General features: G+C 68.5%; 53 protein-coding genes. 40 read left to right on the top strand and 13 right to left on the bottom strand.

Translation table 11 applies throughout. The features are described from left to right. The first annotated feature begins 42 nt into the window (after positions 1-42). Both LVY72_RS00265 and LVY72_RS00260 read left to right on the top strand, forming a co-directional pair. Entirely contained in the window at positions 43-585 is a 543-nt protein-coding gene (locus tag LVY72_RS00265) for a CinA family protein (RefSeq protein WP_237817448.1), read from the top strand. Positions 586-690: 105 nt separating this feature from the next. Beyond that, a complete protein-coding gene (locus LVY72_RS00260) occupies positions 691-1,128 on the top strand; it encodes a helix-turn-helix domain-containing protein (protein WP_308190643.1) in 438 nt (145 codons plus the stop codon). 116 nt (positions 1,129-1,244) lie between these two features. On the opposite strand, the gene LVY72_RS00255 is transcribed toward LVY72_RS00260, so the two are convergent. After that, entirely contained in the window at positions 1,245-1,724 is a 480-nt protein-coding gene (locus LVY72_RS00255; RefSeq protein WP_237817447.1) for a MarR family winged helix-turn-helix transcriptional regulator, read from the bottom strand. Positions 1,725-1,799: 75 nt separating this feature from the next. Between LVY72_RS00255 and LVY72_RS00250 the strand changes: the two genes are divergently transcribed. From LVY72_RS00250 to dapF, 7 genes are all read left to right on the top strand, one after another. After that, on the top strand, positions 1,800-2,021 hold the full coding sequence (locus LVY72_RS00250; protein WP_237817446.1) for a DUF3046 domain-containing protein: 222 nt from the start codon (positions 1,800-1,802) through the stop codon (positions 2,019-2,021). Positions 2,022-2,206: 185 nt separating this feature from the next. Further along, positions 2,207-3,259 (top strand): recombinase RecA, encoded by a 1,053-nt coding sequence (gene recA / locus LVY72_RS00245; RefSeq protein ID WP_237817445.1) that lies wholly within the window; start codon positions 2,207-2,209, stop codon positions 3,257-3,259. Between the two features lie 111 nt (positions 3,260-3,370). Then, entirely contained in the window at positions 3,371-3,853 is a 483-nt protein-coding gene (locus LVY72_RS00240; protein WP_237817444.1) for a regulatory protein RecX, read from the top strand. An 87-nt stretch (positions 3,854-3,940) separates the two neighbouring features. Further along, positions 3,941-4,723, top strand: a complete 783-nt coding sequence (locus tag LVY72_RS00235; protein ID WP_237817443.1) for an aggregation-promoting factor C-terminal-like domain-containing protein — start codon at positions 3,941-3,943, stop codon at positions 4,721-4,723. 51 nt (positions 4,724-4,774) lie between these two features. After that, the gene (miaB, locus tag LVY72_RS00230) at positions 4,775-6,310 is read left to right on the top strand and encodes a tRNA (N6-isopentenyl adenosine(37)-C2)-methylthiotransferase MiaB (RefSeq protein WP_237817442.1); all 1,536 of its coding nucleotides are present in this window, start codon (positions 4,775-4,777) and stop codon (positions 6,308-6,310) included. A gap of 17 nt (positions 6,311-6,327) precedes the next feature. Beyond that, positions 6,328-7,254, top strand: a complete 927-nt coding sequence (gene miaA / locus LVY72_RS00225) for a tRNA (adenosine(37)-N6)-dimethylallyltransferase MiaA (RefSeq protein ID WP_237817441.1) — start codon at positions 6,328-6,330, stop codon at positions 7,252-7,254. Positions 7,255-7,530: 276 nt separating this feature from the next. Next, complete coding sequence (dapF, locus tag LVY72_RS00220; RefSeq protein WP_237818143.1) at positions 7,531-8,475, top strand: diaminopimelate epimerase; 945 nt, start codon at positions 7,531-7,533, stop codon at positions 8,473-8,475. A gap of 40 nt (positions 8,476-8,515) precedes the next feature. Here the strand turns inward: dapF and LVY72_RS00215 are convergent, their stop codons facing one another. Beyond that, a complete protein-coding gene (locus LVY72_RS00215) occupies positions 8,516-9,124 on the bottom strand; it encodes a class I SAM-dependent methyltransferase (RefSeq protein WP_237817440.1) in 609 nt (202 codons plus the stop codon). Between the two features lie 116 nt (positions 9,125-9,240). Here LVY72_RS00215 and hflX point away from each other — a divergent pair, with 116 nt between their 5' ends. From hflX to LVY72_RS00200, 3 genes are read left to right on the top strand one after another with little or no spacing between them, the layout of a single operon-like run. Continuing rightward, positions 9,241-10,788 (top strand): GTPase HflX, encoded by a 1,548-nt coding sequence (gene hflX, locus LVY72_RS00210; protein WP_237817439.1) that lies wholly within the window; start codon positions 9,241-9,243, stop codon positions 10,786-10,788. Further along, the gene (locus LVY72_RS00205; protein WP_237817438.1) at positions 10,781-12,835 is read left to right on the top strand and encodes an ATP-dependent DNA helicase; all 2,055 of its coding nucleotides are present in this window, start codon (positions 10,781-10,783) and stop codon (positions 12,833-12,835) included. Before hflX ends, LVY72_RS00205 begins: the two co-directional genes overlap by 8 nt. Before the next feature lie 4 nt (positions 12,836-12,839). Continuing rightward, complete coding sequence (locus LVY72_RS00200) at positions 12,840-13,685, top strand: SDR family NAD(P)-dependent oxidoreductase (RefSeq protein ID WP_237817437.1); 846 nt, start codon at positions 12,840-12,842, stop codon at positions 13,683-13,685. A 25-nt stretch (positions 13,686-13,710) separates the two neighbouring features. Here the strand turns inward: LVY72_RS00200 and LVY72_RS00195 are convergent, their stop codons facing one another. Both LVY72_RS00195 and lexA read right to left on the bottom strand, forming a co-directional pair. Then, positions 13,711-14,280 carry an SOUL family heme-binding protein gene (locus LVY72_RS00195; RefSeq protein WP_237817436.1) on the bottom strand — a complete coding sequence of 190 codons (570 nt, stop codon included), beginning with the start codon at positions 14,278-14,280 and terminating at the stop codon, positions 13,711-13,713. A gap of 201 nt (positions 14,281-14,481) precedes the next feature. Next, positions 14,482-15,228, bottom strand: coding sequence for a transcriptional repressor LexA (lexA, locus tag LVY72_RS00190; RefSeq protein ID WP_237817435.1), 747 nt, complete (start codon positions 15,226-15,228; stop codon positions 14,482-14,484). A gap of 297 nt (positions 15,229-15,525) precedes the next feature. On the opposite strand from lexA, the gene LVY72_RS00185 reads away from it, so the two are divergent. The 7 genes from LVY72_RS00185 (at position 15,526) to LVY72_RS00155 (ending at position 20,335) form a co-directional block, all read left to right on the top strand. After that, positions 15,526-15,906 (top strand): LysM peptidoglycan-binding domain-containing protein, encoded by a 381-nt coding sequence (locus LVY72_RS00185; RefSeq protein ID WP_237817434.1) that lies wholly within the window; start codon positions 15,526-15,528, stop codon positions 15,904-15,906. Between the two features lie 149 nt (positions 15,907-16,055). After that, on the top strand, positions 16,056-17,165 hold the full coding sequence (locus tag LVY72_RS00180; RefSeq protein WP_237817433.1) for a histidinol-phosphate transaminase: 1,110 nt from the start codon (positions 16,056-16,058) through the stop codon (positions 17,163-17,165). A gap of 59 nt (positions 17,166-17,224) precedes the next feature. Next, the gene (hisB, locus tag LVY72_RS00175; protein ID WP_237817432.1) at positions 17,225-17,842 is read left to right on the top strand and encodes an imidazoleglycerol-phosphate dehydratase HisB; all 618 of its coding nucleotides are present in this window, start codon (positions 17,225-17,227) and stop codon (positions 17,840-17,842) included. Beyond that, positions 17,839-18,480: an imidazole glycerol phosphate synthase subunit HisH gene (gene hisH, locus LVY72_RS00170; RefSeq protein WP_237817431.1), complete on the top strand. Its 642-nt coding sequence runs from the start codon at positions 17,839-17,841 to the stop codon at positions 18,478-18,480. The genes hisB and hisH overlap by 4 nt, the downstream gene beginning before the upstream one ends. A gap of 6 nt (positions 18,481-18,486) precedes the next feature. Further along, positions 18,487-18,648, top strand: a complete 162-nt coding sequence (locus tag LVY72_RS00165; RefSeq protein WP_237817430.1) for a CG2302 family histidine operon protein — start codon at positions 18,487-18,489, stop codon at positions 18,646-18,648. Between the two features lie 82 nt (positions 18,649-18,730). After that, the gene (priA, locus tag LVY72_RS00160) at positions 18,731-19,474 is read left to right on the top strand and encodes a bifunctional 1-(5-phosphoribosyl)-5-((5-phosphoribosylamino)methylideneamino)imidazole-4-carboxamide isomerase/phosphoribosylanthranilate isomerase PriA (RefSeq protein ID WP_237817429.1); all 744 of its coding nucleotides are present in this window, start codon (positions 18,731-18,733) and stop codon (positions 19,472-19,474) included. A gap of 12 nt (positions 19,475-19,486) precedes the next feature. Further along, a complete protein-coding gene (locus LVY72_RS00155; RefSeq protein WP_237817428.1) occupies positions 19,487-20,335 on the top strand; it encodes an SseB family protein in 849 nt (282 codons plus the stop codon). Positions 20,336-20,449: 114 nt separating this feature from the next. On the opposite strand, the gene LVY72_RS00150 is transcribed toward LVY72_RS00155, so the two are convergent. Next, positions 20,450-20,887, bottom strand: a complete 438-nt coding sequence (locus LVY72_RS00150; RefSeq protein WP_237817427.1) for a DUF1844 domain-containing protein — start codon at positions 20,885-20,887, stop codon at positions 20,450-20,452. A gap of 223 nt (positions 20,888-21,110) precedes the next feature. Between LVY72_RS00150 and infC the strand changes: the two genes are divergently transcribed. From infC to LVY72_RS00125, 5 genes are all read left to right on the top strand, one after another. Further along, positions 21,111-22,259, top strand: a complete 1,149-nt coding sequence (gene infC, locus LVY72_RS00145) for a translation initiation factor IF-3 (RefSeq protein ID WP_308190639.1) — start codon at positions 21,111-21,113, stop codon at positions 22,257-22,259. 149 nt (positions 22,260-22,408) lie between these two features. Next, entirely contained in the window at positions 22,409-22,603 is a 195-nt protein-coding gene (gene rpmI, locus LVY72_RS00140) for a 50S ribosomal protein L35 (RefSeq protein WP_237817425.1), read from the top strand. A gap of 103 nt (positions 22,604-22,706) precedes the next feature. After that, positions 22,707-23,345, top strand: a complete 639-nt coding sequence (gene rplT, locus LVY72_RS00135; protein WP_237817424.1) for a 50S ribosomal protein L20, sunset domain variant — start codon at positions 22,707-22,709, stop codon at positions 23,343-23,345. A 24-nt stretch (positions 23,346-23,369) separates the two neighbouring features. After that, positions 23,370-24,284 carry a TrmH family RNA methyltransferase gene (locus LVY72_RS00130; RefSeq protein ID WP_237817423.1) on the top strand — a complete coding sequence of 305 codons (915 nt, stop codon included), beginning with the start codon at positions 23,370-23,372 and terminating at the stop codon, positions 24,282-24,284. Between the two features lie 63 nt (positions 24,285-24,347). Beyond that, positions 24,348-25,325 carry a cation diffusion facilitator family transporter gene (locus tag LVY72_RS00125; RefSeq protein ID WP_237817422.1) on the top strand — a complete coding sequence of 326 codons (978 nt, stop codon included), beginning with the start codon at positions 24,348-24,350 and terminating at the stop codon, positions 25,323-25,325. 66 nt (positions 25,326-25,391) lie between these two features. Here LVY72_RS00125 and LVY72_RS00120 read toward each other — a convergent pair whose 3' ends face one another. Continuing rightward, positions 25,392-26,597: an MFS transporter gene (locus LVY72_RS00120; protein ID WP_237817421.1), complete on the bottom strand. Its 1,206-nt coding sequence runs from the start codon at positions 26,595-26,597 to the stop codon at positions 25,392-25,394. 80 nt (positions 26,598-26,677) lie between these two features. On the opposite strand from LVY72_RS00120, the gene LVY72_RS00115 reads away from it, so the two are divergent. Further along, on the top strand, positions 26,678-27,103 hold the full coding sequence (locus LVY72_RS00115) for a (deoxy)nucleoside triphosphate pyrophosphohydrolase (protein WP_237817420.1): 426 nt from the start codon (positions 26,678-26,680) through the stop codon (positions 27,101-27,103). Between the two features lie 25 nt (positions 27,104-27,128). Here LVY72_RS00115 and LVY72_RS00110 read toward each other — a convergent pair whose 3' ends face one another. From LVY72_RS00110 to LVY72_RS00100, 3 genes are read right to left on the bottom strand one after another with little or no spacing between them, the layout of a single operon-like run. Then, positions 27,129-28,184, bottom strand: coding sequence for an Rv2578c family radical SAM protein (locus LVY72_RS00110; protein ID WP_237817419.1), 1,056 nt, complete (start codon positions 28,182-28,184; stop codon positions 27,129-27,131). A 25-nt stretch (positions 28,185-28,209) separates the two neighbouring features. Continuing rightward, positions 28,210-28,869, bottom strand: coding sequence for an SIMPL domain-containing protein (locus tag LVY72_RS00105; RefSeq protein ID WP_237817418.1), 660 nt, complete (start codon positions 28,867-28,869; stop codon positions 28,210-28,212). A gap of 14 nt (positions 28,870-28,883) precedes the next feature. Further along, positions 28,884-29,306, bottom strand: a complete 423-nt coding sequence (locus LVY72_RS00100) for an eCIS core domain-containing protein (RefSeq protein WP_237817417.1) — start codon at positions 29,304-29,306, stop codon at positions 28,884-28,886. Between the two features lie 156 nt (positions 29,307-29,462). Here LVY72_RS00100 and pheS point away from each other — a divergent pair, with 156 nt between their 5' ends. After that, on the top strand, positions 29,463-30,563 hold the full coding sequence (gene pheS, locus LVY72_RS00095; RefSeq protein ID WP_237817416.1) for a phenylalanine--tRNA ligase subunit alpha: 1,101 nt from the start codon (positions 29,463-29,465) through the stop codon (positions 30,561-30,563). 3 nt (positions 30,564-30,566) lie between these two features. Then, positions 30,567-33,122 (top strand): phenylalanine--tRNA ligase subunit beta, encoded by a 2,556-nt coding sequence (gene pheT, locus LVY72_RS00090; protein WP_237817415.1) that lies wholly within the window; start codon positions 30,567-30,569, stop codon positions 33,120-33,122. Positions 33,123-33,255: 133 nt separating this feature from the next. On the opposite strand, the gene LVY72_RS00085 is transcribed toward pheT, so the two are convergent. The 3 genes from LVY72_RS00085 to LVY72_RS00075 all read right to left on the bottom strand — a co-directional run bounded on the left by LVY72_RS00085 (position 33,256) and on the right by LVY72_RS00075 (position 39,610). Next, complete coding sequence (locus LVY72_RS00085; protein WP_237817414.1) at positions 33,256-34,659, bottom strand: M1 family metallopeptidase; 1,404 nt, start codon at positions 34,657-34,659, stop codon at positions 33,256-33,258. Further along, the gene (locus tag LVY72_RS00080) at positions 34,659-38,540 is read right to left on the bottom strand and encodes a Pls/PosA family non-ribosomal peptide synthetase (protein WP_237817413.1); all 3,882 of its coding nucleotides are present in this window, start codon (positions 38,538-38,540) and stop codon (positions 34,659-34,661) included. Before LVY72_RS00080 ends, LVY72_RS00085 begins: the two co-directional genes overlap by 1 nt. A gap of 62 nt (positions 38,541-38,602) precedes the next feature. Next, complete coding sequence (locus LVY72_RS00075; RefSeq protein WP_237817412.1) at positions 38,603-39,610, bottom strand: quinone oxidoreductase family protein; 1,008 nt, start codon at positions 39,608-39,610, stop codon at positions 38,603-38,605. 156 nt (positions 39,611-39,766) lie between these two features. Here LVY72_RS00075 and argC point away from each other — a divergent pair, with 156 nt between their 5' ends. From argC to LVY72_RS00030, 9 genes are all read left to right on the top strand, one after another. Continuing rightward, positions 39,767-40,810: an N-acetyl-gamma-glutamyl-phosphate reductase gene (gene argC / locus LVY72_RS00070; RefSeq protein WP_237817411.1), complete on the top strand. Its 1,044-nt coding sequence runs from the start codon at positions 39,767-39,769 to the stop codon at positions 40,808-40,810. Continuing rightward, complete coding sequence (gene argJ / locus LVY72_RS00065) at positions 40,807-41,958, top strand: bifunctional glutamate N-acetyltransferase/amino-acid acetyltransferase ArgJ (protein WP_237817410.1); 1,152 nt, start codon at positions 40,807-40,809, stop codon at positions 41,956-41,958. The genes argC and argJ overlap by 4 nt, the downstream gene beginning before the upstream one ends. Positions 41,959-41,968: 10 nt before the next feature. Beyond that, a complete protein-coding gene (argB, locus tag LVY72_RS00060) occupies positions 41,969-42,880 on the top strand; it encodes an acetylglutamate kinase (RefSeq protein ID WP_237817409.1) in 912 nt (303 codons plus the stop codon). Continuing rightward, positions 42,877-44,223, top strand: a complete 1,347-nt coding sequence (locus LVY72_RS00055) for an acetylornithine transaminase (protein ID WP_237817408.1) — start codon at positions 42,877-42,879, stop codon at positions 44,221-44,223. The genes argB and LVY72_RS00055 overlap by 4 nt, the downstream gene beginning before the upstream one ends. Then, positions 44,220-45,194 carry an ornithine carbamoyltransferase gene (gene argF / locus LVY72_RS00050; RefSeq protein WP_237817407.1) on the top strand — a complete coding sequence of 325 codons (975 nt, stop codon included), beginning with the start codon at positions 44,220-44,222 and terminating at the stop codon, positions 45,192-45,194. The genes LVY72_RS00055 and argF overlap by 4 nt, the downstream gene beginning before the upstream one ends. Positions 45,195-45,229: 35 nt before the next feature. Next, positions 45,230-45,745, top strand: coding sequence for an arginine repressor (locus tag LVY72_RS00045; protein ID WP_237817406.1), 516 nt, complete (start codon positions 45,230-45,232; stop codon positions 45,743-45,745). 42 nt (positions 45,746-45,787) lie between these two features. After that, on the top strand, positions 45,788-46,996 hold the full coding sequence (locus LVY72_RS00040) for an argininosuccinate synthase (protein WP_237817405.1): 1,209 nt from the start codon (positions 45,788-45,790) through the stop codon (positions 46,994-46,996). Then, entirely contained in the window at positions 46,997-48,430 is a 1,434-nt protein-coding gene (argH, locus tag LVY72_RS00035) for an argininosuccinate lyase (RefSeq protein WP_237817404.1), read from the top strand. Between the two features lie 107 nt (positions 48,431-48,537). Further along, positions 48,538-49,350 (top strand): DUF6544 family protein, encoded by an 813-nt coding sequence (locus LVY72_RS00030; RefSeq protein WP_237817403.1) that lies wholly within the window; start codon positions 48,538-48,540, stop codon positions 49,348-49,350. 102 nt (positions 49,351-49,452) lie between these two features. On the opposite strand, the gene LVY72_RS00025 is transcribed toward LVY72_RS00030, so the two are convergent. Continuing rightward, on the bottom strand, positions 49,453-51,126 hold the full coding sequence (locus LVY72_RS00025; RefSeq protein ID WP_237817402.1) for an HNH endonuclease signature motif containing protein: 1,674 nt from the start codon (positions 51,124-51,126) through the stop codon (positions 49,453-49,455). A gap of 162 nt (positions 51,127-51,288) precedes the next feature. Here LVY72_RS00025 and LVY72_RS00020 point away from each other — a divergent pair, with 162 nt between their 5' ends. The 4 genes from LVY72_RS00020 (at position 51,289) to tyrS (ending at position 56,680) form a co-directional block, all read left to right on the top strand. Then, positions 51,289-52,305: an SRPBCC domain-containing protein gene (locus tag LVY72_RS00020; RefSeq protein ID WP_237817401.1), complete on the top strand. Its 1,017-nt coding sequence runs from the start codon at positions 51,289-51,291 to the stop codon at positions 52,303-52,305. Between the two features lie 12 nt (positions 52,306-52,317). After that, entirely contained in the window at positions 52,318-52,965 is a 648-nt protein-coding gene (locus LVY72_RS00015; protein ID WP_237817400.1) for a DNA-3-methyladenine glycosylase, read from the top strand. A 132-nt stretch (positions 52,966-53,097) separates the two neighbouring features. Further along, a complete protein-coding gene (locus tag LVY72_RS00010; protein WP_237817399.1) occupies positions 53,098-55,356 on the top strand; it encodes a HelD family protein in 2,259 nt (752 codons plus the stop codon). A 13-nt stretch (positions 55,357-55,369) separates the two neighbouring features. Beyond that, the gene (tyrS, locus tag LVY72_RS00005) at positions 55,370-56,680 is read left to right on the top strand and encodes a tyrosine--tRNA ligase (RefSeq protein ID WP_237817398.1); all 1,311 of its coding nucleotides are present in this window, start codon (positions 55,370-55,372) and stop codon (positions 56,678-56,680) included. Positions 56,681-56,951: the final 271 nt, after the last annotated feature.

Below are 56,951 nucleotides of genomic sequence, written 5' to 3'. Positions count from 1 at the left end.
ATCCGGTTGAAAGCAGACCGAAAGCCGATCCAAGGGGAACCGATGCCACTGACTGCAGCAGCCGAGGAAGTGGTGCTGGCCGCCATTGCCAAGAAGATCACCGTGGCCACGGCGGAATCATTGACCGCGGGCATGGTAGCTTCGGCCCTCGCTACGGTCCCGGGAGCCTCGGGGACCCTGCAGGGCGGCATCGTTTCCTACCAAAACTCGGTCAAGTCCTCGTTGCTGGGCGTGGACGCAGACCTGCTCGAACGCAATGGCGCCGTTGATGCGGATGTCGCACGCCAGATGGCTGCCGGTGCCCGCCGGGCACTGCAGGCGGACGTCGGCATCTCCACCACTGGAGCTGCCGGCCCCGAGCCGCACGGAGGAAAAAGCGTTGGCACGGTCTTCGTGGGGGTCGCGACGGCTGCCGGCAGCCGCGCCGTCGAGTTCCGGTTCGACGGCGACCGCGCCGAGATCAGGCTGCAGGCTGCCGCCGCCGCGCTGGCCGAATTGCGCCGTGCCGTGGTGGAGCAGCCGGCCAGGCCGACAGTGTTCCGGGACGGGCCGGTCCGGGCCGGCCGGGGGGAACAAAATAAATGACCCGGGAGTTATCAAAGGTGTCGGCAACTGCTAGCGTTGTTGGCTAAGCTTTAGAAATCAGCGGTTTCGGCCGCGGTAGAGATACAAGGGAGCAAGGCGATACACATGGTTAAGCAGCCCGTATCCGTGAACGGCGTAGTCCGTTGGCGTGATGTGGGCCTGGCTACGGAAGCCCATCGAGAGAAGGAGCGCAAGATGGTAGTGCTACGCCACGAAATTGGTGACGTCCTTCGCGATGTCCGGCAGCGTCAGGGCCGCACCCTGCGCGAAGTGTCACACAGCGCCCGTGTTTCCCTCGGTTACCTGAGCGAAGTCGAACGCGGCCAGAAGGAAGCTTCATCGGAACTGCTTTCATCCATTTGCTCCGCACTCGAGGTGCCGTTATCGCTGATGCTCCGCCAGGTGAGCGACCGCGTCGCGGATGCCGAAGGCGTGATCATTCCGGACACGGTGCCGCAGGAGCTGTCCCGGGAATTCGTTTCGGAAATTCCGGATGAACTTCCGGAAGACCTCAGCCGCGGCCTCGCCTCGGCCCGGTCCTAAGACTCCAGCCAGGCGGACCGCCTGGCAAGGGGCCGGCTCCCGCACAGCGGGACCCGGCCCTTCTGTCTGCCCAGATCCGGTGGCGCAGTTCCGGCTGGATTGGTTCCGGTTGGGTGCTAGTGCAGCGGGGGCTCGTGGGCGTAGCTCTGGTTCAGCCGGTCCAGCAGGTCGGCCAACGCATCGAGGTCTTTGACCCGCCAATCGCCGAGCCGGTTCCGGAACGCCTCCTTGCGGGCCAGTTGGGCTGCCGCCAGGCGGGTCCGGCCCGCTTCGGTGAGAGAAATCGACTGGGCCCGCCCGTCCACCGGATCCGCCTGCTTGTGCACCAGGCCCAATTGCTCAAGCATCGCAATTTGCCGGCTGACCGAGGGCTTGCCGACGCCGATATTGGCCGCCAGATCGGTCAGCCGCATGGATTCCTCACGCTGCAGGATCGCCAGCAGCCCGTAGGCGGCCGGCTCCATGTCCGGATGGACCTGCCGGGCCACACGGTGCGAGTTCGCGCGGGCACGCCGCCACAGGACGCTCAACTGCCGCTCCAAGGCGTCGATGGCCGCATCGAATTCGGGGCTGTCCGGTGGGGCCTGATCGCTCATGGTCCCCATTCTAATTCCCGCGGCACCCGGTCCCTAAGGATGAATCCGCAGCCGTCTGCATGAGAAGATATCGGGGTGCGATTGAGCGACTTCTGGCGGCTGATGGATGAGGAGTTCGGCTCAGGCTACTCCCGCGTACTGGCGGCGGACCTGGTGCTGACCAGCTTGGGCGGCCGCACGGCGGCCGAGTCCCTGAAGGCCGGCGTGCCGCCGAAGACGGTGTGGCTGGCTGTCTGCGAGATGCAGGATGTGCCGCCCCAGCGCAGGCTTGGCCGCGATATCAAGCCCTCGCGCTGACCGGCCGGATATTCGAATATTTGTTCGGATAGGAGTAAGCTCCTACACAGGGAATTAAATCCAACGGGAGCTGCCGTGTTCTCCACACACGGCACCGGCGCCGCAATTTTGTCAGTGCCGCAGGATAGTGTCCCAAGTGGGCAATAAAGGCAGGCCTTGGGGCCGCAAAGAGACTGAGGTGAACAATGGCCGCACCGGCAGACCGCGAGAAGGCTCTCGAAGCCGCACTTGCGCAGATCGACAAGCAGTTCGGTAAGGGATCCATCATGCGCCTGGGTGATGAAACCCGGGCGCCCATCGAGACGATTCCCACCGGATCCATCGCACTGGACGTTGCGCTGGGCATCGGCGGCCTGCCACGGGGCCGCGTCGTGGAGATCTACGGACCGGAGTCCTCCGGTAAGACCACCGTGGCCCTGCATGCGGTGGCCAACGCCCAGCGCAACGGTGGCATTGCTGCGTTCATCGACGCCGAGCATGCCCTGGATCCGGAATACGCCAAGAAGCTGGGCGTCGATACGGACGCGCTGCTGGTATCCCAGCCGGACACCGGTGAGCAGGCCCTGGAGATCATGGATATGCTGGTGGGCTCGGGCTCGCTGGACATCGTGGTCGTGGACTCCGTCGCCGCGCTGGTGCCGCGTGCGGAAATCGAAGGCGAAATGGGTGACAGCCATGTGGGTCTGCAGGCCCGCCTGATGAGCCAGGCGCTGCGGAAGATCACCGGCCGGCTGAGCCAGACCAAGACGACGGCGATCTTCATCAACCAGCTGCGCGAAAAGATCGGCGTATTCTTCGGCAGCCCGGAAACCACCACGGGCGGCAAGGCACTGAAGTTCTATGCCTCTGTCCGCATCGACGTCCGACGCATCGAGACGCTGAAAGAGGGCACGAATCCGGTCGGCAACCGGACCCGCGCCAAGATTGTCAAGAACAAGATGGCCCCGCCCTTCAAGCAGGCCGAGTTCGACATCATCTATGGTCAGGGCATTTCCCGCGAGGGCGGCCTGATCGACATGGGTGTCGAACACGGCCTGGTGAAGAAGTCCGGCGCCTGGTTCACCTACGACGGGGACCAGCTGGGCCAGGGCAAGGAAAATGCGCGCAACTTCCTGCGCGACAACCCGGATCTGGCGGACGAACTCGAACGCCGGATCAAGGAGAAGCTGGGCATCGGGGTCAAGCCCGAGGCTGCCGAGGGCGGCGAGCCCAAGCTCAAGGCTGTGGACGGCTTCTAGGCGGACGGCAGCTCAGCGGTGCATCCAGCAACGCATCCCAGACGCGGCAGGTCTGCCGGCCCCACACCCGGGACGCCGGCGGATCTGACCCCGGAAGCGGATCCTTACGAAGTGGCGCGGTCCATCGTCCTGCGCCAGCTGACGATGGCGCCCCGCAGCCGCCACCAGCTCGAACTCAAGCTGGCCGAACGTGGTGTCCCCGACGACGTGGCGGCCGCCGTGCTGGACCGCTTCGAAGAGGTCCGGCTGGTGGATGACGCGGAGTTCGCCCGGATGTGGGTCGGCAGCCGGGCGCGTACCCGTTCCCTGGCCCGCGGCGCCCTGCGCCGCGAACTTGCCGAGAAAGGCATTGCCCCGGAGGAAGCCGAGGCGGCCCTGGAACAGCTGTCGGACGAGGATGAGACGGCCGCGGCGCGGGAACTGGTGCGCCGTAAACTTCGGCCCGGCAGGGCGCCCGAAGACCGCGGGGAGCGGGACAAGGCCGTCCGGCGGCTGGCCTCCATGCTGGTCCGGAAGGGCTACTCGCCTTCCCTTGCCTTCAAGGTGGTCGCCGAAGAACTGGCAGCTGCCGTGACGGAAACAGACACGCCGTAACCTAAACGAGACCTTGCTCACTTAATTGCGGGTTTTCGTTACCTTTTTGAGACTTTTCCCAGAAACGGTCCGTACGGTCCTGCACTTGTGACCGAAACGAACCATGAACGACGTGACCAGAACCGTGCCCGGCGGCGCCTAACGCAGCATCGTCATCTGCGTGGCGGCATCGCCCTGGGCCTGACTGCCGCAGCCGTGCTGAGTGCGACCGGCGCGCTGTTTACTGGTGCCGGGTCGGCCTCCGCCGATGCCGCTCCCGCCTCACCCATGATGAGCCTTGTCGCGCTGGTGCAGCCGACGCAGACGGCCGCGCCCGAGGGCGCCAAGACCGGCCAGGCGGATGCTGCAGCGCAGGCCGCCGCGCAGAAGGCCGCCCAGGATAAGGCGGCTGCTGCCAAGAAGGCTGCTGTTGCAGCCGCTGCCCAGAAGGCAGCCCAGGCCAAGGCCGCCGCCGCACAGAAGGCCGCTGCCGCACAGAAGGCGGCGCAGGCGAAGGCAGCCCAGGCGGCTGCAGCGAAGAAGGCCGCCCTGGCCAAGGCGGCCGCTGCCAGCAAGCCGGTCAATGATCCTGCCGCAGCCAAGGCATACGCCGCCGCCGAGTTGCACAGCTACGGCTGGGACGCTTCGCAGATGCCGTGCCTGGACAAGCTCTGGAACCGCGAATCGAATTGGACTACCAGTGCCACCAACGCCAGCAGCGGGGCTTACGGCATCGTCCAGTCGCTGCCTGGCGAAAAGATGGCGTCGGCCGGCCCGGACTGGCGGACCAACTATGAGACGCAGATCGACTGGGGCCTGAACTACATTGACGAGCGCTACGGTGCGCCCTGCGACGCCCTGCAGTTCCATTACGCCAACAACTGGTACTAGGCCGCTGAACGGGATTACGGCTGTCCGGCACGCAGGTCTTACCCTTAACAGGTGAGTTTGACCATCGCCGCCCCCGGACCCAGCACCAGCGACGCGCCAGTGCGCACCTATCAGGTGCGCACCTTCGGCTGCCAGATGAATGTCCACGACTCCGAGCGGCTGGCCGGCCTGCTGGAGGCGTCCGGGCTCGTCAAGGCCGAAGACGGGCAAGCCGACGTCGTGGTGTTCAACACCTGCGCGGTGCGCGAGAACGCCGACAATAAGCTGTACGGCAACCTCGGGCAGCTCGCACCGATCAAGGAACGCAACCCCGGGATGCAGATCGCCGTCGGCGGCTGCCTGGCGCAGAAGGACCGGGAAACCATCCTGGCCAAGGCGCCATGGGTGGACGTGGTGTTCGGGACGCACAACGTCGGCTCGCTGCCGGCGCTGTTGGAACGGGCCCGGCACAACAACGAGGCCCAGCTGGAGATCCTTGAGTCGCTCGAGGTCTTCCCCTCGACGCTGCCCACCAAACGGGATGCCATCTACTCCGGCTGGGTGTCGATTTCGGTCGGCTGCAACAATACCTGCACCTTCTGCATCGTTCCCTCGCTGCGCGGCAAGGAACGCGACCGCCGGCCCGGCGAGATCCTGGCCGAGGTCCAGGCACTGGTTGACGACGGCGCCATCGAGGTCACGCTGCTGGGACAGAACGTGAACTCCTACGGGGTCGAATTCGGCGACCGCGGGGCCTTCGCCAAACTGCTGCGCGCCTGCGGGCAGATCCAGGGCCTGGAGCGGGTGCGGTTCACCAGCCCGCATCCCGCCGCGTTTACCGACGACGTGATCGAGGCCATGGCCGAGACCCCCAACGTCATGCCGCAGCTGCACATGCCGCTGCAATCCGGTTCGGACAAGGTGCTCAAAGACATGCGCCGCTCCTACCGGTCGAAGAAGTTCCTGGGCATCCTGGACAAGGTCCGCGAACGGATCCCGCAGGCGGCCATCTCCACGGACATAATCGTCGGCTTCCCGGGCGAGACCGAAGAGGACTTCCAGGCCACGCTCGACGTCGTCGAGCAGTCACGCTTCGCCAGCGCCTTCACCTTCCAGTATTCCAAGCGGCCCGGGACTCCGGCCGCCGATCTGCCCGAGCAGCTGCCCAAGGCCGTGGTGCAGGAACGGTACGAGCGGCTGACGGCGCTGCAGGACCGCATCGCCGCCGAGGAGAATGCCAAGCAGGTCGGCACCCAGGTGGAGGTCATGGTCACCGCCGCCCAGGGCCGTAAGGCCAGCCAGACCCACCGGCTGTCCGGGCGGGCCCGGGACCAGCGGCTGGTACATTTCTCGGTGCCCGACGGCGCCGAGGTGCCGCGGCCGGGCGACCTAGTGACGGTGACCGTCACCGAAGCCGCGCCCTTCCACCTGATTGCCGATCCGGCCGGACCGGCCGAATACTCGGTGCGCCGCTCCCGCGCCGGGGACGCCTGGGAACGGTCCCAGGCCGACTCCTGCGGCGTTCCGGCGCCGGCGGCAGGCAAGGGCTCGAAGGGCGTGTCGCTTGGCATGCCTGCGGTTCCTTCGCTGCCGGTCCGTTCCAGTTAAGCGGCGGCCGGACAACTTTGGCCACAGATAACGCTGCCGCCGGCGGTCTTCCGCCGGTCATCGCCGTCGTCGGGCCCACCGGCTCGGGCAAATCCGACCTCGCTGTCGCGCTGGCCGAACGCCTGGACGGCGAAGTCGTCAATGCCGATTCGATGCAGTTCTACCGCGGCATGGACATCGGCACGGCGAAGATGACGCTGCAGGAACGCCGCGGCGTGCCGCACCACCTGCTTGACATCCTGGACGTGCGCCAGGAGGCAAGCGTCTCGGCGTTCCAGCAGCAGGCCCGGGCCGCAGTGGCAGACATCCACGCCCGTGGACGGCGTGCCATCCTGGCCGGCGGATCCGGGCTCTACGTCCGCGCTGTGCTGGATGAAATCGAGTTTCCCGGCACGGACCCTGAGCTGAGACGGCGGCTGGAGCGCGAGCTTGACACCGACGGCATGCCCGCGCTGCGCGAACGGCTGCGCGGCGTGGATCCAGTCTCCGCCGAGCGCCTCGGCGACGCCCGGCGGATCGTGCGCGCGCTGGAGGTGTATGAACTGACCGGGCGGGCTTTCAGCTCCTTTATGCCCGAACGCCGCTACTTTCAACCCGCGGTGCAGATCGGGCTGGAGGTGGACCGCGAGGTGCTGAAGGAACGGCTGGCGGTGCGGGTGCACCGGATGGTGGCGTCGGGGCTGCTCGAGGAAGTGCGCGCGCTGGATGCACACGGCCTGCGCGAAGGCAGGACGGCGTCGCGGGCCCTGGGGTATGCCCAGTTCCTCAAGGTGCTCGACGGGCGGTGGAGCAGTGAGGAGGCTGCCGCGGACACCATTGCCGCCACCCGCAAGTTTGCCCGCCGGCAGCTGACCTGGTTCCGGGCGGACCCGCGGATCGGCTGGTTCGGCTGGCAGGATCCGCAGCTGGTGCCAAAGGTGCTGGAACACATCGCTAACGCATAGCCGACTCCCACCACTCGCTGCGCTCGCGGCGGGGCCCTTGGTCAGTGAGCTGTCAGGGGTCCCCGTGCGCGAAGCGTGTGGGGAGGCAGCGAACGCTAACGCTTAGCCGCCTCCCACCACTCGCTGCGCTCGCGGCGGGGCCCTCGGTCAGTGAGCTGTCAGGGGTCCCCGTGCGCGAAGCGTGTGGGGGAGGCAGCGAACGCTAACGCTTAGCCGCCTCCCACCACTCGCTGCGCTCGCGGCGGGGCCCTCGGCGGCTAAGCTGGGAGGGTGAGCGTGACTATTTCCACCGATGCCAACCTGCCTGCGGACCTGGCCGCGCTGGCCGGCCTGCCCTTCGCCAAGGGCCACGGCACGGGCAATGATTTCATCCTGGTCGCGGACCCCGACGGCGCGTACGGGATTTCCCCGGCGGCCGTGGCCGCGCTGTGCGACCGGCACCGGGGGATCGGTGCCGACGGCCTGATCCGAGCCATCCGCTCGGAGCAACTGCCGGAAGGCCGCGCACTGCTGGCTGCCGCGCCGGATGCCGAATGGTTCATGGACTACCGCAATGCCGACGGCTCGGTCTCGGAAATGTGCGGCAACGGGGTGCGTGTGTTCGTGCATTTCCTGGCCGACCAGGGCCTCGTCGAGCTGGCCGAAGGCCAGTCGCTGACCATCGGCACCCGGGCCGGGATCAAGGTGGTTTCCCGCTCCGCCAACGGCTATGCGGTGGACATGGGGCCCTGGACGTTCATCTTCCCCGACCATGCCGTTGCGAAGTCGATGGATTCCGTGGTGCACGCCGACGGGCTTGAGGTGCCGCGCCCGGCCCTGAGCATCAGCATGGGCAATCCGCACACCGTGGTGGCGCTGGCCGAGCTGGGTGAGCTGGCGGCCACCAAGCTGTACGAGGCGCCACAGGTCGAGCCCCTGCCCGAACACGGGACGAACGTTGAGTTCGTGGTGCCGGCGGACCCGCTGGTGGTGGACGGTGCCGGCAGTATCACCATGCGAGTGCACGAGCGCGGCGTGGGTGAAACCCAGTCCTGCGGCACCGGTGCCTGCGCGGCGGCCGCGGCCATCCGGTACTGGGCCGGCAAGGGGGCACCGGACGACTGGCAGGTGGCGGTACCCGGCGGCGTCGTGCGGGTCAGATTCCTGCCCGGCCAGGACGGGCCCGAGCATGTGGAACTGAGCGGCCCGGCAGTGCTGGTGGCCCGCGGCACCCTCGCCTAGACGCGCTCCTTGTGCGGCAGTGTGCCGCAACCACGCGCCGTCAGCCGCGCCGGATCCGCAGCACGCGGAAGGCCTTCGAGGTGCTGTCCCGGCTCACCTGGAATTCCGCCGGCAGTTCGGCGGCCAGCCAGCGCTGCAGCGAGTCCGAACCGAGGTTCTTCTGCACCACCAGCCACGCGGTGCCCTGCGGGGCCAGCCGGGGCAGCCAGTGCATTAACAGCGAGTGCAGCTCGTTCTTGCCGATCCGGATCGGCGGGTTGGACCAGATCGTGTCGAAGCGCAGTTCCGGGTCGACTTCCTCCGGCAGGCAGGCATGCACATTGGCCAGACCCAGCGCCTGGGCATTGTCGTTGGTCAGCGCGACAGCGCGTTCGTTGATGTCCACGGCGGTCACTGTGGCGCCGGGGGATTTCAGGGCCAGCGTCAGGGCCAGCGGGCCCCAGCCGCAGCCGATGTCCAGGAACTGTCCGGACGGCGGTGGCGGCGGGACCTCGGCCAGCAGCACTGCCGTCCCCTTGTCGATACCGTCGGGGCTGAAGATCCCGCCGGAGGTGGTCAGGTTGCGCACCTCGCCGTCCAGGACAACCGTGAGCGGCCGGCGGGCCTCGGGCGTGCCCGGCTGGGCGCTGAAGTAATGATCGGAGGCCATAATCCGCCACAGTAGTGCGCGGGCGGCCGAAAGTGTATCAAGGCGCACCTAAGCCCGCGGCAGACTCAACGGTCGCGGAGGACTACGATGGATGCACAGACTTCTCAAAGGAGAGCATGACCACCAACAGCAACGACCAGCCGTCCCAGGATCCGCAGCTGAGCCAGGAGGAAATCCAGGCCGTAATTGACCGGATCCTGTCAAAGGACCAGGCCGGCCGGACCAAAGGGCCGGACCTGAAGGGCCGGGCCCAGGCCATCTCGGCTCAGGATGCCGAGCATTCGGAGTTCGACGGCGACCAGCAGGAGCTGGCGGAACGGCGCGCCTTGCGGCGCGTGGCCGGGTTGTCCACCGAACTCGAGGACGTCACCGAGGTCGAGTACCGGCAGCTACGGCTGGAACGGGTGGTGCTCGCCGGCGTCTGGAGCGAGGGAACCGCCGAGGACGCGGACAACTCCCTGCGGGAGTTGGCTGCGCTGGCCGAGACGGCGGGCTCCGAGGTGCTCGACGGCGTCGTCCAGCGGCGCCTGAAGCCGGATCCGGGTACCTTCCTCGGCTCTGGCAAGGCGCAGGAGTTGCGCGACATCGTGATGTCCACGGGGGCAGACACGGTGATCGTGGACAGCGAACTCGCGCCTTCCCAGCGCCGCGGGCTCGAAGACATCGTCAAAGTCAAGGTCATCGACCGCACGGCCTTGATCCTGGATATCTTTGCCCAGCATGCCAAGAGCCGCGAAGGCAAGGCCCAGGTGGAGCTGGCCCAGCTCGAGTACCTGCTGCCGAGGCTGCGCGGCTGGGGCGAATCGATGTCCCGGCAGGCCGGCGGCCGGGTCGGCGCAGCCGGCGGCGGTATCGGTTCCCGTGGTCCCGGCGAGACCAAGATCGAGCTGGACCGGCGGCGGATCCGCAACCGGATGGCCAAGCTGCGGCGCGAAATCAAGGGGATGCGGCCGGCACGGGAAACCAAGCGGGCCAACCGTCGGCGCAATGCCGTGCCGTCGGTGGCGATCGTCGGCTATACGAACGCCGGCAAGTCCTCGCTGTTGAACCGGCTCACCAACGCCGGGGTGCTGGTGGAGAACGCGCTGTTTGCCACCTTGGACCCCACCGTGCGCCAGGCGACGACGCCGGACGGGCTGGGTTACACCCTGACCGACACCGTCGGCTTCGTCCGCTCGCTGCCCACGCAGCTGGTGGAGGCCTTCCGCTCCACCTTGGAGGAAGCGGCGGATGCGGACCTGATCCTGCATGTGGTTGATGCCTCGCACCCGGACCCCGAGGGGCAGATCGCCGCGGTGCGCCAGGTGCTGGCCGAGGTGGAGGCACGCAGCATCCCCGAGATCATCGTGCTGAACAAGGCCGACGTGGCGGACCCCTTCACGCTGGAACGGCTGCGCCTGCGCGAAAAGCGGCATGTCGTGGTCTCGGCCCGGACCGGGCAGGGGATCGACGAACTGCTGGCGGCGATCAGCGAGGGCATCCCGCGGCCACGGGTCCGGCTGGAGCTGCTGGTGCCCTACGACCGCGGGGACGTGGTCAGCCGGCTGCACGAGCCGGACGCCGAGATCCTCGCCACCGAGCATCTGGAACAGGGCACCCGGCTGGAGGTCATGGTCCGCGAAGGCCTGGCCGCCGAGCTGGAACCGTTCATCAACCATGGCTGATCCGGCAACCGTACCGTCGGTACCGTCGCTGCGGCTGCTCGATACTGCGGTCGAAGCCATGGGCGGGCAGAACCGTCCGGGACAGCACGAGATGGCCGCGCGGGTGGCGGAGGCCATCGCCGAGGGCCGCCACCTGCTGGTTCAGGCGGGTACCGGCACCGGCAAGTCGCTGGCCTACCTGATCCCGCTGATCGACCACGCCCTGGGCAGCGAGAAACCCGCCGTCGTCGCCACCGCCACACTGGCGCTGCAGGCCCAGATCGTCAACCGGGACCTGCCTCGGCTGCTGGAGGCCATCGGACCGCAGCTGCCGCGGCCGGTGGAGGTGGCGCTGCTCAAGGGCCGCAGCAATTACGTCTGCCTGCACAAGCTCGACGGCGGCTTTCCGGAGGATGACGAACCGCAGGCGCTGTTCAGCCTGGGCGAGGACCAGGTGGCCCATCCGGCGCCGGCCGGCGGCCGTGCCGGCGCCGGCAGTTCGGCGCTGGGCCGCGAAGTCCTCAGGCTGCGCGAATGGGCGGAGGAAACCGCCACCGGGGACCGGGACGAACTGGTGCCCGGGGTCAGCGACCGGGCCTGGCGGCAGGTGTCGGTCAATTCGATGGACTGCCTGGGCGCGCAGAAGTGCCCGATGGCGCAGGAATGCTTCAGCGAACTGGCCCGGGCCCGCGCTGCCGAGGCGGACGTGGTGGTCACGAACCATGCCCTGCTGGCGATCAACGCCTTCGAGGGGCTGGCCGTGCTGCCGGACTATGACGTGGCGGTCATCGACGAGGCACACGAACTTCAGGACCGCGTGACCGGTGCTGTGAGTGGACAGTTGTCCGCGGCGATGGCCCGTACCGCGGCCGCCGCTGCCCGCCGGCATACCGGCATCAGCGTAGAGGCGCTGAACAGTGCTGCCAAGAACCTGGAGGCGGCGCTGGAGGGCGTGCCCACCGGCCTGTTGCCCGCGGGGCTGGGGGAGGGGCTGGAACTGGCCCTGGCCCAGCTGCGCGAGTCCTGCCGTGCGGCGTTGTCCGATGCCAAGCCCGACGGCGGGAATTCGGCTGACGGCGGCCGGCAGATTGCCCGTTCCCGGCTCGCGGCGGTATTGGAACTGTGTGAGCGCCTGCTGGCTGCTTCCGAAGCCCGCGAGGTTGTCTGGACCTCGCGGACCAACAGCTTTGCCGCGCCCGGGGACTACACCCCGGCGGACGAGGCGGCGCCGGCCACGCTGAACGTGGCCCCGCTGTCGGTGGCAGCCCGGCTGCGCGAGGGCCTCTTCGACGGCCACACGGTGGTGCTGACCTCTGCCACGTTGGCGATCGGCAGGGCGTTCGACGCCGTGGCCGGCTCACTGGGCCTGCTCGGCGACGGCGCCCCGGCCTTCACCAGCGCCGACGTCGGCAGTCCGTTCGACTACCCCCGGCAGGGCGTGCTGTATGTGGCCGCGCACCTGCCCAAGCCCGAACGCGGCACCAGTGCCGCGCAACTGGACGAGCTCGAAGCCTTGCTGAAAGCCTCGGGCGGCGGCGCTCTGTGCCTGTTCTCGTCCCGCCGGGCGGCCGAGGAGGCGGCAGCTGAAATGCGCCGCCGGCTGCCGCTGGAGATCCTCTGCCAGGGCGAGTCCTCAATGGCCGCGCTGGTGCGCCAGTTCGCTGCCGAGCAGGCCACCTGCCTGTTCGGCACGATGACGCTGTGGCAGGGCGTGGACGTGCCCGGCGAGTCCTGCCGGCTGGTGGTGATCGACAGGATCCCGTTCCCGCGCCCCGACGATCCGCTGATGACCGCCCGCACCCGGTCCGTGGCCCAGGCCGGCGGCAATGGCTTCATGGCGGTGTCCGCCACTCATGCGGCGGTGCGGCTGGCCCAGGGGGCCGGGCGGCTGATCCGGGCCGCCGGGGACCGCGGCGTTGTGGCCGTGCTGGACTCGCGACTGGCCAATGCCCGTTATGGCGGGTTCCTGCGCAGTGCTCTGCCGCCGTTCTGGGCCACCCGGGACCGCGCTACGACACTGCAGATCCTGCAGCGCCTGGCGGCGGCGGTTCCGGCCACGGACCCGTAGTTTGATGACGCAACAAGACATCCTCCGCGGACGTGTGGCAGTTGTCACCGGGTCAACGCGCGGTCTGGGGTTCGCGATGGCACGACTGCTGGGCCACCGGGGCGCTACCGTGGTGGTGGCGTCCCGGTCGGAGTCCCACGTCAGGGCTGCGGTTGAGCGTTTGAAGGCGGAAGGCGTTGCCGTTTCGGGGCGTTGCTGCGACACCGGTGAATTGGCCGACGTCGAGGCTCTGCGTGACGAGGCCCTCGGCCGCGGCACGCTCGATATCTGGGTGAACAATGCCGGAACCGCCGGTGTGTACGGGCCTACGGCTTCGACTCCGGTCGAGGACTTTACGCGCGTGGTGCGCACGAACATTCTCGGGACGTTCCATGGATCGCGGATCGCGCTGCCGGTATTCCTGGCCCAGGGACACGGGGACCTCGTCAACGTTTATGGCCGGGGCGATCACGGGCCGGTGGCGCTGCAGAACGCGTATGCGTCGAGTAAGCGTTGGGTCCGCCAGTTCACGGAGACCCTGCGGCTGGAGACCAAAGGTACCGGGGTGCGGGTGCACGGCATGAACCCGGGGCTGGTGATCACTGACATGTTGCAGCGCGTCACGTCCCAGCCCGGCTACGACCAGAGGCTGAGCGCTCTGCAGGTCGTCATCGGGCTGTGGGGCCAGCTTCCCGACGCCGCGGCGCGTCCCCTGCTGGATCTTGTCACCTCGGACGCCGCCCAGTTCCGGGACCTGACCAAGCCGGTCCTGCTGGCCCGCGGCCTGCGCAACATGCTGGCCGGCCGCCTCCGGCGCACCAACCGTATGCCCTTGGACGTTGCACTCCTCGACGCAAACCCGGGCGACTGACCAGCCGGTTTCGTAGAGCGGCTGGTCAGCTCTCCGCCGGCAAATCCGGATCCTGGCCCTGCACCACATCCTGGACTACCTCGTTGCGGCGGAGGAACCAGGGCTTGAACGGCGGGTCGAACCGGGCAAACCGAGGCGGACCGATGGCTTTCAGGCCAGCCGCGGCGATGGAGCCTTGGAGCTCATGGTTGCGCATCGCGAAGGCAGACCCTGAACCGCGGCCGGAAAAGCGGAGGGCGGCTGCGGTAGAACCCGGCACTGTCCGGATCCTGACCCTCGGGTCAGCGGGGACGGGGGCCGCATCCTCGGACATTCCTGCAGGGAGCACGAACGCGACCACGTAGGCCGCTTGCGCTGATCCGCCGGAAGGGCCGCTGTCCAACGCACCGCGCTGGAGCACAGGCGCGGTCATCGCCAAGGTTTGACGGGCAGTATTGTTGCCCCTGATGTAGTTGAAAAGCCGGCGGAAGGCGGCGTTGCCTGCGCCGTCAAAGGATGAGGTGACTTCCATCTCTGCCACTGTGTGCGCCGGATACCGCCGCAGCTCGAAGTCCGCGTACCGCCGCACAAGCTCGAAGGGCTGGTGTTCAGTCATGGTCTTACCGACGATACGCCCGGGGGAATGGCTAAGATAAGGGCTTCGCCCAGGCCGATGGAAACGCTCCTGCCGGGAGCCCACCGCCGGTATCACCGTGCCCGGACAAGCAACTGCCCGCCGTCCTGCGCAGTTCGTGCACGGGACGGCGGGCAGCCTGGTCGTCGGCTTGCCTGGGTTCCAGCCTGCCCAGGCGAGCGGTCAGAGCGAGCGCAGCACGGAGACGACCTTGCCCATGATGGCGGCATGGTCGCCGAGGATGGGTTCGTACTGGGTGTTCTGCGGCAGCAGCCAGGTGTGTCCGTCCCGCTGCCGGAAGGTCTTCACCGTCGCCTCGTCGTCGAGCAGGGCCGCGACGATGTCGCCGCTGACCGCGGTGGACTGCCGGCGGACCACTACCCAGTCCCCATCGCAGATGGCCGCATCGATCATCGAGTCGCCCGAGACCTTGAGCATGAACAGTTCGCCGTGGCCCACCAGTTGGCGTGGCAGGGGCATCACGTCCTCGACCACCTGGTCCGCCAGGATCGGCCCGCCAGCAGCGATCCGGCCGACGAGTGGGACCATGGCAGTGTCCGAGGAACTGGCCAGCTCGGACACTGCCACACCGCTGGCGCTGCGCAGCCGGCGCGGTTCTTCGACACCGGGGATCTGCACCGGACCCGGTTCCAAGGTCAGATGGGTCAGCACCTCCATGGCCCGGGGCCGCTTCGGATCGCGGCGGATGTAGCCCAGCTTTTCGAGTTGGGAAAGCTGGTGGGTGACGCTGGAGAGGCTGGCCAGGCCGACGGTATCGCCGATTTCGCGCATCGACGGGGGATAGCCGTTGTCATTGACCGAGCGCTGGATGGTTTCCAGGATCTTCTTCTGTCGCGGAGTCAGGCCCTTCGGCGGCGTCTTGCCGCGTCCATGGCTTCCGCCGGTGTTCTTGCTGCTCTTCTCGGTCATCGACGGGCCCCGGTTCCTAGGTGTCCGCCCGCGGCGGCTGCCGTTGTCCGGGCGGTGGAATGCGTTGTCAGGAATTTTGTCGGGAGCGGCTGATCCACTAAGGCGCAGGCGGCCGCTCCTGTCCTTAACGCTAGACGGGACCGCCGATGATTTCAAACATTTGTTCGACCGAGTCTCGACAAGATTCGTTCGTCAGTGCTAGAAATGACGTGAGCTTGTTCGAAGATAAATTCGAATCAGCGCCTATTCATGATTGGAATGGCGACTACAGATTCGAAAATCCGGAAAGGTAGCCAGATGTCCGTCCAGCTTGCCCTGCAGCCCCGCACCTTGGGCCCGTCCCTGTCCCGTCGTTCGCAGTCCAGCCCCGCACCCCGGCTCCGGCTGACCCGCCGTGGCCGCCTGGTCCTGGTCGTCCTGCCGCTGATGGTCGCTGCCGCGGCGCTGATGCTGCTGGCCGGAGCCTTCACCGCGCCGGCAAAGGCCGCGGGAACCCTGTCCGCGCCGGAAACCGTCAAGATTACCGTCGGTGCGGGGCAGACCCTGTGGGATATCGCCACCCTGGTGGCTCCGGAACGGCACCCCCAGGAAGTGATTGCCGAGATCGCCCAGCTGAACAGCCTCGAGGGCAGCGTCGTGCACGCCGGGCAACAGGTGTTCGTGCCGTTTTCCCGCTAGAACGAGTTTTCCCGCTGAACCCGTCGCTCGCTGAACCCGTCGCCCGCTGAATCCCGTTAGTGGCCGTTACAGCCCCAGGCGGCTGTAACATCGGCGAGGGCCGGGGTGCGGATTCCAGTCTCGGCGCGGTGGGAGCTTAAACTAACGTGGTGAGTGACCAGCTTGAACGCCTGAACCGACTGCCGCTGCGGGAAAACCTAAGGGGGCTGGAGCCCTATGGTGCGCCCCAGCTCCACGTCCCCATCCTCCTGAATGTCAATGAGAACACCCATGGCATGCCGGAGAAGGTCCATGCCGCCATCGTCGCGGCAGTGGACGGCGTTGTCTCCGGGCTCAACCGCTATCCGGACCGGGAGTTCACTCAGTTGCGCGAGGCGTTGGCGAGCTATCTGGGCCACGGCCTCTCGGCCGGAAACATCTGGGCAGCCAACGGCTCCAATGAGGTGCTCCAGCAGATCCTGCAGGCCTTCGGTGGCCCGGGTCGCCGGCTCCTGAGTTTCCCGCCCACCTATTCCATGTACCCGCTGCTGGCCAGTGGCACGGACACCGAGTACGTGGCGGCCCGGCGGGGTGCGGACTTCTCCCTGACCGCGGAGGCCGCCGCCGCGGCGGTCACTGCCAGCCAGGCCAACATTGTCTTCCTGTGCTCACCGAACAATCCCACCGGCACCGCGCTGGGCATGGACGTGATCGAAGCAGTGTACGAGGCAGGCGCCGCCCAGAATGCCGTTGTTGTGGTGGATGAGGCCTATGCGGAATTCGCCCACGCGGGCACGCCCAGCGCCCTGACCTTGCTGCCGGGCCGTGAGCGGCTGATCGTTTCCCGGACCATGAGCAAGGCCTTTGCCCTGGCCGGTGCACGCCTCGGGTACCTGGCTGCCGCCCCGGAGATCGCGGACGCCCTGCGGCTGGTCCGCCTGCCCTACCACCTCTCCGCGGTCACCCAGGCCACAGCGCTGGCCGCGTTGGAACACTCCGACGCACTGCTGGCCAACGTCGAGGACATCAAGGGCCAGCGGGACCGCATCGTGGCCGAGCTGACCGCCCTCGGCCTGACGCCGGCGCCGTCGGATTCGAACTTCGTGTTCTTCGGCGGACTGAAGGATCCGCATGCCGTCTGGCAGGGGCTGTTGGACGCCGGTGTGCTGATCCGCGACGTCGGGATCCCCGGCCATCTGCGGGTCACCGCCGGGACCGAGGCCGAGACCAGTGCCTTCCTGGACCGGATCCGGGAACTGGCCTCATCCGGCGTCTTCTAAACTGGTAGTAGTGGCCGGTTCCGCCATGGCCGGCCAGCCATTATCTTCAAAGGACTTCAATGACCGTGCAAACAGCCCTCGGAAGGACCGCGCGCCTGGAGCGCACGACCAGTGAATCGTCGGTGCTTGTCGAGGTGAATCTTGACGGCACCGGGCGCTCCGAGATCAGCACCAGCGTGCCGTTCTACGACCACATGCTCACCGCGCTGGCCAAGCACTCGCTGATCGACCTGACGGTCAAGGCCACCGGGGATACCCACATCGACGTCCACCACACCGTCGAGGACGTGGCCATCACGTTCGGCGAGGTGCTCAAGTCCGCGCTGGGCAGCAAGGCCGGCATCCGCCGCTTCGGCGAGGCCACGGTGCCGCTGGATGAGGCCCTGGCGAACGCCGTCGTCGATATCTCCGGCCGCCCCTACCTGGTCCACGGCGGCGAGCCGGCGGGGCAGGAGTACCACCTGATCGGCGGCCACTTCACCGGTTCGCTGACCCGGCATGTCTTCGAGGCGATCACCCTGCACGCGCAGATCTGCCTGCACATGCGCGTGCTCGGCGGACGCGACCCGCACCACATCGTCGAGGCCCAGTTCAAGGCCTTCGCCCGCGCCCTGCGTGCGGCCATCGAACCGGATCCCCGGGTTGAGGGCATTCCCTCAACCAAGGGCGCGCTGTGAGCCAGGCTCCCAAGGTCACCGTCCTGGACTATGGTTCCGGGAATGTCCGTTCCGCCGTCCGCGCACTCGAACACGTCGGGGCCGAGGTCACGCTCAGCCATGCCAGCGAGGATGTGCTCAATGCCGACGGTCTGGTGGTGCCCGGTGTCGGTGCCTTCGCCACCGTGATGGAGGGACTGAAGGCTGTCGACGCCGTGCGCTGGATCGGCCGTCGTGTCGCCGGCGGACGGCCGGTGCTGGGTATCTGCGTGGGCCTGCAGGTGCTGTTCGAGCAGGGCGTGGAACACGGAGTGCGTACCGCGGGCATCGGCGAGTGGCCGGGCACCGTGGAACTGCTGCCGGCCGACGTCGTCCCGCATATGGGCTGGAACACTGTTACGGCACCCGAGGACACCCGGCTCTTTGCCGGGATCGAGGACCAGCGGTTCTACTTCGTCCACTCCTACGGCGTGCAGCACTGGAACTTCGAAGTAACCCAGCCGGCCATGAAACCCCCGATGGTGACCTGGTCCGAGCATGGCGCCCCATTCATCGCCGCCGTCGAGAACGGCCCGCTCAGTGCTACCCAGTTCCACCCGGAAAAGTCCGGTGACGCCGGCGCCCAACTGCTGCGCAACTGGCTCGGGACCCTGCGGTAGCCGCGGATGTGGAGCATCGTCCTGATGGGACTGGCCGGCCTGCTGGCCGGCGGTGCCATCTCCTTCCGCAGCCAGAAGCTGCCCACCCTGCTGGTGGTCGTCTTCTGGGTGCTGGCAGCGATGTCCCTGTTGGCGGCGTACCTGCTGACCCTGGGACCAGCCAAATAACCCTCCATAGGCGACCCTTGACGGGCCGTCCCTGGCAACCTTCCGTGGGCTTGGGAACAAGCTGCGGAGAAAGCGGATGAACATGACAACGAATACAGCGGAAATCCTCGAGCTGCTGCCGGCTGTGGACGTAGCGGACGGCCAGGCCGTCCGCCTGGTCCAGGGCGAGGCGGGCAGCGAAACCAGCTACGGCGACCCGCTGGAGGCCGCCATGGCCTGGCAGAATGACGGCGCCGAATGGGTCCACCTGGTGGATCTGGACGCCGCGTTCGGCCGCGGGTCCAACAGCGAGCTGCTCCAGCGTGTGGTGTCCGAACTGACCATCAAGGTGGAGCTCTCCGGCGGCATCCGCGACGACGCGTCGCTGGACCGTGCCTTGGAGCTCGGGGCAGCGCGCGTCAACCTAGGTACCGCTGCGCTGGAGAACCCGGAGTGGACCGCGCGCGCCATCAACAAGTACGGCGACGCTATCGCCGTCGGCCTTGATGTTCGCGGTACTACCTTGGCTGCCCGCGGCTGGACCAAGGACGGCGGGGACCTGTGGGAGGTGCTCGCGCGCCTCGAGGATGCCGGCTGCGCCCGTTACGTCGTCACCGACGTTACCAAGGACGGGACGCTGCAGGGCCCGAACCTTGAACTGCTCAAGGAAGTAGCCGCCCGCACGGCCAAGCCGGTGGTGGCCTCCGGCGGTATTTCCAGCCTCGACGACCTTGCCGCGCTGCGCAGCCTGGTCCCGCACGGCGTCGAAGGCGCCATCGTGGGCAAGGCCCTGTACGCTGGCAAATTCACCCTGCCGCAGGCGCTCGACGTCGCGGGACGGCGCTAGGGCGCGGGCACGGTGGAAAAGCGCGAACTGCCCGGCCATATCGCCGCGGCCCTGGCCGCCGCCGGAGGGTCGGCGGATTCGGCGGGCATCGCCTGGCAGGGCCGGGACCTCAGCGGCCCGGGCAACCCGCTGCACCAGTTCGACCGGGACGACGGCGCGGCGGACGCCGGCGTGTTGGCGGCGCGTGCGGCGCTGCTGGCAGGGACCGGGACCGAGGCCGCCGTGGTGGCGGCGCTGGCCACTGCACGGGTCTTCGTCCCGGTCCTGGCCCAGCTGGCCCAGGAGGCGGCCGGTGCCCATGGCCTGACTGAGGACAAGCAGGCGGATATGGCGCTGGTTACCCTGCAGGCACCGGACGGCAGACGGGCCATGCCGGTCTTCACCACGACGGCGGCGCTGACCGCCTGGCACCCGGAGGCCAGGCCGGTGGCCGTCTTTGCGCCGCGTGCTGCGCTGTCCGCGGTGGCCGAAAAGGCGGAGCTTCTGGTGCTGGACCCGGGTGCGGAATTGACCGTCGTGATCCGCCGCCCCGCGGTCTGGGCGTTGGCCAAGCAGCATGCCTGGACGCCGTCGTACCAGGACGAATCCCTCACCGACACCGTCGGTGCGGCGGTCGCGGGGGAGCCGGACGTACTGCGCGCCCAGTTGGCCCCGGGCAGCGGCGTGGCCAGCCGGACGGCGGGCGGCAGCATCGTGGCCGGCGGCGGGTCCGGCCCGGAACTTGCCCTGGTGCTGCAGGTTAGGGACGGCCTCGGGCCGGCCGAGCTGCAGGCGATGGCGGGGCGCATTCAGCAGAGCCTGGCCGCCGACCAGCAGTTTGCCGAGCGCGTGGACTCCCTGGAAGTGAAGTTCACGCGCTGACGCCGCAGCCGGGACATTCCGGCAGTCCGGGATGTGCCGGCCGGCAAAACGTCCGGCGCCGGACAACGCCGGCGCCGGACAAGGCTTTTACTGGATCCGCGGGGAACTGGAGGGTCAGTTCACCGGTCCGGTGAACTTCTCGCCCGGGCCCTTGCCCGGTGCGTCCGGGATCGGCGAGGCTTCACGGAAGGCCAGCTGCAGGGACCGCAGGCCGTCGCGCAAAGGTCCGGCATGCTGGCTGCCGATCTCCGGAGCGGCGGCCGTGACGAAACCGGCCAGCGCCGTGATCAGCTTGCGCGCCTCGTCCAGGTCCTTGAGTTCCTCCGCGTCCTCGCCGGCGGCCAGGCCGCACTTGACCGCCGCGGCGCTCATCAGGTGGACGGCGGCGGTGGTGATGACTTCCACGGCGGGGACTTCGGCGATGTCGCGCATCTGGGCCCGCACTTCCTCTTCGGCCGCACTGGGCGCAGCCGGCGCCGGCTGGGAATCGAAGCTGTGGCGGTGGATGGACTCCGCGGGCTCTGCGGACGGATTGTTATCTGACGTGCTCATACTGGTAAGCTTGTCACAGACCGATTGAAACCCGGTATTTGCCTGCCTGAAGATCGGGCGGTACGGGAATCAGTTTGCAAGCGGAGACCTCTCCCACCCGTCGGCATGGATTTCCAGAGCTGCCGGGTCGCGTCGGCAGTATGCGGCACAGGATCCCTCGGGATCTGTGGCTGTGCAGCGCCAGCCCGGAACCTGGGCGGGTGCGCCGTGGCGGGGCCTTCGATTGCGCTTGCAATTGGGGGCCTTCTTCTTTTGCAGGCGGTGCCCGTTACCAGGAAAACAGGAGCTACACATTAGCGAGCCACGAATCAATGATCGAATCCGCGTCCCCGAGGTGCGGCTGGTAGGACCGGCGGGTGAGCAGGTCGGGGTTGTCCGCATCGAGGACGCCCTCCGGCTGGCTGCCGAGTCAGATCTGGATCTTGTTGAGGTTGCACCGCAGGCCAAGCCTCCGGTGTGTAAACTCATGGATTTTGGCAAGTACAAGTACGAAGCTGCTGTCAAGGCCCGTGAGGCGCGAAAGAACCAGACGAACACGGTTCTCAAGGAGATCCGGTTCCGCCTGAAGATCGACACCCACGACTATGAGACCAAGCGCGGCCATGCGCTGCGGTTCCTCGGTGCCGGGGACAAGGTCAAGGCGATGATCCAGTTCCGCGGCCGCGAACAGCAGCGCCCGGAAATGGGTATCCGCTTGCTGCAGCGCTTCGCCGAGGACGTTGCCGAGGTGGGCGTGATCGAGTCCAGCCCCCGGATTGATGGCCGGAACATGGTGATGGTGATCGGGCCGGTCAAGAACAAGGCTGAGGCCAAGGCCGAAGCCCGACGGGCGGCCCAGAAGGCCGAGGCCAAGGCTGCCAACGAAGCCAAGGCCTCAGGCCAGGCAGGCGACGGGGCCAATACCGGAGGCCAGCGTGCTCCGCGCGAGCGGATTGACGTCACTTCCGAGCAGGCCCCGCTGACCCAGAGCCTGGCGGATCTGTTGCCTGCCGATCTGTTGCCAGCCGAGGAGCTGAGCCGGCCGGCCGAGGAGTCTGCTGCTGAAGCTCCGGAGGCGCCTGCCGCCCCTGCACCGGCTCCGGCCACGAAGGCAGCGCCGGAACCGGCACCGGCTCCTAAGGCCGCACCGGCTCCGGCTCCGGCCGCGAAGGCAGCGCCGGAATCGGCTCCCAAGGCCGCCCCGGCTCCGGCCGCGAAGGCTGCTCCGGCACCGGCACCGGCTCCCAAGGCCGCCCCGGCTCCGGCACCCAGGCCCGCCGCGCCCAAGCCCGGAGACGTCAAGCCCTCGGCTCCGAAGCCGACGGCCATCCCCAAGCCCGCTGCCCGGCCGGCAGCACCCAAGCCCGCGGGCCGGGGCAGCTCCAAGAGCTGAACCCGGGCCACGTTGATCTGGAACTGCCGGGCGGCCTCAGGCCGCCCGGGCAGTCCGGCAGCCATGTTAAAGAGCCGGCATCCTGTCCCGGGATGCCGCACGAGCCGAAGGCCTTCGGGCCTGAGGAAGACGTAAGGAGAACGGCAGCCATGCCGAAGCATAAGACCCACAGCGGCGCCAAGAAGCGCTTCAAGCTCACCGGCAGCGGCAAGCTCAAGCGCCAGCAGGCCAACCGCCGCCATTACCTGGAGCACAAGCCGAGCACGCTGACCCGCCGCCTGGCCGGCGACCGGATCGTTTCTCCGGCCGACACCCGCACGATCAAGAGGATGCTCGGCATCTAGCTCGGGCCTTTGGTCCCGCGGCGCCTGCCGCCGGGAACTTTTCCACCAGAACTGCCCGGGCCGTCAAGATGGCCTGGGAAAAAGAATTTGAAGGAGTACGCACGTGGCACGTGTGAAGCGGGCGGTCAATGCCCATAAGAAGCGCCGGGTTGTCCTGGAGCGCGCAGCCGGTTACCGCGGACAGCGTTCGCGCTTGTACCGCAAGGCCAAGGAACAGCTGCTGCACTCGTTTGTGTACAGCTACGGCGACCGCCGCAAGCGCAAGGGTGATTTCCGCCGCCTGTGGATCCAGCGCATTAACGCTGCCTCCCGCGCCAACGGCCTGACCTACAACCGCCTGATCCAGGGCCTGAAGGCCGCCGAGATCCAGGTCGACCGCCGCATGCTGGCCGAGCTGGCCGTTTCCGACGCCGCCGCGTTTGCCGCGCTGGTCCAGCTGGCCAAGAACGCCCTGCCGGCCGACACCTCCGCTCCGGCTGTTGCTGCCGGGACCAAGGCCGCCGATCCGGCTGCTCCGGCCAAGGCCGCCGGCAGCCCGGCTGGCTCCGTGCGTGCCGTCAACGGCGAAGAGGCCCCCGAGGGTTTTGTCATCAAGGGCAACCAGTCCGGTAAGTACCACGTCCCGGGTTCTACCTGGTACGAGCAGACTGTGGCTGAGTACTGGTTCGACTCCGTCGAGTCCGCCAAGGCTGCCGGCTTCGAGCCGGCCGGTGGCGAGGCACGCCAGAAGATCGCCGAATAGCCGCTCAGGCCGGATAACCGCATAATGAGCATTGCCGGGCGCCCGCAGGCGGTCATGTCCAATCCCCGAGCCGATCGGGTAAAGGAGGTGGCCAGGCTTGCCGGGCGCCCGGTGCGTTTAAAGCGGCGCCTGTTCCTGGCCGAAGGCCCGCAGGCGGTGCGCGAGGCGCTGACCGCCCACCGGCAGCGCGCCGCCGCCGGCCAGGCTCCCGTAGTGGCCGAGGTCTACGCCACCGAGGCGTGCCTGGACCGGATGCCGGAACTGGCAGACCTGGCTGCGACGGTGCCGCTGCGGTTGGCCACGGATGAGGTGCTCGCCGCCATGGCGGACACGGTCAGCCCGCAGGGGATTCTGGCCGTCTGCCATTTCCTCGACCAGCCGCTGGACCAGGTGCTGCGGAGCGGCCCGCGCCTGCTGGCAGTGCTGGTACGGGTCCAGGATCCGGGCAATGCCGGCACGGTCCTGCGGGCCGCCGATTCGGCCGGCGCCGACGCGCTGGTGCTGACCAACTCCAGCGTGGACATCTACAATCCGAAGGCGGTGCGTTCCACCGCCGGCTCACTGTTCCATCTGCCTGTGGTCACCGGCCAGGATGTGGACGCTCTATTGCCGGCCCTGCGCGCTCAGGGCATTACGCTGCTGGCAGCCGACGGCTATGGCAGCGTGGATCTGGACGTCCTCCAGGACCACAGTGCGCTGCGCCGGCTGGGAGGCAATCCCGGCGCCGGCCTGGACGGCAGCCTGCCGGCGCTGGAAGAAACCAGCGCGTGGCTCTTCGGCAACGAAGCCCAGGGCCTGTCGAACCAGGAACTGGCCGCAGCCGACTACCGGGTGGCGGTGCCGGTCTATGGGCAGGCCGAGAGCCTGAACGTCTCGACCGCCGCCACGGTGTGCCTTTATGCTTCCGCCCGCGCACAACGGCGCCGGGAGAACCAGTAGATAATGGTTTCCGACGGCCGGGACTTCCCGGCCAGGACTCGAAACCGAATCTGAGGGGGATCCATGGCCGCCAGCGGCGGGACCAAGGCCATCATCGCGGCACTATCCGCGAACCTGACCATTGCACTACTAAAATTTGTGGCCTTTCTGCTGACCAGGTCATCGTCGATGCTGGCCGAAGCCATCCACTCCGTCGCGGACTCCGGCAACCAGGTGCTGCTGCTGGTCGGTGGCAAACGCGCGTCCCGCCAGGCCAGTCCCGAGCATCCCTTCGGTTACGGCCGGGACCGCTACATCTATGCGTTCATTGTCTCCATCGTGCTGTTCACCGTCGGTGGCCTGTTCGCGCTCTACGAGGCCTACGAAAAATGGCATGATCCGCACCCCATCGAAGGTCCGTGGTGGTGGGTGCCGTTGGCGGTGCTCGTGGGTGCGATCATCGCCGAGTCCTTCTCGCTGCGCACAGCCATCCACGAGTCCAACCATTTCCGCGGCCAGCGCGGCTGGGTCGATTTCGTACGCACGGCGAAATCCCCGGAACTGCCGGTGATCCTGCTCGAGGATGTCGGGGCGCTGCTCGGCCTGGTCTTCGCCCTGTTCGGCGTCGGCCTGACCCTGCTGACCGGCAACGGCCTCTGGGATGCCGCCGGTACGGCCATGATCGGCCTGCTGCTGGTGGTGATCGCGATCATCCTCGCCGTCGAAACCAAATCCCTGCTGCTGGGTGAGTCCGCCACCCGGGAACATGTGCGCTTGATCGAACAGGCCATTGCCGGAGACGGCTTTACCCGGGTCATCCACCTGAAGACCATGCACCTGGGCCCGGAGGAACTGCTGGTAGCGGCGAAGATCTCGGTGGGCCAGGGGGATTCCGGCCAGGACATCGCCCGGCTGATTGATGCTGCCGAGGAAAGGATCCGCGCGGCCGTGCCGATTGCGCGGATCATCTACCTGGAGCCGGACATCCTGCGCGAAGGATCGCGGGCCGGCGGTCCGGCCGCCAGCGGCGGGGCGGTCCAGGACGGGTCCGCACCGGCCTGACTGGATCGTCGGCAGGTTGGCCCGGGGCAGGTCCCGGACAAGTCCCGGATCAGCGAAGGAGCGGCGTCAGGCGCGGGCCCGGCGCCGCTCCAGCCAGCCGCTCAGGGCTGCGACCGCCAGTCCCAGCAGCGCCAGGCCGGCCCCAACCAGGGCCGGGGCCCGGTAGCCAAGCCCCCAGGCGATGACCAGGCCGCCCAGGATCGCACCGAGCGCATTGGCCAGGTTCAGGGCCGAATGGTTCAGCGAGGCCGCCAACGTCTGGGCATGCGGCGAAACATCCATCAGGCGGGTCTGCAGGGCGGGGACCAGGCTGGAGCCGGCGGCGCCGAGGAGGAACACCAGCGGCACTGCCAGCCACGGTACCGGCGCTGCGGCCCAGAACAGTAGTTGGACCACCACGATGGCGGTCATGACCAGGTAGATGCTGCCCATGACCGAGCGGTCGGCCAGTTTGCCGCCGATGATGTTGCCCGGCACCATGCCCAGGCCGTACAGCCCGACGACCAGCGGCAGGGCAGCCTCGGGCAGCCCGGTCACCGAGGTCATTGTGGGGCTGATGTAGGAATAGACGGCGAAGAACCCGCCGAATCCGACGACGCCGGTCAGCAGCGCCAGCCAGACCTGGCCCCGCTTGAGCGATCCAAGTTCGCGCCGGATGCTGGCCTCCTGATGGACCGGCTGGAACGGAACCCAGCGCAGGATCAGCAGTATGGTGGCGGCACCAATCAGCGCCACGGCCAGGAACATCAGCCGCCAGCCGTAGTTCTGGCCGAGCCAGGTCACCACCGGAACGCCCAGGACGTTGGCCACTGAGAGCCCGAGCATCACCATGGCCACGGCCTGGGCCCGGCGGGTCGGTGCCACCAGCGAGGCGGCAATTACGGCCGCGATGCCGAAGAAGGCTCCGTGCGGCAGGCCGGAGAGGAAACGGGTCACCAGCATCGAGCCGAAGTCCGGCGCCAGCACCGAGGAGAAATTGGCCAGCGTGAACATGGCCATCAGTCCGATGGCCATGTACTTGTGCGGCACCCGTGCGCCGAGCGCGGCGAGCACGGGAGCGCCGACGACGACGCCGAGGGCGTAGGCGGAAATCAGCTGGCCGCCGGCCGGGATGCTGATGCCCAACCCAGCGGTCACGTTCTGCAGCAGGCCCATGATCGCGAATTCGGTGGTGCCGATGGCGAAGCCGCCCATGGCGAGTGCGAACACTGCAGGTCCCGCGGAGGCTTTGGTGATGGTCGTTGGTGCGGCTTCCGCGTGGGGCAAAGGCATGGGTACTACTCTAGGACAGGCTCACTGCTGCCCGGCCGGCAGTGGCGGGCCCGCGGACCTGCAGCCCTTAGACTCAGACGGTGGAAAACGCTTTCAAACAAGTTGTCGGCGCCGCCATCGTGGATTCCCTGGCCCGGCCATCGCTGCTGCTCGCCGCGCGGCGAAGCGCACCGGAGCGCTATGCCGGCCTGTGGGAGTTTCCCGGCGGCAAGGTCGAGCCCGGGGAGAGTTGCGAAGCTGCGCTGCGGCGCGAGCTGATGGAGGAACTGGGTGTGGACAGCCGGCTGGGCGCCGAGGTGGCCGGTCCGTCGCCGCAGGGCTGGCCGTTGGCGGCCGGCGCGGCTATGCGCGTCTGGCTGGCCGAAGTTGCCGCAGGCCAGCCGCAGCCGTTGGAGGACCATGACGAACTTCGCTGGGTGCCGCTCGAGGCCGGCCTGCTGCATGACCTGCCGTGGATCCCTGCCGACCTGCCGATCGTCGCTGCCGTGCTCGAGTCCGTGCGCTAAGCGCCGCCGGTCGGTACATGCCAGATCAGAATAGTGTCGGTTCGGCTGTGTTCCGGCTGGCGCTGGGGGCTGGCGGCACGCCGGCCGGGCGTCTGTCCCGCCCTGCAGTGCCGCCACGCAGACCGCGTGCCGGACCGGCGAAGCGGTGGCGGGACCGGAAGAAGGCCACACGGCCAGCCAGCCATTGCCGGTATTCCTTGGACGCATAGGTCCCTCCGGCATAGAGCTGGCGGTAGCGATCCACCAGCTGCGGGTAATCGCGCGCGAGCCACTGCAGGAACCACTCCCGCGAGCCTGGGCGCAGATGCAGGGCGCCCGCGGTGACGCGCGAGGCGCCCGCCGCCGCGAGCCGGCCGAACAGCTCGTCCAGGTGGGTGTCGCTATCGGTCAGCCAGGGCAGCACAGGCATGGCCATCACCGAGACATCCAGCCCGGTCTCGGCGATGGTCCGGACCAGATCCAGCCGGGCCTTCGGTGCGGGGGTTCCGGGCTCCACCCGCTGCTGCAGCCCGGGATCCAGGAAAGCCAGTGAGACTCCGATGCTCACCGGCACGCTGCGGGCCGCCGCCGCCAGCAGCGGCAGGTCGCGCTTGAGCAGCGGCCCCTTGGTCAGGATGGAAAAGGGGGTCCCGGAATCGGCCAGGGCGGAAATAATGCCCGGCATCAGGCGATAGCGTCCCTCGGCGCGCATGTAGGGATCCGAGTTCGTGCCCAGGGCCACGTGCTCGCGCCGCCAGGACGGCCTGGCGAGTTCCCGGCGCAGCACCTCGGCGACGTTCGTCTTCACGATGATCTGGGTGTCGAAGTCCCGTCCGGAATCGAAGTCCAGATACTCATGGGTGCGCCGGGCGAAACAGTAGGTGCACTGGTGCAGGCAGCCCCGGGTGGGATTGACCGTCCAATCGAACGGCATGTCGGAGCGCGCCGGCACCCGGTTCAGGGCGCTCTTGCAGAGCACCTCGTGGAAGGTGACCCCCGCGAATTCCGGCGTCCTGGTGCTGCGCACGAAGCCGGCGATCTTCGACAGGCCCGGCAGCGCCAATGGGTCTTCGGAGTCGACGGCCTGGCCTTCCCAACGCATAGGGATATTAGAACATAGTTTCGAATCAGCGGCCATCCTCCGCCCAGCCCCATGTGACCGTGAGCCTGGCCGAGAGCTCGGCGGTGCCGGGCACTACCGGCAGGTCGGCGGCCAGCAGCGACGACTCCCGCATGGCCGGCAGCGGAACCGGGCCGCCGGCGCCGTTCTCCTCGATCCGCAGCACCGGGCCGAGGCTGCGTCCGGCGAGGGCCGCCAGTTGCCCTGCCTTGGTCCGTGCGTCCTGCCAGGCGGCCGCGCGGGCCGCGGTGGCCAGGATTTCGGGCTCGGAAAAACCGAAGCCGGTTCCACCCAGCCGGAGGCTGTCCGCGGCGGCCGCCACAGCGGCCTCGAGCACCGCCGGGGCATGCTGCAGATTGCGCACGGTCACATTGAAGGTGGTGGAGGCCGTGTAGCCGGTGGTCTCCTGCCGGCCGCCGTCGTGCCAGGACGTTTCCGGACGCAGCGAAATGACCGACGTCGCGGTGTCCCCGGGCCCGATCCCCGCTTCGGCGAGGGCTGCCAGCAGCCGTGTGGCGGCCTCCGCGGCCCGGCGGTGTGCGTCAGCCAGGCCCACCGCGGTGGCCTCGACGCCGAGGCTGAGCCGAAGCAGGTCCGGGGCGCCCGCGGCCGTACCGACGCCGGTGACCGTGATCCCCGCCGGCATATTCATCACCGGTACGTCCATCACAGGCACCTCCGTCACCGGATCCGTCCGCGCAGCGGGCGCTCGATATAGCCGCCGGCGGACAGGCCGGCCCGGCGCTCGAAGATATTGCGCGAGGCCGGATCGCCGGTCCGCCAGAGCGACCAGAGGGCGGCCAGCCCGTACAGCGGCAGGAACGGCAGGCCCAGGCAGGCGGCATATTGCGTGCTGTGGCGGGCCTCGTGGGCGAGCAGCCCGGGATTGCCGGCCAGGGCGGCCGCGGCGGGACGGAAAAGCACCACATTGCCGATCGTGAAGGCAGCGGCCTTCGGCAGCGTCAGCCGGTAGCCGTGGGCGAGGACCAGTCCGTGCGGCCCGGGCCCGGTCCGGCAGCCGGTTCCGGCCGCCACGGCCAGGCCGAGCGGGGTGGACAGGTTGAGCCAGTTCAGCGCCTGCCGCAGGCGTTCCCGAGGGGTCATGCGCACATCATAGGACCTTAGGTGCGGGAAGTGCCCGGGGGAGTGGGAGTGGGGCGGGACCCGCGGCCGTTAGACTTATTGGTGCCGGGGACCAGCTTTCGGGCACCCGCACCGAGCTACCGACCTCACTAACCGACCATAGTTAAGAACGAAGACATGTCTGAAACCACCCTGGGGACCGCATCCCCGCAGCCGGCGGGACCGGCCGAGCCCGCCCTGGGCGTGCCCGATCCGCTGGATGAAGCCGCCGTCGGCAACGCCGTCAACGCCGCGCTCGCCGCCTTCGCGGCCGCCGGCAACCTGGACCAACTGAAGGCAGCGCGGATCGCGCACACCGGCGAGAAGTCGCCGCTGAGCCTGGCCAACCGGGAAATCGGCAAGCTGGCCAAGCAGGACAAGGCCGCCGCCGGCAAGATCATCGGCCCGGCCCGCGGTCGGTTGAACCAGGCGCTCGCGGCCCGCACCGAGGAGCTGGAGGCAGCGCGGGACGCGCAGATCCTGGTCGAGGAGGCGGTGGACGTGACCGCCGCCCCGCGCCGGCGCCGCGCCGGGGCACGGCACCCGCTCTCCACGCTGCAGGAACGCGTCGGCGATATCTTCGTGGGCATGGGCTGGGAGATCGCCGAAGGCCCCGAACTGGAATCGGAGTGGTTCAACTTCGACGCGTTGAACTTCAAGCCGGACCACCCGGCCCGGGAGATGCAGGACACCTTCTTCGTCGAGCCGCCGCAGGCCCACCTGCTGCTGCGCACCCACACCTCGCCGGTCCAGGTCCGCTCCATGCTCGAGCGCGACCTGCCCGTGTACGTGCTGTGCCCGGGCAAGGTCTTCCGCACCGACGAACTCGATGCCACGCACACCCCGGTGTTCCACCAGTTCGAGGGCCTGGCCATCGACAAGGGCTTGAGCATGGCGGACCTGCGCGGCACGCTGGAGCACTTCGCGCGGCAGATGTTCGGCGCCGAGGCGAGCATCCGGCTGCGCCCGAACTACTTCCCGTTCACCGAGCCCTCCGCCGAGCTGGACATCTGGCACCCCGGCGCCAAGGGCGGCCCGCAGTGGATCGAATGGGGCGGTTGCGGCATGGTGCACCCGAATGTGCTGCGCGCCGCGGGCATCGACCCCGAGGTCTACTCGGGCTTTGCCTTCGGCATGGGCATCGAGCGCACGCTCATGTTCCGCAATGAGGTCAGCGACATGCACGACATGATCGAGGGCGACGTCCGTTTCAGCGAACACTTCGGGATGGAGATCTAAGCAATGCGAATCCCACTTTCCTGGTTGCGCGAGTATGCCCAGGTTCCGGCGGACGCCACCGCCGAAGATGTTATGGCGGAGCTGGTCAAGGTCGGCCTGGAGGAAGAGGACGTCCACCGTCCGCTGGACGAGCTCTCCGGCCCGATCGTGGTCGGCCAGGTGCTGTCGGCGGTGAAGGAACCGCAGTCCAACGGCAAGACCATCAACTGGTGCCAGGTCCGCGTGGTGCCCGAGGGTCAGGAACAGACCCTGGCCGGGGACGGCATCGACCCCTCCGGCGTGCAGGGCATCGTCTGCGGCGCGCACAACTTCGAACCCGGGGACAAGGTGGTCGTCACCCTGCCCGGCGCCGTGCTGCCCGGTGACTTCCGGATCACTCCGCGCCAGACCTACGGGCACCTGTCGGCGGGCATGATCGCCTCGGTGCGCGAGCTCGGCATCGGCGATGACCACGACGGCATCCTCGTGCTCGGCCGTCTGGGCCTGGACCCGGAGATCGGCGCGGACGCGCTCGAACTGCTCGGCCTGTACGACGAGGCCGCCGAAATCAACGTCACCCCGGACCGGAGCTACTGCTTCTCGATCCGCGGCGTGGCCCGCGAGTACGCGCACGCCACCGGCACCAAGTTCACGGACCCGGCCGACGGCGTCGTCGTCGCCGCGGTGCCGGAGGGGGCCGCGGGCGAAGGCTATCCGGTGAAGATCGAGGACTCCGCCCCGATCTACGGCAAGCCCGGCTGCGACCGTTTCGTCGCCCGCACCGTGCGCGGAGTGGATCCGACGCGGCCGACGCCGCCGTGGATGGCGTCCCGGCTGCGCCTGGCCGGCATGCGCTCCATCTCGCTGGTGGTGGACATCTCGAACTACGTCATGCTCGAACTGGGCCAGCCGCTGCACTTCTACGACCAGGACAAGCTGCAGGGCCCGATCGTGGTGCGCCGTGCGAATCCGGGCGAGACCTTGAAGACCCTCGATGACAAGGTCCGCACGCTGGATGCGGAGGACCTGCTGATCACCGACGATTCCGGCGCCATCGGCATTGCCGGGGTGATGGGCGGCGCGGCCACCGAGGTCTCGGACAGCACCGTCAACGTCCTGATCGAGGCCGCCCACTTCGAGGAAGTGGGCATCGCCCGCTCCCGGCGCCGGCACAAGCTGCCTTCCGAAGCGTCCAAGCGCTTCGAGCGCGGGGTGGACTGGCAGGTAGCGGACGAGGCCGCCCAACGGGCGGTAGACCTGCTGACCGAACTGGCAGGAGGCACCGCCGACGCCGCGGCCACCGACGTCGGCACGGCACCGGAGCCGGTGGTCATCGAACTGCCGGCCGGCTTCGCCGCCGAGCGGATCGGTATCGAGTTCACCGAAGAACAGATCGTCGGCAGCCTGGAAGACCTGGGCGCGGGCGTTGGGAAGCATGAGGGCAGCTACACGGTCACCGTGCCCAGCTGGCGCCAGGACCTGACCATCAAGGAAGACCTGACCGAGGAGATTGCCCGGCTGGTCGGCTACGACAAGATTCCGGCGACCCTGCCGGTGGCCCCGCCCGGCCGCGGGCTCACCCGCGTGCAGCAGCAGCGCCGCGGGGTTCTGCAGGCGCTCGCCGACGCCGGCCTCGTCGAGGTGCTTTCCTACCCCTTCGTGACCAAGGCCGACAACGACACCTTCGGTGTGGCCGAGGCGGGGGCCGGGCGCAGTGCGGTCAAGCTGGCGAACCCGCTCAGCGACGAGCACGGCTACCTGCGTACCTCGGTGCTGCCCGGGCTGCTGGAAACCGCCCGGCGCAACCACTCCCGCGGCTTCCGCGACCTGGCGCTCTATGAGGCGGGCCTGGTCTTCCTGCCCGACGGCCAGCTGGGTACATCCGAGCTCCCGCCGTTGGGCGAACTGCCGCCGGAGGAGGTGCTGGACCAGCTCTACGACGGGCTGCCCGCGCAGCCGCTGCACCTCGCCGCGGTGTTCACCGGCCATGATTCGCCGGCCGGCGCCGGACACACCCCGCGGCCGTGGGACTGGGCGGACGCGCTGGACGGCGCCCGCCTGGTCGCCGACGTGCTCGGTGTGGAACTGGTGGTCAGCCAGGGCGCGCACCAGGCGTTCCATCCCGGGCGTACGGCCGCATTGTCGCTGCGCAGCGGACAGCTGGTCGGCTACGCCGGCGAGCTGCATCCGAAGCTGCTCAGTTCCCGCGACCTGTCGGCCCGGACCGTGGCCTTTGAACTGGATGCCGATGCGCTGTTCGACGCCGCAGCGGACGTGGTGGTGGCCAAGCACATCTCCACCTACCCGCTGGCCACCCAGGACGTGGCGCTGGTAGTGGACGAGGCGGTCACCGCCGGGCAGGTGCTGGAGGCACTGCGCGAGGGCGCGGGCGAGCTGCTCGAGGACATCGCGCTGTTCGACGTCTACTCCGGTTCCGGCATCGAGGAAGGCCGGAAGTCGCTGGCCTTCGGCCTGCGTTTCCGGGCCAATGACCGCACGCTGACCGCCGAGGAGGCCTCCGAGGCCCGGGCGGCTGCCGTCGCGCTGGCCGCCGAACGCTTCGGCGCCGTCCAGCGCTGAGCCGGCCGAAGACTGAGCCGGCCGAAGACTGAGCCAGCCGAAAACAGCGAACTATCCAAAACAGCGACGGCGGGACCGCACCAAGGGTGCGGCCCCGCCGTCGGGCGTTAATGTGCTGTTGCTTGACGCGCTGCTATTTGCCGGGGAACGCCGGCAGTTCGGTCCGGTACAGCCACGGCTCGAGCAGCCCGCGGGCGGACAGTCCCCGGGGGATGTCCGATTCCTCATCCACCAGGGACAGGAACATCGAAGTTTCCACGGAGCCATGCCGGTGCTGCGCGGTCCAGCGGCGCAGGATGCGGAAGAAGTCCGTGTCCCCGACGGCGGTGCGCAGCGCGTGCAGCGTCAGCGCGCCGCGCTGGTAGACCCGGTCGTCGAACATCCGCGCCGCCCCGGGATCGCCGATGGCGATGTCCTGGGGCTGCGAGGACAGCTTGCGCCAGGCGATCCTGGCCCGGCTGGCAGCCGTCGCGGCGCCCGAAGCCTCGGACCAGATCCATTCGGCATAGCAGGCGAATCCCTCATGCAGCCAGATGTCCCGCCACTGCCGCAGGGTCAGGGAATTGCCGAACCACTGATGGGCCAGCTCGTGCGCGATCAGCCGCTGGTTCTCCCAGCCCGGTTCCAGGTGGTTGCGGCCGATGATGGAGAGCGACTGGGCTTCCAGCGGGATTTCCAGTTCGTCCTCGGTGACCACCACGGTGTACCGGCCGAATGGATAGAGGCCGAAGCAGCGGCCGAAGACCTCCATCATCCGCTGCTGGCTGGCCAGGGCCGCCTCGGCCCGGTGCCGGAGCTGGCCGGAGACGGCCACCATTTGGGGGACCGGCTCTGCTGTGCCTGATGATCCTGTGCCTGAAGATCCCGGGTCCGGCGCTGCCGGACCATCGGTCAGGGCGGGGAACAGACTATGCAGGCCGTACCGGCCGATCTGCAGCGTGGCCAGGTAGGTGGCCATCGGGGCGTTCATCTCGTAGACCCAGGTTTCCCGGCTGGACCTGCGGGTGTGTGCGACCAGCGCACCATTGGCGACGGCACGGTACCCGGCGTCCGTGCTGACGCTGATCCGGTAGCTGGCCTTCTGGCTCGGATGGTCGTTGCAGGGGAACCAGGACGAAGCTCCGTTGGGCTGGGCCGCCACCAGCACGCCGTCCGTGAGTTCTTCCCAGCCGACGTCGCCCCACAACCCGTTGACTGGAGCCGGGTTTCCTTCATACCGGACGTCGATGGTCAGGGCGGCCCCGGCGGGCAGCGGATCGCGCAGCGTGATGATCAGTTTGCCCGCGCGCTGGACCATCCTCCGCGGCCGTTGCCCGTTGACCTGGACCCGGGAGGCCTGCAGGCCGGACAGGTCCAGTTCCAGTATGCCGCAGCCGCGGACCATGTGGCCGGACAGCAGGGCGTGGCCGGCCAGCCGGTTGGCGGCGAGCTTGCATTCGAGTTCGAGGTCGTAGCGGGTGACGGCGAAATCCGCGCTGCCGTTGGTGGGCAGGTAGCGGTCGGGCACGGGGTTGCTGTCGGGAGGTGTGGCGGTCATCAGTCCTGCTGGTTCGGTGCGGTCCATGGCTGTACGGGATTGCCCATCCAGTAGCTGGCGGCGGGCACTGTTTCCCCGCGCATGACCAGGGAAGCAGGGCCCACCGTGGCGCCGTCGTCGATGGACGCAGCCGGGAGGATCACCGAGTTCTGGCCCAGCGTCGCTCCGGCGGCCAGTTCCACGGTATCAATGCTCATGATCCGGTCATGGAAGAGATGGGTTTGGACCACGCAGCCGCGGTTGACCGTGGAGCCGCTGCCCAAGGTGACCAGGTCCGCCTCGGGCAGCCAGTAGCTCTCGCACCAGACGCCGTGGCCGATCTTGGCGCCCAGTCCGCGCAGCCACCAGACCAGGGCCGGGGTGCCGGAAGCCAGCCGGCCGAACCACGGGGCGCTGACCATTTCCACGAAGGTGTCCACCACTTCGTTGCGCCAGATGAAGGAACTCCAGAGCGGATGCTCGCCTGCCTTGATCCGGCCGACCAGCAGCCACTTCGCGGCTACCGAGCTGCCGGCGGCCGCGGCGCCGGCAGCCATCATGACCACCCCCGAGGCCACGGCGGCCGGCAGGTAGCCGTACGAGAGCGCGATCCAGTCGAGCAGGGCCAGCACGCAGAGCGCCAGCGCGGTGGTGACGGCGACCGGGACGAAGCGGCACAGTTCCCACAAGGCGCGCGCAATCTTGAGCCTGGCCGGCGGGGCGTAGGTCAACGATTGGTCCGACTCGATGCCGCTCCGGCGCAGGCGCACCGGCGGGCTGCCCAGCCAGGACGAGCCGGCCTTGGCCTTCGCCGGGGTGGCGGACAGCACCGCCACCAGCGAATTCCGCGGTACCTTCCGTCCGGCGGCAGTCATGCCGGAATTGCCCAGGAAGGAGCGTTTGCCCACCTTGGCCGGGGCGATCTTCATCCAGCCGCCGCCCAGTTCGTAGGAGGCCACCATGGTGTCATCGGCTAGGAACGCGCCTTCCCCCACGGTGGTCATTTTGGGCACCAGCAGCACCGTGGAGGCTTCCACGTTCTTGCCCACCTTGGCACCGAGCAGGCGCAGCCAGACCGGGGTGAACAGGCTGGCGTAGGTGGCGAAGAGCTGGTCCCGGGCCAGGTCCAGGACCCGTTCGGTGGCCCAGACCTGCCAGCCGATCCGGCTGCGGACCCGGTGGTAGCCGGGAACCAGCCCGATCCCGAGCAACCGGACGACGACGGCGATCAGCAGCAGGTTGGCCAGGTACCAGACCGCGGCGGCCAGCGGGACGGCCGCCAGCAGCGGCCAGAAGGTGGCGGAGAGGCCCCCGCTGGCGGTGTCCGGCAGCACCAGGACGGCCACGGCGATGGCAGCCACCGCCGAAAGGTAGGGGATCAGGGCCAGCAGGCCGGAGGCCACGGGGTAGAACACGCTCCAGAGCGGGCTGGAATTGCCCGGCGGTTCCGGCCAGCCAGTCCGGGCCTTTCCGGCGCGCTGGGCCGGGGAGCCGGAGAAATGCAGCCCGGCCTTGACCGGGCCGGTGACCGCGGAGCCCGGTGCAATGCTGGCGTGGGCGCCGATGCTCGCACCGGGCAGGAGCGTGCTGCGCGATCCCACCGTGGCGCCGGGACCCACCTCGATGGTTCCGATATGCACCCGGTCCCCGTCGATCCACCAGCCGGCCAGGTCCACCTCCGGTTCGATCGAGGCGCCGCTGCCCAGCGTGAGCAGGCCGGTCACCGGCGGGACCGAATGCAGGTCCACATTCCGGCCGATCCGCGCCCCCAGCGCCCGGGCATAGTAGGGCACGAAGGGAGCGCTGGCGAGGGAGACGGCACCGGCCATGTCTGCGATCTGCTCGGCCAGCCACAGCCGCAGGTGCACCTTGCCCGAGCGCGGGTAGTTGCCCGGGCCGACGCCGCGCAGCAGCAGCCGGGCGGCGGCGACGGCGATGGCCATCCGCCCGGGCGGGCTGACGAACACCACCCAGCTGGCCAGTACCCACCACCAGGAGATGACCGGTGCGCCGGTGAAGACACCCAGCTGGACCAGCGTGTTGTTGAGGATCATGAGGTAGGTCAGCCAGCGCATGCCCGACAGCACGTTCAGCGGAATGCCCATGAGCGTCTGGAAGATCTGGGTCTTGCGCTGGGTCCGGCGGACTTCGCGTTCCTGCGGGGCGGCCGGAATGCCGTCCGGCTCCGACTGCCTTACCGCCTCGACCAGTGCTCCTACACGCGGGTGGGCGTAGATTTCGGCGACGGCGATGGTCGGATAGCGCACGCGCAGCGCCGACACGAGTTGGGCGGCCGCCAGGGAACCGCCGCCGTGGGTGAAGAAGTCTGCGTCCAGCGAGCCCGGCGACGTGCCCAGCACCGCGGCCCACTGGTCCACGATCCACTGGGTTTCGGGGTCCAGTTCAAGCTTGCTGCCCGCATCCGGTTCGGTGCCGGGCAGGGGCCAGGGCAGCGCCTCGCGGTCCACCTTGCCGCTGGTCTTCGTCGGCAGCGTGTCCACGATAGCCAGCAGCGGCACCAGCGGTGCCGGCAACTGTTCCGTGAGCCGGGCCCTGGCGGCCGTCAGGTCGTACTCGGCGCCGGTGGCAAGGTAGCCGACCAGCACCTGGTTCCCGGCTGCCGTCGTCTTCACGGCGGCCGCGGCCCCATGCACGTCCGGCAGCGCCTGCAGGGCGGCGTCCACCTCGCCCAGTTCGATCCGCCGTCCGCCGAGTTTGACCTGCTCGTCCGCGCGCCCGGCGAAGATCAGGCCGGCGGGTTCGTAGACGACCAGGTCTCCGCTGCGGTAGGCGCGTTCCCAGCCCAGTGTCGGCATTGGTGCGTACTTTTCGGCGTCTTTCGCCGGGTCCAGGTAGCGGGCCAGCCCGACGCCGCCGATGATCAGCTCACCGGTGCCGCCTTCGGCCACCGGTACGCCGTCGGCGTCCACCACGGCCAGGTCCCAGCCGTCCAGCGGCAGGCCGATCCGCACCGGGCCGGTGCCGTCCATCAGTGCGGCACAGGCGACCACGGTAGCCTCGGTGGGCCCGTAGGTGTTCCAGACCTCGCGGGAAGGGACGGCCAGCCGCGCGGCCAGTTCGGGTGGGCAGGCTTCGCCGCCGAAGATCAGCAGCCGGACGTTCTCCAACGCCTCGGCCGGCCACAGCGCGGCCAGGGTAGGCACGGTGGAGACGGCGGTGATGCTCTTGTCCACCAGCCATGGGCCCAGGTCCATGCCGCTGCGCACCAGCGACCGCGGCGCGGGCACCAGGCAGGCGCCGTGCCGCCAGGCCAGCCACATTTCCTCGCAGGAGGCGTCGAAGGCAACCGAGAGTCCGGCGAGCACGCGGTCCTGCGGACCCAGCGGCTCCTGCTGCAGGAACAGTTCCGCTTCGGCGTCCACGAAGGCCGCCGCGGAGCGGTGGGTGACGGCAACGCCCTTCGGGGTGCCGGTAGAGCCCGAGGTGAAGATTACCCACGCGTCGTCGGACGGCAGCGCCGTGCGCCGGTCGGGAGCCGTACCGGGCACCGGGGCCACGGTGATTTCCCCGCCGGCGCCGAGGACGCCGGCCACCTGGGCCTCGCCGAAGACCAGCCGGGCACGTTCGTCCGGGTCGTCGGCATCCACCGGCACGTAGGCGGCACCGATCTCCAGCGTGGCCAGGATGCTGATGTACAGCTCGCGCGTTCCGGAGGGAATGCGGATGCCGATCTTGTCTCCGGCGCCGAAGCCGGCCTGCTGCAGTTGGCGGCCTTTGGCCCGCACCTCCTCGAGCAGTTCGGCGTAGGTGAGCGCCTGCCGGCCGTCATCCAGCGCCGTCGCCTCCGGGTAGGCCTGCGCGCTCGCGGCGATGATTTCAGGCAGCGTGCGCGAGTGCGGCGCGCGGGCCGAACCTGGCAACTGGGGTAAAAGCAGAGTCACTTCAAAAGCCTGCCGCAAGAAGGTTAACAGGAGGTATACACCCCACCGTAGCCGGTCAGGTGTTACGGCACGAGCAGTACCTTGCCGGTAGTGCGCCGGGCCTGCAGGTCCTCGTGCGCCCGGGCTGCCTCGGCCAGTGGATAAGTGCCGCCGATCCGGACGTCCAGCCGACCGGCCAGCACCGCGTCGAAAATTTCGCGCGAGCGCCACTGCCGTTCCTCCGGGGTCAGCAGGTGGTCCGCCAGTTTGGGCCGGGTGACGAACAGTGAGCCGCCGGCGTTCAGCCGCTGCAGGTCGAACGGCGGGACCTGGCCCGAGGCGCCGCCGAAGAGCACCAACATGCCGCGCTTGCGCAGCGACGCCAGGGAGCCGTCGAACGTGTCCTTGCCGACGCCGTCGTACACCACGTCCACACCGGTGCCATTGGTCAGTCCCCGGACCTTTTCGGGGAAGCCCTCGTAGCGCAGCACCTCGTCGGCGCCTGCGGACCGGGCCAGGGCCTCCTTCTCGTCCGAGGAGACCGTGGTGATCACCCGGGCGCCCTTGGCCTTGAGCAGCTGGGTCAGCAGCAGTCCGACGCCGCCGGCGCCGGCGTGGGTGAGCACCGTGTGCTCCGGGCCCGCCTTGAAGCTGGAATTGACCAGGTAGTGGGCCGTCATGCCCTGCAGCGGGAGCGCGGCGGCGGCCTCGAAGCCGACGCCGTCGGGTACCGGCAGTGCTGCCTCGGCCCGGACCAGGGCGTACTGCCCATAGGTCCCGGCACCCTCGCAGAATGCCACCCGGTCTCCGGCTGCGACTCCGGTGACGCCTTCGCCCACGGCGGCCACGGTGCCGGCGGCCTCGCTGCCCGGAGTGAAGGGGAAGGACACCTTGTAGGTCCCGCTGCGCTCGTAGGTTTCGATGAAATTCACCCCGGCCGCGGCCACCTTGACCAGCAGCTGGCCCGGGCCGGGGGAGGGGATCTCCACGTCCTGCAGCTGCAGCACTTCTGGCCCGCCGGGGGCTGCTGCCACAATGGCTTTTGCGGTGGCCTTGGCGGTTCGGGGCGAGTTTCCGGGATTCTCGGTCACAGAGGGTCCTTTCCTCGGTCTGGCTACTAGGCTGGTGGGGATCTGCACACCATCCTAGGGCGGCCCTCGGGCGGCTGGAGCGCCACAGGGTGCCCGCCGAAGGGGATGTGCATAAATATCATGACTAATGCATAACTTTGCTGTATGGTGGTTGCTATGAGTTTTTCTGTTGCCGTTTCCGGTGCCAGCGGCTACGCCGGGGGCGAAGTCCTGCGCCTGCTGGCCAGCCATCCGGACGTGACCATCGGGGCCATCACGGCCCACAGCAATGCCGGGTCGCTGCTGGGCGAACTCCAGCCCCACCTGCATTCGCTGGCCGGCCGGGAACTGTCAGACACGACGGTGGAGAACCTTGCGGGCCATGATGTCGTCTTCCTGGCGCTGCCGCACGGCGCGAGCGCCGAAATTGCCGCCCAGCTGCCCGAGGACACCTTGGTGATCGACGCCGGGGCGGACCACCGCCTCGAGGACCCGCTGGCCTGGGAGAAGTTCTACGGGTCGGCCCACGCCGGCACGTGGCCGTACGGGCTGCCCGAGCTGCCCGGCCACCGCGAGCGGCTGCGCAATGCCCGGCGCATCGCCGTGCCGGGCTGCTATCCGACCAGCTCGCTGCTGGCCCTGGCCCCGGGCTTCGCCGCCGGGCTGCTCGAACACGACGACGTGGTGATCGTCTCCGCCTCCGGCACCTCCGGCGCCGGCAAGTCCGCCAAGGTCAACCTGCTCGGCTCGGAAGTCATGGGCGGCATGAACCCCTACGGCGTCGGCGGCGGCCACCGGCACACTCCGGAGATCGAGCAGGGGCTCAGCGCGGCGGCCGGCGGGCAGGTGACGGTTTCCTTCACGCCCACGCTGGCGCCGATGAGCCGCGGCATCCTCACCACCGCCACCGCGAAGGCCCGGCCCGGCGCCAGCGCCACCGCGCTTGCCCATGAGCTGCGCGAAGCCTGGGCCGCCGCCTACGCGGACGAGCCGTTCGTGCACCTGCTGCCTGAGGGACGCTGGCCGCACACCAAGGCCGTCCTCGGCTCGAACCATGCGGTGATGCAGCTGGCTTTCGATGCGCACAGCGGCCGGGTCATCGTCAGCTGCGCCATCGACAACCTGGCCAAAGGCACTGCCGGCGGCGCCATCCAGTCCATGAACATTGCCCTGGGCCTCGAGGAGACCGCGGGCCTGACCCACCAGGGAGTAGCACCGTGAGCGTCACAACCCCCAAAGGCTTCCGTGCCGCGGGCATCACCGCCGGCCTGAAGGCTTCCGGCAAACCGGATATGGCGCTGGTCGTCAACGACGGGCCGGCCAAGGCGGCCGCGGCGGTCTTCACGTCCAACCGGGTGGCTGCCGCCCCGGTGCTGTGGTCCCGCCAGGTGGTCAGCGACACCCGGGTGGACGCCGTCATCCTCAATTCCGGCGGGGCCAACGCGTGCACCGGTGCGGAAGGCTTCCAGAACACCCATGCCACCGCGGAGAAGACCGCCGAAGTGCTGGGTATCTCCGCCGGGGACGTGGTGGTCTGCTCCACCGGCCTGATCGGCGAGCAGCTGCCGATGGACAAGATCCTGCCCGGTGTCGAGGCCGCGGCCGCGGCGCTGGCCGGCGACGGCGGTGCGGCCGCGGCCAGCGCGATCATGACCACCGACACCGTCTCCAAGCAGGCAGGATTCTCCGGCCCCGGCTACAGCATCGGCGGCATGGCCAAGGGTGCCGGCATGCTGGCTCCGGGCCTGGCCACGATGCTGGTCGTCATCACCACGGATGCCGAGGTGGAACCGGCGGCCCTCGATTCGGCGCTGCGGGAGGCCACCCGGGTGACCTTCGACCGCACCGATTCCGACGGCTGCATGTCCACCAACGACACGGTGGTGCTGATGTCCTCGGCCGCCTCCGGGACGGCTCCGGGCCTGGCGGAATTCACCGCCGGGCTAACCCAGGTCTGTGCGGACCTGGCCCGGCAGCTGATCACCGATGCCGAGGGTGCCAGCCACGACATCGCCATCACCACGGTGAACGCCGCCACCGAGTCGGATGCCGAAACCGTCAGCCGGGCCGTCGCCCGGTCCAACCTGTTCAAGACCGCGATCTTCGGCAACGACCCGAACTGGGGCCGCGTGCTCTCCGCCGTCGGCACCACGGATGCAGCCTTCGAACCGGGGCAGCTGAACGTGTCGATGAACGGCGTCCAGGTGTGCCGCAACGGTGGCGTCGGCGAGCCGCGCAGCCTGGTGGACCTGTCCGGCCGCGAGGTGGAAGTGGTGATCGACCTGAACGCCGGCGGTGAGACCGCCACCATCTGGACCAATGACCTGACCCACGACTATGTGGAAGAAAACTCCGCGTACTCCAGCTGACAGGATCCCCATGAACACTTCAATGCTGGTGGCCCAGGACAAGGCCGCGACGCTGATCGAGGCGCTGCCCTGGATCAAACGCTTCGCCGGGACCACCATGGTCGTCAAGTACGGCGGCAACGCCATGGTCAACGACGAGCTGCGCCGGGCCTTCGCCGAAGACATTGTCTTCCTCCACCATGTGGGCATCCGGCCTGTGGTGGTGCACGGGGGCGGTCCGCAGATCAATGCCATGCTCGCCAAAGTGGGCATCGAGTCCGAATTCAAGGGCGGCCTGCGCGTCACCACCCCCGAGGCCATGGACGTAGTCCGGATGGTGCTCACCGGCCAGGTCGGGCGCGAACTGGTGGGCCTGATCAACTCGCACGGCCCCTATGCCGTCGGTATGTCCGGGGAAGACGGCGGCCTGCTGCAGGCCGTGCGCACCGGCACCGTGGTGGACGGCGAGGAAGTGGACCTGGGCCTGGTCGGCGAGGTGGTGGGGGTGAACCCCTCTGCCATCCTGGACCTGCTCGAGGCCGGACGGATCCCGGTGATCTCCACGGTCGCCCCGGAAATCGGCCACAGCGGCGAACCCACCAGCCAGGTACTCAACGTCAATGCCGACACGGCCGCCGCAGCGGTGGCCGAGGCGCTGCATGCCTCGCGCCTGGTGGTCCTCACCGACGTCGAAGGACTCTACGCCAACTGGCCGGACCGGTCCTCGCTGATTTCCTCGCTGACTGCCTCGGACCTGCGCGGGCTGCTGCCCCGGCTGGAATCCGGCATGATTCCGAAGATGGAGGCCTGCCTGAAGGCCGTGGACGGGGGAGTGGAACGCGCTGCGGTCGTGGACGGTCGCATGGCCCATTCGATTCTGTTGGAGATTTTCACGACGGCAGGGATTGGTACCCAGATCGTCCCGGACGGAGATGACGCATGAGCGACGTACGGCAGGCCGGCATCGGCACGGCGGCCCAGCTGGCCCACCTGGAGGGCCTGCACAACCAGGAGCTGCTGGCCCGCTACAACCATTCGCTGATGGGCGTGTTCGGCACCCCGCAGCGGGTGCTGGTGCGCGGCAGCGGCTGCACCGTGTGGGACGCCGACGGCAAGGAGTACTTGGACCTGCTCGGCGGGATCGCGGTGAATGCACTGGGCCACGCGGATCCGTTCCTGACCAGCATCATCTCCAGCCAGCTGGCCACGCTTGGCCATGTCTCGAATTTCTTCACCAGTCCTACCCAGATCGCCCTGGCGGAAAAGCTGTTGGAACTGGCCCAGGCGCCGGCCGGATCCAAGGTGTTCTTCGCCAACTCCGGTACCGAGGCCAACGAGGCGGCCTTCAAGCTGGCCCGGCGCAATGCCGGCACGCCGGAGCAGCCGCGCACGCGCATCATCGCCCTGGAGGGGGCCTTCCACGGACGCACCATGGGGGCGCTCGCATTGACCGCCAAGAAGGCCTACCGGGAGCCGTTCGAACCAATGCCGGGCGGCGTCGAGCACATCCCGTTCGGCGACGTGGACGCACTGCGTGCTGCCGTGGACGGGACTGTTGCCGCCGTCGTGCTGGAACCGATCCAGGGCGAGGTCGGCGTCCGGCCGCTGCCGCCGGGGTACCTGAAGGCCGCCCGCGAGGTGACCCGCGAGGCCGGTGCCCTGCTCATCCTGGACGAAGTGCAGTCCGGCGTCGGCCGTACCGGAAACTGGTTCGCCTTCCAGGGCGCCGTGGCCGGCGGCGAGCAGATCGTTCCGGACGCGATCACCCTGGCCAAGGGCCTAGGCGGCGGCTTCCCGATCGGCGCGCTGGTGACCTTCGGCGAGGAAGTTTCCGGACTGCTCGGCGCCGGGCAGCACGGGACCACGTTTGGCGGCAACCCGGTGGCCACCGCGGCCGCGCTGGCGACGCTGCACTCGATCGAGGCCCGCGGGCTGATGCAGAATGCGTCCGACGTCGGTGCCTGGCTGCGCGAGCGCCTGGCCTCGACGGCGGGAGTGGCCGAGGTGCGGGGCGAGGGCCTGCTGATCGGCTTCGACCTGGCCGAGGACCTGGGCGCAGGTATGCCGGGCGGCATCGCCCCGGCCGCAGTCCAGGCCGGGCTCGACGCCGGTTTCATTATCAACGCGCCCGGCCCGCACACGCTGCGGCTGGCTCCGCCGCTGATCCTGACCCGCGGTCAGGCCTCCAGCTTCCTCGAAGCGCTGCCGGGCATTATCGCGGTGGCCGGGCAGGCTGCCGAATCTTCCGCATCTTCCGAAGCATCCAAAGCAAAGGTGGAAAAGTGACCCAGAACGGAATCCGCCATTTCCTGGTCGATACCGACCTCAGTCCCGCCGAGCAGGCCGAAGTCCTCGACCTCGCCGCGGACATGAAGAAGGCCCCGTACCTGTACCAGCCTTATGCCGGGGACGGGGCCGGACGCCGGACGGTCGCCGTCATCTTCGACAAGACCTCCACCCGCACGCGGGTCTCCTTCGCCGCCGGGATCGCGGACCTGGGCGGGGTGCCGCTGATCATGAATCCCGGCGAATCCCAGCTCGGGCACAAGGAATCGGTAGCCGATACCATCCGCGTGCTCGAACGCATGGTCGCCACCGTGGTCTGGCGGACCTACGCCCACTCGGGCCTGGAGGAAATGGCCGCCATCTCCCGCGTCCCGGTGATCAACTCGCTTTCGGACGACTACCATCCGTGCCAGCTGCTGGCGGACCTGCTGACAATCAAGGAACACAAGGGCGGGCTCAACGGCCTGACGCTGGCCTACCTGGGCGATGCGGCCAACAATATGGCCAACTCGTACCTGCTCGCCTGTGCCACCGCGGGGATGAATATCAGGATTGCCGGGCCGGAAGGCTACCTGCCCTCGGACGCCGTCGTCGCCGCCGCCAAGGAACGCGCCGCCGAAACCGGCGGCTCGGTGCTGGTCACCACGGACGCCGCGGCGGCCCTGGCCGGTGCCGACGTCGTTGCCACGGACACCTGGGTGTCCATGGGCCAGGAAGAGGAAAAGGCCCAGCGCCAGCAGCTGTTCCGCAACTACTCGGTGGATGCCGCGGCCATGGAGCAGGCGGCGCCGGACGCCATCGTGCTGCACTGCCTGCCCGCCTACCGGGGCTATGAGATCTCCGCCGAGGTGATCGACGGTCCGCAGTCGGTGGTCTGGGACGAGGCGGAGAACCGGCTGCATGCGCAGAAGGCGCTGATGGCCTGGCTGATGGACAAGTCCGGCCTGGCCCCGTTGCGGTCGGTATCCTGAAGGCTGCGGCGAGAAGACTGTCGGGAAGACTTTCAATGACCAGCATGCCCACCACCAAGACGGCCCGCCAGGCCCGGATCACCGCGATCCTGACCGGGCAGTCCGTGCGTTCCCAGGCGGAGCTGGCTGCCCTGCTCGCGGCCGACGGCGTGCAGGTGACCCAGGCCACGCTATCCCGCGACCTGGTGGAGCTGGGGGCCGTCCGGGTCCGCAGTGGGGACGGCGCCCTGGTCTACGCGATCCCGGCCGAGGGTGGGGAACGCTCGCCGCAGAGCGGGCTCACGCAGGAAATTCTCGATGCCCGGCTGGCCAAGCTGTGCGCGGACCTGCTGGTCACAGCCGAGGCCTCCGGCAACCTGGTGGTGCTGCGGACCCCGCCGGGGGCCGCGAACTTCCTGGCCTTGGCCATCGACCACTCGGTCATGCCCTCGGTGCTGGGCACCATTGCCGGCGATGACACGGTGCTGCTGGTGACCCGGGACCCGCAGGGCGGCACCGAGGTCGCGGCCCGATTCCTGCAGTTCGCCGACGATCCCTCGCGCAACAGCTGAACCCTTGAACCCACCCCACATCACTAGCTAGGAGCACCTAACGTGACTGACCGCATTGTTCTGGCCTACTCCGGAGGCCTCGACACCTCCGTGGCGATCGGCTGGATCGCCGAGGCCACCGGCGCCGAGGTCATCGCCGTCGCCGTCGACGTCGGACAGGGCGGTGAATCCCTGGAGACCATCCGCCAGCGCGCGCTGGACTGCGGAGCCGTGGAAGCCTACGTTGCCGACGCCCGCGACGAGTTCGCCGCCGAGTACTGCATGCCGGCACTGAAGGCCAACGCCCTGTACATGGACGCCTACCCGCTGGTCTCCGCGCTGTCCCGGCCGGTGATCGTCAAGCACCTGGTCGCCGCCGCCCGCCAGTTCGGCGCCACCACCGTGTCCCACGGCTGCACCGGCAAGGGCAACGACCAGGTCCGCTTCGAAGTCGGCATCCAGACTCTGGGCCCGGACCTGAAGTGCATCGCACCGGTCCGCGACCTGGCCCTCACCCGTGACAAGGCCATCGCCTACGCGGAGGACAAAAACCTGCCGATCGTCACCACCAAGAAGAACCCTTTCTCCATCGACCAGAATGTCTGGGGACGCGCGGTGGAAACCGGCTTCCTCGAGGACATCTGGAACGGCCCCACCAAGGACGTCTACGACTACACCGCCTCCCCGGAGTTCCCGCCGGTGGCCGACGAGGTCGTCATTACCTTCAAAGAAGGTATTCCGGTGGCCCTGGACGGAAACCCGGTGACCCCGCTGCAGGCCATCCAGCAGCTCAACCACCGCGCCGGCGCCCAGGGCATCGGCCGGATCGACATCGTCGAGGACCGCCTGGTCGGCATCAAGTCGCGCGAAATCTACGAGGCACCCGGTGCCATGGCGCTGATCGCCGCGCACAAGGAACTTGAAAATGTCACGGTCGAGCGGGAGCAGGCCCGCTTCAAGAAGACCGTCGGCCAGCGCTGGACCGAGCTGGTCTACGACGGCCAGTGGTTCTCCCCGCTCAAGCGATCGCTGGACACCTTCATCGAGGACACCCAGCAGTACGTTTCCGGCGACATCCGGATGGAGCTGCACGGCGGCCGCGCCACCGTCACCGGCCGGCGTTCGGACAGCTCGCTGTATGACTTCAACCTCGCCACCTACGACACCGGCGACGCCTTCGACCAGTCCAGCGCCCGCGGCTTCATCGACATCTTCGGTCTGGCCGCCAAGGTGGCCTCCGAGCGCGACGAGCGAGTGGCGGTGGCGAAGTAAATGTCGCAGCAGAATTCGGGAACCAATGAGGGCGCGCTGTGGGGCGGCCGGTTCGCGGGCGGCCCCGCCGACGCGCTGGCAGCGCTGAGCAAGTCCACCCATTTTGACTGGCGGCTCGCCCGCTACGACATTGCCGGTTCCCGGGCGCATGCCCGGGTGCTGCACAAGGCCGGCCTGCTTGACGACGGCGAACTGGACGGCATGCTGGCGGCCTTGGACGGGCTCGACGCCGACGTGGCCTCGGGCGCGTATACGGCAGCCGAAACGGACGAGGACGTGCACGGATCGCTGGAACGCGGGCTGATTGAGCGGGCCGGAGCCCAGCTCGGCGGCAAGCTGCGGGCCGGCCGGTCCCGCAACGACCAGATCGCCACGCTGGGCCGGATGTTCCTGCGCGACCATGCCCGGATCATCGCCCGCGGCGTCCTGGAGGCCGTGGACGCGCTGGTGGCCCAGGCAGAGCGGCATCCGCAGGTGGCCATGCCCGGACGCACCCACCTGCAGCACGCCCAGCCCGTGCTGCTGTCCCACCACCTGCTGGCCCATGCCTGGGCGCTGCTGCGCGACGTGCAGCGGCTGGCGGACTGGGACAGGCGCGCGGCGGTGTCCCCGTACGGCTCCGGCGCCCTGGCCGGGTCCTCGCTGGGCCTCGACCCGGTCGCCGTGGCCGAAGAGCTGGGCTTCGACTCGGCGGTCTGGAATTCGATCGACGGCACCGCTTCGCGGGACGTGTTCGCCGAGTTTGCCTGGGTCTGTGCCATGATCGGCGTGGACTTGTCCCGGATCTCCGAGGAGGTCATCCTCTGGGCGACCAAGGAATTCTCCTTTGTCACGCTGGATGACGCCTACTCGACCGGATCCTCGATCATGCCGCAGAAGAAGAACCCCGATGTGGCCGAGCTGGCCCGCGGCAAGGCGGGACGGCTGATCGGTGACCTGACCGGGCTGCTGGCCACGCTCAAGGGCCTGCCGCTGGCCTACAACCGGGACCTGCAGGAGGATAAGGAGCCGGTGTTCGACGCCGCGGACACCCTCGAACTGCTGCTGCCGGCGGTGTCCGGGATGATCGCCACCCTGGTCTTCAACACCGAGCGGCTGGAATCCCTGGCCCCGCAAGGTTTTGCACTGGCCACCGACATCGCCGAGTGGCTGGTTCGCGAGGGCGTCCCCTTCCGCGAAGCCCACGAACTCTCTGGTGCAGCGGTCAAGCTGGCCGAGAGCCGCGGGGTGGAACTGTGGGACCTGTCCGATGCGGACTATGCCGGAATCTCGGAGCACCTGACGCCGGGCGTTCGTTCCGTGCTGACGGTTGAGGGGTCGCTGAACAGCCGCAGTTCGCAGGGCGGCACAGCACCCTCGGCCGTGGCTGGACAGCTGTCCGCGCTGAAGGACCAGCTGGCGGCGGTACGCGGATACGCAACTGGCAACCGCTGATTGATTCAACAGGCTCGGGCCGGTCATCTGGAAAGATGGCCGGCCCGAGGCGTTCCGGTATGGTGGCGGTGGTCATGACCGCCCGGCCTGAGCCTCGGGAGGCACGGATGAAGCGAGGACACCGTATCCCGCGCGCGGCGGCAGCCGACTGGGCGCTGCTGGGGCGCCGCCCCGGCACGGCTTCGGCCCGGCCTGAAGCATTCGATCCTGCGGCGCTGTCCGCCCTTCCCGAGCCGGCCCGGCGGTGGCTCACCCACGCCATTGATGCGGGCACGCCGCTATGGGGCACCGCAGAACTGCAGATGCTCGGGCAGATCCGGCTTGGGGACAAATGGTTTCCCTTTACCGCGCGCCAGATAATCGCGCCCGGCCGTGGCTTCGTCTGGGCGGCCCGGACCCGGGTCCGGGGCCTGCCGGTGTCGGGCTTCGACCGCTATAGGGCATCAGACCCGGTAACAGGGGCGGCTGCCGCCGGGCAGATGCGGTGGCGCCTGTTGGGCGTGCTGCCTGCCATGTCCGCACGGGGACAGGACACCACCCGCAGCGCTGCCGGGCGGCTGGCCGGGGAAGCAATCTTCGTGCCCACCGCCTGCCTGTCCGCCAGCTGGTCAGCGGGCACGGGCCCGGATTCTGATGCTGATACTGCAGTGATGACCTGGCTGCCTGCGGACGGGCCCGAGGACTGTCAGCTGCGCGTCGGCCCCGGCGGAGAACTGCGCGAGGTACTGATGCAGCGGTGGGGGAATCCGGAGGGGACCGGCTACCGACGCTACTCCTTCGGGGTGGCCGTGGAGGAAGAAGCAGTCTTCTCCGGACTCCGGCTTCCAGGCGTCTACCGGGCCGGCTGGTGGTGGGGGTCCGACAGGCAGGAGGAAGGCGAGTTCTTCCGCGCACGGATCACCCGGGCAACATTCAGCTGAACTGCCACCGGGCCAGATGGACCATCTAGGACACGTGGATCAACCGGGTCAGGCAGATCGACCGTGTCAGAGGGGCAGCGTGTCAGTCAGAGGGGCACCGTGTCAGAAGGGCGGGGGCGCGTCCGGGTCCGGCAGGGCACCGGTCTCCGGCGGCCCGGGCGGTGCCGGTTCCGTCGGATTGCGGAGCTCCTCGGCAGCGCGGAGCAGGCGCCGACGATGCTCCGCCGGCAAGTGCTTAAGGACTGCTTCGGGGTAGTGGGGCGGCCCGTCGCCCAGATGATCCGGTACGGTCCTGCTCGGGTAGCCGGCGGGGGAGATCCAGGTGAAGTTTCCGCCCGGTGACTGGGCCGCCATCCAGCCGGCCATGTGTTTGAGCCGGTGGTGATGTTTGCAGGCGGGGCCGAGGTTGTCCAAGGCGGTTTCGCCGCCATCCGCGAAGGCGACGGTATGGTCCAGTTCGCAGGTCCCGGCGCCGCGCCGGCAGCCGGCAAAGGTACACACCGGGTGGCGGTGGCGCACGACGCGGGCCAGGTCCTGCGGCACCCGGTAGGTGGTTCGGCCCCAGGAGAGGCGGACACCGGTTTCGGGATGTGTGAGGACGCGGTGGAAGGACGGGGCATTCGCGCACAGGACGCGGGCGACGTCGGCCGGAACAGGTCCATAGCCTTCCAGTTCGGCCGGTTCCTCGTCCAGGCCCAGCAGGGTGAAGACGGGGACAGTGACCATGACCTCGGCGCGGATACCGGCGGCCGGTCCCGCGTCCATGCCACCGTTGATGAGCAGATCCGCGAATACATCGGGCCGCAGTTGGGCCAGGGTGCGGGTTTCTTCGGCGCACTGCAGGGACTTGGCCGCGCGGGTGATCCGGTCGTAGATGGCGTACGCGGTCTCGGCCGGCAGGACGGCGCCAATATAGGCCATGCCATCGGATTGCGGGGTCAGTTCCACCCGGCGGCCGGCCTCGGCGCGGTTGCGGCGGACGGCGGGCGGCTCCGGGTTGAGCCGTTCGGCCTGCCGCCGGGCTTTCTTGCGCAGCGCCGGCCGGTCCAGCTTCATTGCGCCCGGCAGCAGGACCGCTTCAAAGGCCGGGCGGGACGAAACCGGAATTGTGGCGGCTTGGTCTGCGATCACTGCGGCCTGCTCGCCGGTGATTTCCCCTGACTCCAGTGCGGCCAAAGTGGCAGGCAGGCTGGTGCACAGGTCCCGGGCCTGCTCCAGCCGGACACAGGCGGTTCCCTCGGGAATGCTCAGCAGTCTCGCCAGTTCGGCAGTTGCGGACTTCCGGGCCAGTTCACTGGCATTGGCCCGGGCCCGCTCCGGCATACCCGGACACGGGGCCGGCAGCCCTTGCACGGCCGTCTGGGCCAGCCGGTGTGCCAGCCGTACGATGCGTGCCTGGAGCCAGGCGTCGGCCTTGCGGGCTTCCTCCAACTGCCGGGCTGCCTGCCGGTAATCGAGCCGGTGCGGTAGCACCGTGGCCAGCAGATGCACCTGCTCCAGCGGACACGTGGCGGGGATGCTGTCGTCCGGATCCCACACGTCGTCGGACAGGTCCTCCAGATCGAAGTCCGCCTCGCTGTCCCAGGCATCCGGGTCTTCCCAGTCCTGCGGACGCCGGCCGGGATCCGGGCAGCCTGCCATCGGGTCCTCGGGTATCGGTGCACCAGGATCGCCCCAGCGGAGAATGAACTCCAGCTCCCAAGGTGCCGGGCCCGCAGCAGGTCCGCCGCCCGGCTCGGCCGGCGGGTCCGGTTCGGGAAGGCAGTTCCCTGTCATGGGTCCAGTCCACCACCTGCTGCCGACAGTTTTGGACCGCACGGGGCCGCACCGGACTGTTGCCGCATCCACACCCAGAGCCTGATTTCTTCCAGGGCCGGCTACCGGTGACCGGTGAATTTACCTACCGGCAGCCACGCTCCGTGGGGTAGTTTGTCATTCATGACGACGCTGACGCCGGACGCAGACAAAGTAATTCCGACCGGGCGGATCGAACGGGTCGACGGCGACTATGTCCTGGCCTTTGACCTTCAGCTCGACTACCCGCGCAGTTTTATCTGGAGCCTGCTCACCGAGCGGGAGAAGGTCGCCAAATGGCTGGGCATCCTGCTGGATGACTGGGCGGTGGGACACGCCTACGAACTGGACATGGATGGCGGCTCCGCCAGCGGCACGGTCCTGCAATTCAACCCGCCGCTGAGCCTGCAGATCACCTGGGAAGATGAACTCGGGGATGAATCCCTGATCGAATGGCGCGTACTTGAAAGCGCCGGCGGCACGCTGCTGCAGTTCCGTGCCCGGACCGAAAGTACGGATTTCCTCACCGAGGGCAGCGCGGGGTGGCAGACCATCCTCGAAGGGCTGGAAGCCGTGGCTGCCGGCCGGAATCCGGATAACAGCACCGACCGCTGGACGCCACTGCGCGACGCCTATTCCAGGGAGTATTCGCTCTCACCCTCGATGGGTTCGCTGCGGCAGGAATCGGGCCATCCGGCGGTGCATTTCGACAGGCTCCTCGACGCGGACCGGGACACCGTGTGGAGCGCCCTGACCGAACCGGAGCAGTTCGCCCGCTGGCTGGCCCCCGGGGAACTGCAACTGCAGGCCGGCGGCGCCATGCGGCTGGACTTCCCGAACTATTCGCTTGACGGAGACGTCTCCTACGTGCTCAACGGCCAGGCACTGGAGTACAGCTGGTCAAGCCCCGAAGTCCAGGAAAGCTCGGTCCACTGGATGTTGTCCAGTGCCGGGTCCAAGACCTTGCTGCAGCTGAACCACGTGGTGCGCTCGCCGGCCAAACTCGACCTGCTGCTGGCCAAGTGGCACGACCGCCTGGATGCACTGGCGGTCCTGCTGGCGCGCGGCGAGGTGCATCCTTCCGCACACCGGTTGGACGCCCTGACGCGGTTCTACCGGCGGGCCGTCGGCACCGGAGCGCCTGAGGACCAGCGCAGCTAAATGGATAGCTAAATGGATGGTGCCCTGCTGAAATGGCTGGCCAGGCCGGCAGTCGAGGTGGCGCCGGGCCTGCTGGGCGCCAGGCTTTCCCGCACGACGCCGGAGGGCGAAGTTGCGGTGCGGATCACCGAGGTCGAGGCCTACCTGGGCGAGCATGATCCGGGTTCCCACGCCTACCGGGGGATGACGAAGCGCAACCGGACGATGTTTGGCCCGGCCGGACACATCTATGTGTACTTCACCTACGGCATGCACCACTGCGTGAATATCGTCTGCGGCCACGAGGGCCAGGCCACCGGGGTGCTGGTGCGGGCCGGGGAGGTGACGGAGGGGCTGGAACTGGCCCGGCGCCGTCGTCCGGCGGCCCGAAACGACGACGAGTTGGCCAAGGGCCCGGCCCGGCTGGCCCAGGCGCTCGGACTCACGCTGGCCGATGATGGCATGGGGTTCCGCCATGGTTCCCTGGGACTGCAGTTGCCGCACGCCCCGGCGCAGCATGTCAGGTCCGGGCCGCGGGTGGGAGTCGGCGGGGAAGGCGGGACCGAGGCCTATCCGTGGCGCTTCTGGATCGCCGGGGACCGGACGGTCTCGGCCTACCGGCCGGCGAAACCCCGTGTCCGCAGCGGCCGGGCACCGGCTGAAGGGCCCGATCCCGAGTAGCACGGACGGCTGGGCAGCCACGCGGAGGCGACCATTTACCGGATCTTTACCGCTTCGCAATGCGGACACGATGATGATTCGTCATGAACCCGGTAGAATGGACGGTCGACCTTTGCTGGAGGGAACTACACAATGCAGGAAGCGCACACGGCGCAGGCCGAGCTGGACCACGAGCGCGGATACGTCGCCGGACTGTACCGGCGCCTGGATGAGTTGCGTGCCGAGAAGCAGGAGCAGCTCGCCAAGGTCCGCCGCGGGGGAGCAGTGGGCTCGATGCAGAACATGTCCGAGCGGGACGCGTTCGCCAGCATGTACGAGGACCGGCTCGCTCAGCTGAATGCCGTCGACGCCCGCCTGGTCTTCGGCCGGCTGGACCTGGACGGCGGCGAAGCCCGCTACATCGGCCGCATCGGCCTGAGCACCGCCGACATGCAGCGGCTGATGGTGGACTGGCGCGCGCCCGAGGCCGCGGCGTTCTACCAGGCGACGGCGTTCGACCGGTTGGGTGTGCGGCGCCGCCGGCACCTGATCCTGAACGGCCGGGAGGTCCGGGGCATCGAAGACGATGTCCTGGACACCTCCATGCTGACCGACTCCGGTCACCTGCAGGGTGAAGGCGCCCTGCTCGCAGCCTTGAATTCCAAACGCACGGGCCACATGTCGGACATCGTCGGCACTATCCAGGCCGAGCAGGACCGAATTATCCGGGCCCCGATGCCGGGGGTGCTGGTGGTGCAGGGCGGGCCGGGCACCGGCAAGACCGCCGTTGCCCTGCACCGGGCCGCCTATCTGCTCTACACCCACCGGGAACGGCTCAAGTCCGCCGGGGTGCTGCTGGTAGGCCCATCGAACTCCTTCATGCACTACATCGAAAGGGTGCTGCCATCGCTGGGCGAGACCGGCGTCGTGATGGCGACGCTGGGAAGGCTGATGCCGGGCATCAACGCAGTTCCCGAAACCGACCAGGCCGTGGCCGAAGTCAAGGGCAGGCCCGTGATGGCCGATGTCGTCGCCCGCGCCGTCGCCAACCGCCAGCGGGTGCTGGTGGAACCGCGCAAGCTCAAGGTCGATGGAACCACCCTGACGCTGACTCCGCGCCAAGTGGCCCGGGCACGCGACAAGGCGCGGGCCACCGGGAAGCCGCACAACGAGGCCCGGGCAACCTTCGTCAAGGTCCTGCTGCGCGAACTGACCGAACAGTTGATGGAGACGCTTGAGCAGTCCTCGGGGGCCGGCAATACCACGGATCGGTCCTACCTGGCCGAAGACGTGCGGTCCTCGCGTGATGTGCGGGTGGCCCTGAACCTGTGTTGGATGCCCTTGACGCCGGAGAAGCTGATCAGCGAGCTGCTGAGCAGGCCGGATCATCTGGCCGCGGCGACTCCCGGCTTCACCGAGGCCGAGCGCGCACTGCTGCTGCGGGATCCGCAAGCGCCATGGACCGAGGCCGACGTACCGCTGCTGGACGAGGCGGCCGAACTCCTCGGCGAACTCGATGCCTCCGCCGGGCGGGACAAAGCCCAGCAGGACCAGCAGCGCGCCCGCGACGTGGCCAACGCCGAGCAGTCCCTGAAGAACGTTGACCAGATGCTGCGCGAAGCAGGCATCGACGGCATGGTCAGTGCCGAGGACCTGGCGGACCACAACCGCAGCCGGGAAACGCGCCTGACGGCTGCCGAACGGGCAGCCACGGACCGGACGTGGGCCTTCGGCCATATTGTGGTGGACGAGGCGCAGGAGCTTTCGGCCATGCAGTGGCGCCTGCTGATGCGGCGCTGCCCGCTCAAGTCCTTCACCGTGGTGGGGGACATCGCCCAGACCAGTTCGGCAGCCGGCGCCCATTCCTGGCAACAGGCGCTGGAGCCGTTTGCGCAGGACCGCTGGCGGCTGGAGGAACTGACGGTCAACTACCGGACTCCGGCCCAGATTGCCGAGGCCTCGGTCCGGATGGCCGTGGCAGCGGGTCTGGTGGTCTCGGCACCGAAGGCCGTCCGGGACGGCCGCTGGGCGCCGATCGTGGACCGGGTCGACGACGGCGCGCAGGTGCCGCACCTGCTTCGGGTGCTGCAGCAGGAACTCGACGCCGTGGCGGGCGGCCTGCTCGCGATCATCGCCGCCGAACACCGGGTGGCCGAGGTCCGTGCCGCAGTAGCACAGCGGTTCGGGGAACGGGTCGGATCCGGGGCCGGCGGCCTGGGCCAGGACATCAGCGTGATCGGACCGAAGGAAGCCAAGGGCCTGGAGTTCGACGGCGTCGTCCTGCTGGAGCCGGGTGAGCTGCTGGATGGGCTCGGCGGCAAGGTGGGGGACCTTTACGTGGCCATGACCAGGCCTACGCAGCGGCTGCGCCTGATCGCGGCCGGCGATATCCCGGCAGGGATCGAAGGCTGATAATTTAGAACGCGTGTCGACTAATACGTTTCTGATTTCCCAGGGCAACGATCCGAGCTTCGCCAACGTCTGGCAGGAGCTGAAATGGCGCGGCCTGGTCCATGTGTCCACCGACGAGGCTGAGCTGGAAAAGCTGCTGGCCGGGGAACCGATCACGTATTACTGCGGCTTCGACCCGACCGCTCCCAGCCTGCATCTGGGGAATCTGGTGCAGCTGCTGACCATGCGCCGGCTCCAGCTGGCGGGCCACCGGCCGCTGGGGCTGGTCGGCGGCTCCACTGGCCTGGTGGGTGATCCGCGCCCGACAGCCGAACGCACCATGAACACCAAGGAAACCGTGGCCGAGTGGGTGGGCTACCTGCAGGGCCAGATCCAGCGCTTCCTGGATTTCGACGGCGACAGCGCCGCCCGCATGGTCAACAACCTGGACTGGACGGCGCCGATGAGCGTGCTGGACTTCCTGCGCGACGTCGGCAAGCACTTCCGCGTCGGCACCATGGTCAAGAAGGACATCGTTGCCTCCCGGCTGAACTCCGACGAGGGGATCAGCTACGCCGAGTTCAGTTACCAGATCCTGCAGGGCATGGACTTCCTGGAACTGTTCCGGCGGTACGGGTGCGTGCTGCAGACCGGTGGCTCCGACCAGTGGGGCAACCTGACCAGCGGGATCGACCTGATCCACAAGGTGGAGGGCAAGACCGTCCACGCTCTGGGCACCCCGCTGATCACCAATTCGGATGGAACGAAGTTCGGCAAGAGCGAAGGCAACGCCATCTGGCTCGACGCGTCGATGTGCAGCCCGTACATGATGTACCAGTTCTGGCTCAACACCGCGGATGCCGATGTTGTCGAGCGGCTGAAGGTCTTCACCTTCAAGACCAAGACCGAAATCGAGGAACTCGAACGTGCTGTCGCCGAACGTCCCCAGCGCCGTGAGGCGCAGCGGGCACTGGCCTACGATGTGACCTCCATCGTGCATGGCCCCGACGCCACCGATAAGGTCATTGCCGCATCCGCTGCCCTCTTCGGCCAGGGCGAGCTGGACCAGCTGGATGAGCCGACGCTGGTGGCGGCCACAGCGGAACTGCCCACTGCCGTGGCTGACAGGAATGCGCTGGGCATCGTGGACCTGCTGGTAGCTTCCGGACTTGCCGGGAGCAATTCTGCTGCCCGGCGTACGGTGGCCGAGGGCGGGGCCTACGTGAACAATGAAAAGATCACCGACGCAGACTCAGTGATCGACGCCGCGAAGCTGCTGCACGGCAAGTACCTGCTGATGCGCCGCGGAAAGCGCACTCTTGCCATGGTTGAAGTTCCTGCCTGAGTAACCCCAGTCGAACGGGCCCGGCGGGCAGCTGCCCCGCCGGGCCCGTTGCTGTCCAGGCGCCATTGCCTGGCGCCAGCCGGCCGGATCAGGCCCCGGAAATCCGCCGATTTGCGCGGGGGGTGCGGGGGGTGTATTGTTTTTCGAGTCGCCGGCGCCCGGCAGTGAGTACTGAGGGCGGTGAGCGGCCGACCTTCCTCCAAAAATACGGAATATCTTCCGCTTTTCCGCAATGCGCGGATAAAACGAAGAATTCAATTCTTGGGGATTG

The sequence above is a fragment of the Arthrobacter hankyongi genome (assembly GCF_022012395.1).
GTDB classification, from domain to species: Bacteria; Actinomycetota; Actinomycetes; order Actinomycetales; family Micrococcaceae; genus Crystallibacter; species Crystallibacter hankyongi.
Note: the sequence above shows the minus strand (reverse complement) of the source record. Positions and strands in the feature narration are given on the sequence as shown.

Bases quoted from the DNA above. Each gene is read 5' to 3' on its own strand.
- LVY72_RS00020 (WP_237817401.1), top strand. From the start codon at position 51,289: ATGACGACGCTGACGCCGGACGCAGACAAAGTAATTCCGACCGGGCGG.
- LVY72_RS00165 (WP_237817430.1), top strand. From the start codon at position 18,487: ATGTGGAGCATCGTCCTGATGGGACTGGCCGGCCTGCTGGCCGGCGGT.
- lexA (WP_237817435.1), bottom strand. From the start codon at position 15,228: ATGACCGAGAAGAGCAGCAAGAACACCGGCGGAAGCCATGGACGCGGC.
- argC (WP_237817411.1), top strand. From the start codon at position 39,767: ATGAGTTTTTCTGTTGCCGTTTCCGGTGCCAGCGGCTACGCCGGGGGC.
- LVY72_RS00200 (WP_237817437.1), top strand. From the start codon at position 12,840: ATGACGCAACAAGACATCCTCCGCGGACGTGTGGCAGTTGTCACCGGG.
- hisB (WP_237817432.1), top strand. From the start codon at position 17,225: ATGACCGTGCAAACAGCCCTCGGAAGGACCGCGCGCCTGGAGCGCACG.
- LVY72_RS00030 (WP_237817403.1), top strand. From the start codon at position 48,538: ATGAAGCGAGGACACCGTATCCCGCGCGCGGCGGCAGCCGACTGGGCG.
- LVY72_RS00260 (WP_308190643.1), top strand. From the start codon at position 691: ATGGTTAAGCAGCCCGTATCCGTGAACGGCGTAGTCCGTTGGCGTGAT.
- LVY72_RS00055 (WP_237817408.1), top strand. From the start codon at position 42,877: ATGAGCGACGTACGGCAGGCCGGCATCGGCACGGCGGCCCAGCTGGCC.
- LVY72_RS00215 (WP_237817440.1), bottom strand. From the start codon at position 9,124: ATGGCCTCCGATCATTACTTCAGCGCCCAGCCGGGCACGCCCGAGGCC.
- rpmI (WP_237817425.1), top strand. From the start codon at position 22,409: ATGCCGAAGCATAAGACCCACAGCGGCGCCAAGAAGCGCTTCAAGCTC.
- hflX (WP_237817439.1), top strand. From the start codon at position 9,241: ATGACCACCAACAGCAACGACCAGCCGTCCCAGGATCCGCAGCTGAGC.
- LVY72_RS00195 (WP_237817436.1), bottom strand. From the start codon at position 14,280: ATGACTGAACACCAGCCCTTCGAGCTTGTGCGGCGGTACGCGGACTTC.
- LVY72_RS00120 (WP_237817421.1), bottom strand. From the start codon at position 26,597: ATGCCTTTGCCCCACGCGGAAGCCGCACCAACGACCATCACCAAAGCC.
- LVY72_RS00265 (WP_237817448.1), top strand. From the start codon at position 43: ATGCCACTGACTGCAGCAGCCGAGGAAGTGGTGCTGGCCGCCATTGCC.
- argB (WP_237817409.1), top strand. From the start codon at position 41,969: ATGAACACTTCAATGCTGGTGGCCCAGGACAAGGCCGCGACGCTGATC.
- argH (WP_237817404.1), top strand. From the start codon at position 46,997: ATGTCGCAGCAGAATTCGGGAACCAATGAGGGCGCGCTGTGGGGCGGC.
- LVY72_RS00255 (WP_237817447.1), bottom strand. From the start codon at position 1,724: ATGAGCGATCAGGCCCCACCGGACAGCCCCGAATTCGATGCGGCCATC.
- LVY72_RS00085 (WP_237817414.1), bottom strand. From the start codon at position 34,659: ATGACCGCCACACCTCCCGACAGCAACCCCGTGCCCGACCGCTACCTG.
- recA (WP_237817445.1), top strand. From the start codon at position 2,207: ATGGCCGCACCGGCAGACCGCGAGAAGGCTCTCGAAGCCGCACTTGCG.
- LVY72_RS00125 (WP_237817422.1), top strand. From the start codon at position 24,348: ATGGCCGCCAGCGGCGGGACCAAGGCCATCATCGCGGCACTATCCGCG.
- LVY72_RS00105 (WP_237817418.1), bottom strand. From the start codon at position 28,869: ATGGACGTACCGGTGATGAATATGCCGGCGGGGATCACGGTCACCGGC.
- LVY72_RS00045 (WP_237817406.1), top strand. From the start codon at position 45,230: ATGACCAGCATGCCCACCACCAAGACGGCCCGCCAGGCCCGGATCACC.
- LVY72_RS00100 (WP_237817417.1), bottom strand. From the start codon at position 29,306: ATGACCCCTCGGGAACGCCTGCGGCAGGCGCTGAACTGGCTCAACCTG.
- LVY72_RS00205 (WP_237817438.1), top strand. From the start codon at position 10,781: ATGGCTGATCCGGCAACCGTACCGTCGGTACCGTCGCTGCGGCTGCTC.
- pheT (WP_237817415.1), top strand. From the start codon at position 30,567: ATGCGAATCCCACTTTCCTGGTTGCGCGAGTATGCCCAGGTTCCGGCG.
- LVY72_RS00015 (WP_237817400.1), top strand. From the start codon at position 52,318: ATGGATGGTGCCCTGCTGAAATGGCTGGCCAGGCCGGCAGTCGAGGTG.
- LVY72_RS00025 (WP_237817402.1), bottom strand. From the start codon at position 51,126: ATGACAGGGAACTGCCTTCCCGAACCGGACCCGCCGGCCGAGCCGGGC.
- pheS (WP_237817416.1), top strand. From the start codon at position 29,463: ATGTCTGAAACCACCCTGGGGACCGCATCCCCGCAGCCGGCGGGACCG.
- LVY72_RS00150 (WP_237817427.1), bottom strand. From the start codon at position 20,887: ATGAGCACGTCAGATAACAATCCGTCCGCAGAGCCCGCGGAGTCCATC.
- LVY72_RS00130 (WP_237817423.1), top strand. From the start codon at position 23,370: ATGAGCATTGCCGGGCGCCCGCAGGCGGTCATGTCCAATCCCCGAGCC.
- LVY72_RS00110 (WP_237817419.1), bottom strand. From the start codon at position 28,184: ATGCGTTGGGAAGGCCAGGCCGTCGACTCCGAAGACCCATTGGCGCTG.
- LVY72_RS00010 (WP_237817399.1), top strand. From the start codon at position 53,098: ATGCAGGAAGCGCACACGGCGCAGGCCGAGCTGGACCACGAGCGCGGA.
- priA (WP_237817429.1), top strand. From the start codon at position 18,731: ATGACAACGAATACAGCGGAAATCCTCGAGCTGCTGCCGGCTGTGGAC.
- LVY72_RS00185 (WP_237817434.1), top strand. From the start codon at position 15,526: ATGTCCGTCCAGCTTGCCCTGCAGCCCCGCACCTTGGGCCCGTCCCTG.